The sequence below is a fragment of the Blautia sp. 210820-DFI.6.14 genome (assembly GCF_020558815.1).
Classification (GTDB): domain Bacteria; phylum Bacillota; class Clostridia; order Lachnospirales; family Lachnospiraceae; genus Blautia_A; species Blautia_A obeum.
Genome location: NZ_JAJCKS010000009.1, coordinates 1 through 57,671 on the forward strand (window position 1 = coordinate 1; position 57,671 = coordinate 57,671).

Annotated in this window: 56 protein-coding genes, 8 tRNA genes and 1 pseudogene; 49 read left to right on the forward strand and 16 right to left on the reverse strand. The window is 40.2% G+C overall.

The features are described from left to right. The first annotated feature begins 128 nt into the window (after nt 1-128). The 7 genes from LI112_RS08665 (at nt 129) to LI112_RS08695 (ending at nt 782) form a co-directional block, all read left to right on the forward strand. Nucleotides 129-201, forward strand: a tRNA-Asn gene (locus LI112_RS08665). Nucleotides 202-213: 12 nt separating this feature from the next. Next, nucleotides 214-285, forward strand: a tRNA-Glu gene (locus LI112_RS08670). 77 nt (nt 286-362) lie between these two features. Beyond that, a tRNA-Thr gene (locus LI112_RS08675) sits at nt 363-435 on the forward strand. 4 nt (nt 436-439) lie between these two features. Further along, a tRNA-Ile gene (locus LI112_RS08680) sits at nt 440-513 on the forward strand. A 14-nt stretch (nt 514-527) separates the two neighbouring features. Continuing rightward, nucleotides 528-601 (forward strand) — tRNA-Asp (locus tag LI112_RS08685). Nucleotides 602-606: 5 nt separating this feature from the next. Continuing rightward, a tRNA-Val gene (locus LI112_RS08690) sits at nt 607-679 on the forward strand. Between the two features lie 17 nt (nt 680-696). Continuing rightward, nucleotides 697-782, forward strand: a tRNA-Leu gene (locus LI112_RS08695). An 83-nt stretch (nt 783-865) separates the two neighbouring features. Here LI112_RS08695 and LI112_RS08700 read toward each other — a convergent pair. From LI112_RS08700 to LI112_RS08710, 3 genes are all read right to left on the reverse strand, one after another. Beyond that, nucleotides 866-2,122: a tyrosine-type recombinase/integrase gene (locus LI112_RS08700; protein WP_004845968.1), complete on the reverse strand. Its 1,257-nt coding sequence runs from the start codon at nt 2,120-2,122 to the stop codon at nt 866-868. Then, nucleotides 2,115-2,948, reverse strand: a complete 834-nt coding sequence (locus LI112_RS08705) for a Rep protein (RefSeq protein WP_173794097.1) — start codon at nt 2,946-2,948, stop codon at nt 2,115-2,117. Before LI112_RS08705 ends, LI112_RS08700 begins: the two co-directional genes overlap by 8 nt. Before the next feature lie 142 nt (nt 2,949-3,090). Next, the gene (locus LI112_RS08710; RefSeq protein WP_005330993.1) at nt 3,091-3,411 is read right to left on the reverse strand and encodes a hypothetical protein; all 321 of its coding nucleotides are present in this window, start codon (nt 3,409-3,411) and stop codon (nt 3,091-3,093) included. Nucleotides 3,412-3,573: 162 nt separating this feature from the next. On the opposite strand from LI112_RS08710, the gene LI112_RS08715 reads away from it, so the two are divergent. The 5 genes from LI112_RS08715 to dhaS all read left to right on the forward strand — a co-directional run bounded on the left by LI112_RS08715 (nt 3,574) and on the right by dhaS (nt 8,395). Beyond that, nucleotides 3,574-3,990, forward strand: coding sequence for a helix-turn-helix transcriptional regulator (locus tag LI112_RS08715; protein ID WP_118635326.1), 417 nt, complete (start codon nt 3,574-3,576; stop codon nt 3,988-3,990). Between the two features lie 274 nt (nt 3,991-4,264). Beyond that, nucleotides 4,265-4,582, forward strand: coding sequence for a hypothetical protein (locus LI112_RS08720; protein WP_005611085.1), 318 nt, complete (start codon nt 4,265-4,267; stop codon nt 4,580-4,582). Nucleotides 4,583-4,890: 308 nt separating this feature from the next. Next, complete coding sequence (locus LI112_RS08725) at nt 4,891-6,162, forward strand: 2-hydroxyacyl-CoA dehydratase subunit D (protein ID WP_227190564.1); 1,272 nt, start codon at nt 4,891-4,893, stop codon at nt 6,160-6,162. Next, complete coding sequence (locus tag LI112_RS08730) at nt 6,155-7,804, forward strand: acyl-CoA dehydratase activase (RefSeq protein WP_005424125.1); 1,650 nt, start codon at nt 6,155-6,157, stop codon at nt 7,802-7,804. Before LI112_RS08725 ends, LI112_RS08730 begins: the two co-directional genes overlap by 8 nt. Before the next feature lie 45 nt (nt 7,805-7,849). Next, nucleotides 7,850-8,395 carry a dihydroxyacetone kinase transcriptional activator DhaS gene (gene dhaS, locus LI112_RS08735; protein WP_044925393.1) on the forward strand — a complete coding sequence of 182 codons (546 nt, stop codon included), beginning with the start codon at nt 7,850-7,852 and terminating at the stop codon, nt 8,393-8,395. A gap of 66 nt (nt 8,396-8,461) precedes the next feature. On the opposite strand, the gene LI112_RS08740 is transcribed toward dhaS, so the two are convergent. The 5 genes from LI112_RS08740 to LI112_RS08760 form a co-directional block, all read right to left on the reverse strand. Further along, entirely contained in the window at nt 8,462-9,481 is a 1,020-nt protein-coding gene (locus LI112_RS08740; protein ID WP_005424123.1) for a hypothetical protein, read from the reverse strand. 158 nt (nt 9,482-9,639) lie between these two features. Further along, nucleotides 9,640-10,503, reverse strand: a complete 864-nt coding sequence (locus LI112_RS08745; RefSeq protein ID WP_005424122.1) for a carbohydrate ABC transporter permease — start codon at nt 10,501-10,503, stop codon at nt 9,640-9,642. A gap of 5 nt (nt 10,504-10,508) precedes the next feature. Further along, complete coding sequence (locus LI112_RS08750) at nt 10,509-11,423, reverse strand: carbohydrate ABC transporter permease (RefSeq protein ID WP_005424121.1); 915 nt, start codon at nt 11,421-11,423, stop codon at nt 10,509-10,511. 95 nt (nt 11,424-11,518) lie between these two features. Further along, a complete protein-coding gene (locus LI112_RS08755) occupies nt 11,519-12,847 on the reverse strand; it encodes an ABC transporter substrate-binding protein (RefSeq protein WP_005424120.1) in 1,329 nt (442 codons plus the stop codon). 58 nt (nt 12,848-12,905) lie between these two features. Beyond that, the gene (locus LI112_RS08760; RefSeq protein WP_044925402.1) at nt 12,906-13,919 is read right to left on the reverse strand and encodes a LacI family DNA-binding transcriptional regulator; all 1,014 of its coding nucleotides are present in this window, start codon (nt 13,917-13,919) and stop codon (nt 12,906-12,908) included. A 436-nt stretch (nt 13,920-14,355) separates the two neighbouring features. Here LI112_RS08760 and LI112_RS08765 point away from each other — a divergent pair, with 436 nt between their 5' ends. Further along, complete coding sequence (locus tag LI112_RS08765) at nt 14,356-16,791, forward strand: glycosyl transferase (RefSeq protein WP_055056714.1); 2,436 nt, start codon at nt 14,356-14,358, stop codon at nt 16,789-16,791. Between the two features lie 60 nt (nt 16,792-16,851). On the opposite strand, the gene mnmA is transcribed toward LI112_RS08765, so the two are convergent. Beyond that, nucleotides 16,852-17,949 (reverse strand): tRNA 2-thiouridine(34) synthase MnmA, encoded by a 1,098-nt coding sequence (gene mnmA / locus LI112_RS08770; protein ID WP_022389053.1) that lies wholly within the window; start codon nt 17,947-17,949, stop codon nt 16,852-16,854. Nucleotides 17,950-18,220: 271 nt separating this feature from the next. Between mnmA and LI112_RS08775 the strand changes: the two genes are divergently transcribed. From LI112_RS08775 to LI112_RS08790, 4 genes are all read left to right on the forward strand, one after another. After that, complete coding sequence (locus tag LI112_RS08775) at nt 18,221-18,361, forward strand: hypothetical protein (RefSeq protein WP_005424109.1); 141 nt, start codon at nt 18,221-18,223, stop codon at nt 18,359-18,361. 221 nt (nt 18,362-18,582) lie between these two features. Beyond that, the gene (locus tag LI112_RS08780) at nt 18,583-19,497 is read left to right on the forward strand and encodes a MetQ/NlpA family ABC transporter substrate-binding protein (protein ID WP_227190566.1); all 915 of its coding nucleotides are present in this window, start codon (nt 18,583-18,585) and stop codon (nt 19,495-19,497) included. A 67-nt stretch (nt 19,498-19,564) separates the two neighbouring features. Continuing rightward, nucleotides 19,565-20,575 carry a methionine ABC transporter ATP-binding protein gene (locus LI112_RS08785; protein ID WP_227190568.1) on the forward strand — a complete coding sequence of 337 codons (1,011 nt, stop codon included), beginning with the start codon at nt 19,565-19,567 and terminating at the stop codon, nt 20,573-20,575. After that, complete coding sequence (locus tag LI112_RS08790; protein ID WP_227190569.1) at nt 20,565-21,227, forward strand: methionine ABC transporter permease; 663 nt, start codon at nt 20,565-20,567, stop codon at nt 21,225-21,227. Before LI112_RS08785 ends, LI112_RS08790 begins: the two co-directional genes overlap by 11 nt. 279 nt (nt 21,228-21,506) lie before the next feature. Here LI112_RS08790 and LI112_RS08795 read toward each other — a convergent pair whose 3' ends face one another. Beyond that, nucleotides 21,507-23,219, reverse strand: coding sequence for an ABC-ATPase domain-containing protein (locus LI112_RS08795; RefSeq protein ID WP_117593416.1), 1,713 nt, complete (start codon nt 23,217-23,219; stop codon nt 21,507-21,509). A 311-nt stretch (nt 23,220-23,530) separates the two neighbouring features. Between LI112_RS08795 and LI112_RS08800 the strand changes: the two genes are divergently transcribed. The 4 genes from LI112_RS08800 (at nt 23,531) to LI112_RS08815 (ending at nt 28,738) form a co-directional block, all read left to right on the forward strand. Further along, nucleotides 23,531-24,919 (forward strand): aminopeptidase, encoded by a 1,389-nt coding sequence (locus LI112_RS08800; RefSeq protein WP_178529853.1) that lies wholly within the window; start codon nt 23,531-23,533, stop codon nt 24,917-24,919. A gap of 76 nt (nt 24,920-24,995) precedes the next feature. Further along, nucleotides 24,996-25,706 (forward strand): ABC transporter ATP-binding protein, encoded by a 711-nt coding sequence (locus LI112_RS08805; RefSeq protein WP_022389048.1) that lies wholly within the window; start codon nt 24,996-24,998, stop codon nt 25,704-25,706. Continuing rightward, nucleotides 25,706-27,400, forward strand: coding sequence for an efflux RND transporter periplasmic adaptor subunit (locus tag LI112_RS08810; RefSeq protein WP_227190570.1), 1,695 nt, complete (start codon nt 25,706-25,708; stop codon nt 27,398-27,400). Before LI112_RS08805 ends, LI112_RS08810 begins: the two co-directional genes overlap by 1 nt. Before the next feature lie 102 nt (nt 27,401-27,502). After that, nucleotides 27,503-28,738: an ABC transporter permease gene (locus LI112_RS08815; RefSeq protein ID WP_005424098.1), complete on the forward strand. Its 1,236-nt coding sequence runs from the start codon at nt 27,503-27,505 to the stop codon at nt 28,736-28,738. A gap of 207 nt (nt 28,739-28,945) precedes the next feature. Here the strand turns inward: LI112_RS08815 and sdaAA are convergent, their stop codons facing one another. Both sdaAA and sdaAB read right to left on the reverse strand, forming a co-directional pair. Further along, on the reverse strand, nt 28,946-29,818 hold the full coding sequence (sdaAA, locus tag LI112_RS08820) for an L-serine ammonia-lyase, iron-sulfur-dependent, subunit alpha (RefSeq protein WP_022389045.1): 873 nt from the start codon (nt 29,816-29,818) through the stop codon (nt 28,946-28,948). A 10-nt stretch (nt 29,819-29,828) separates the two neighbouring features. Further along, on the reverse strand, nt 29,829-30,497 hold the full coding sequence (sdaAB, locus tag LI112_RS08825; protein ID WP_227190571.1) for an L-serine ammonia-lyase, iron-sulfur-dependent subunit beta: 669 nt from the start codon (nt 30,495-30,497) through the stop codon (nt 29,829-29,831). A gap of 240 nt (nt 30,498-30,737) precedes the next feature. Here sdaAB and LI112_RS08830 point away from each other — a divergent pair. The 16 genes from LI112_RS08830 to LI112_RS08905 all read left to right on the forward strand — a co-directional run bounded on the left by LI112_RS08830 (nt 30,738) and on the right by LI112_RS08905 (nt 42,647). Continuing rightward, a tRNA-Arg gene (locus tag LI112_RS08830) sits at nt 30,738-30,811 on the forward strand. 350 nt (nt 30,812-31,161) lie between these two features. Next, on the forward strand, nt 31,162-31,662 hold the full coding sequence (locus LI112_RS08835) for a nitroreductase family protein (RefSeq protein ID WP_005424053.1): 501 nt from the start codon (nt 31,162-31,164) through the stop codon (nt 31,660-31,662). Between the two features lie 34 nt (nt 31,663-31,696). After that, on the forward strand, nt 31,697-32,218 hold the full coding sequence (locus tag LI112_RS08840) for a cysteine hydrolase family protein (protein WP_227190572.1): 522 nt from the start codon (nt 31,697-31,699) through the stop codon (nt 32,216-32,218). 94 nt (nt 32,219-32,312) lie between these two features. After that, nucleotides 32,313-32,810, forward strand: a complete 498-nt coding sequence (locus tag LI112_RS08845) for a nuclease-related domain-containing protein (RefSeq protein WP_227190573.1) — start codon at nt 32,313-32,315, stop codon at nt 32,808-32,810. A gap of 186 nt (nt 32,811-32,996) precedes the next feature. Further along, nucleotides 32,997-33,314, forward strand: a complete 318-nt coding sequence (locus tag LI112_RS08850) for a PadR family transcriptional regulator (RefSeq protein WP_022387757.1) — start codon at nt 32,997-32,999, stop codon at nt 33,312-33,314. Then, a complete protein-coding gene (locus tag LI112_RS08855; protein ID WP_227190574.1) occupies nt 33,311-33,847 on the forward strand; it encodes a DUF2812 domain-containing protein in 537 nt (178 codons plus the stop codon). Before LI112_RS08850 ends, LI112_RS08855 begins: the two co-directional genes overlap by 4 nt. Nucleotides 33,848-34,017: 170 nt before the next feature. Continuing rightward, nucleotides 34,018-34,575, forward strand: coding sequence for an RNA polymerase sigma factor (locus tag LI112_RS08860; RefSeq protein ID WP_227190575.1), 558 nt, complete (start codon nt 34,018-34,020; stop codon nt 34,573-34,575). Beyond that, a complete protein-coding gene (locus tag LI112_RS08865) occupies nt 34,572-35,756 on the forward strand; it encodes a DUF4179 domain-containing protein (RefSeq protein ID WP_227190576.1) in 1,185 nt (394 codons plus the stop codon). The genes LI112_RS08860 and LI112_RS08865 overlap by 4 nt, the downstream gene beginning before the upstream one ends. A gap of 20 nt (nt 35,757-35,776) precedes the next feature. Further along, nucleotides 35,777-35,953 (forward strand): hypothetical protein, encoded by a 177-nt coding sequence (locus LI112_RS08870; RefSeq protein ID WP_154780451.1) that lies wholly within the window; start codon nt 35,777-35,779, stop codon nt 35,951-35,953. A gap of 24 nt (nt 35,954-35,977) precedes the next feature. Next, nucleotides 35,978-36,517, forward strand: coding sequence for a hypothetical protein (locus LI112_RS08875; protein ID WP_117593428.1), 540 nt, complete (start codon nt 35,978-35,980; stop codon nt 36,515-36,517). A gap of 27 nt (nt 36,518-36,544) precedes the next feature. Then, nucleotides 36,545-37,534: a M28 family metallopeptidase gene (locus LI112_RS08880; RefSeq protein ID WP_138344473.1), complete on the forward strand. Its 990-nt coding sequence runs from the start codon at nt 36,545-36,547 to the stop codon at nt 37,532-37,534. Nucleotides 37,535-37,702: 168 nt separating this feature from the next. Beyond that, nucleotides 37,703-38,200 carry a hypothetical protein gene (locus LI112_RS08885; protein ID WP_117593430.1) on the forward strand — a complete coding sequence of 166 codons (498 nt, stop codon included), beginning with the start codon at nt 37,703-37,705 and terminating at the stop codon, nt 38,198-38,200. Between the two features lie 3 nt (nt 38,201-38,203). After that, nucleotides 38,204-38,893, forward strand: a complete 690-nt coding sequence (locus LI112_RS08890; RefSeq protein ID WP_227190577.1) for an RNA polymerase sigma factor — start codon at nt 38,204-38,206, stop codon at nt 38,891-38,893. Next, nucleotides 38,890-40,065 (forward strand): hypothetical protein, encoded by a 1,176-nt coding sequence (locus LI112_RS08895; protein ID WP_055056687.1) that lies wholly within the window; start codon nt 38,890-38,892, stop codon nt 40,063-40,065. Before LI112_RS08890 ends, LI112_RS08895 begins: the two co-directional genes overlap by 4 nt. Before the next feature lie 28 nt (nt 40,066-40,093). Beyond that, nucleotides 40,094-42,340: a DUF2298 domain-containing protein gene (locus tag LI112_RS08900; protein WP_227190578.1), complete on the forward strand. Its 2,247-nt coding sequence runs from the start codon at nt 40,094-40,096 to the stop codon at nt 42,338-42,340. Nucleotides 42,341-42,479: 139 nt separating this feature from the next. Further along, nucleotides 42,480-42,647, forward strand: coding sequence for a hypothetical protein (locus LI112_RS08905; RefSeq protein ID WP_015543165.1), 168 nt, complete (start codon nt 42,480-42,482; stop codon nt 42,645-42,647). Between the two features lie 109 nt (nt 42,648-42,756). Here LI112_RS08905 and LI112_RS08910 read toward each other — a convergent pair whose 3' ends face one another. Then, entirely contained in the window at nt 42,757-43,890 is a 1,134-nt protein-coding gene (locus LI112_RS08910) for a hypothetical protein (RefSeq protein ID WP_117628551.1), read from the reverse strand. Nucleotides 43,891-44,376: 486 nt separating this feature from the next. On the opposite strand from LI112_RS08910, the gene LI112_RS08915 reads away from it, so the two are divergent. From LI112_RS08915 to LI112_RS08965, 11 genes are all read left to right on the forward strand, one after another. Next, nucleotides 44,377-45,324 carry a helix-turn-helix domain-containing protein gene (locus tag LI112_RS08915; RefSeq protein WP_055056684.1) on the forward strand — a complete coding sequence of 316 codons (948 nt, stop codon included), beginning with the start codon at nt 44,377-44,379 and terminating at the stop codon, nt 45,322-45,324. A gap of 490 nt (nt 45,325-45,814) precedes the next feature. Continuing rightward, the gene (locus LI112_RS08920; RefSeq protein ID WP_129795638.1) at nt 45,815-46,456 is read left to right on the forward strand and encodes a toll/interleukin-1 receptor domain-containing protein; all 642 of its coding nucleotides are present in this window, start codon (nt 45,815-45,817) and stop codon (nt 46,454-46,456) included. Nucleotides 46,457-46,594: 138 nt separating this feature from the next. Continuing rightward, nucleotides 46,595-47,035 carry a hypothetical protein gene (locus LI112_RS08925; protein ID WP_129795639.1) on the forward strand — a complete coding sequence of 147 codons (441 nt, stop codon included), beginning with the start codon at nt 46,595-46,597 and terminating at the stop codon, nt 47,033-47,035. A gap of 96 nt (nt 47,036-47,131) precedes the next feature. Further along, the gene (locus LI112_RS08930) at nt 47,132-47,791 is read left to right on the forward strand and encodes a response regulator transcription factor (RefSeq protein WP_227190579.1); all 660 of its coding nucleotides are present in this window, start codon (nt 47,132-47,134) and stop codon (nt 47,789-47,791) included. Nucleotides 47,792-47,793: 2 nt separating this feature from the next. Continuing rightward, a complete protein-coding gene (locus LI112_RS08935; protein ID WP_227190580.1) occupies nt 47,794-49,053 on the forward strand; it encodes a cell wall metabolism sensor histidine kinase WalK in 1,260 nt (419 codons plus the stop codon). 110 nt (nt 49,054-49,163) lie between these two features. Then, complete coding sequence (locus LI112_RS08940; protein ID WP_227190581.1) at nt 49,164-50,537, forward strand: DUF6034 family protein; 1,374 nt, start codon at nt 49,164-49,166, stop codon at nt 50,535-50,537. 318 nt (nt 50,538-50,855) lie between these two features. Then, entirely contained in the window at nt 50,856-51,443 is a 588-nt protein-coding gene (locus LI112_RS08945; RefSeq protein WP_227190582.1) for a hypothetical protein, read from the forward strand. Then, nucleotides 51,443-51,679 carry a hypothetical protein gene (locus LI112_RS08950; RefSeq protein ID WP_227190583.1) on the forward strand — a complete coding sequence of 79 codons (237 nt, stop codon included), beginning with the start codon at nt 51,443-51,445 and terminating at the stop codon, nt 51,677-51,679. Before LI112_RS08945 ends, LI112_RS08950 begins: the two co-directional genes overlap by 1 nt. 10 nt (nt 51,680-51,689) lie before the next feature. Further along, complete coding sequence (locus LI112_RS08955) at nt 51,690-52,085, forward strand: protein-export chaperone SecB (protein ID WP_227190584.1); 396 nt, start codon at nt 51,690-51,692, stop codon at nt 52,083-52,085. A gap of 295 nt (nt 52,086-52,380) precedes the next feature. Next, the gene (locus LI112_RS08960; RefSeq protein ID WP_227190585.1) at nt 52,381-52,920 is read left to right on the forward strand and encodes an RNA polymerase sigma factor; all 540 of its coding nucleotides are present in this window, start codon (nt 52,381-52,383) and stop codon (nt 52,918-52,920) included. Next, entirely contained in the window at nt 52,914-54,020 is a 1,107-nt protein-coding gene (locus LI112_RS08965) for a DUF4179 domain-containing protein (RefSeq protein ID WP_227190586.1), read from the forward strand. Before LI112_RS08960 ends, LI112_RS08965 begins: the two co-directional genes overlap by 7 nt. 105 nt (nt 54,021-54,125) lie before the next feature. On the opposite strand, the pseudogene LI112_RS18515 reads toward LI112_RS08965, so the two are convergent. The 3 genes and pseudogenes from LI112_RS18515 to LI112_RS08980 all read right to left on the reverse strand — a co-directional run. Then, a pseudogene (locus tag LI112_RS18515) lies at nt 54,126-54,242 on the reverse strand (lactate utilization protein); the annotation flags it as partial. A gap of 25 nt (nt 54,243-54,267) precedes the next feature. After that, nucleotides 54,268-56,325 carry a hypothetical protein gene (locus tag LI112_RS08975; protein WP_022389075.1) on the reverse strand — a complete coding sequence of 686 codons (2,058 nt, stop codon included), beginning with the start codon at nt 56,323-56,325 and terminating at the stop codon, nt 54,268-54,270. A gap of 26 nt (nt 56,326-56,351) precedes the next feature. Next, nucleotides 56,352-56,729: a response regulator gene (locus tag LI112_RS08980; protein ID WP_319638637.1), complete on the reverse strand. Its 378-nt coding sequence runs from the start codon at nt 56,727-56,729 to the stop codon at nt 56,352-56,354. 225 nt (nt 56,730-56,954) lie between these two features. On the opposite strand from LI112_RS08980, the gene LI112_RS08985 reads away from it, so the two are divergent. Beyond that, nucleotides 56,955-57,662 carry a LytTR family DNA-binding domain-containing protein gene (locus tag LI112_RS08985; RefSeq protein WP_227190588.1) on the forward strand — a complete coding sequence of 236 codons (708 nt, stop codon included), beginning with the start codon at nt 56,955-56,957 and terminating at the stop codon, nt 57,660-57,662. Nucleotides 57,663-57,671 lie beyond the last annotated feature (9 nt).

Genomic DNA, 57,671 nt, shown 5'->3' on the forward strand with positions numbered 1-57,671 from the left:
GAAGTGTGGTAACACATGGAGCTGACTGCTACTAATAGGGTGAGGGCTTGACCAAGAAAGCGTGGTTAAGATTCAATTGCTTAGTCAACATGTATGTAGTTTTGAAGGTGTGATACACTTTCTAATAATCCTCCTTAGCTCAGTCGGTAGAGCATGCGGCTGTTAACCGCAGTGTCGTTGGTTCGAGTCCAACAGGGGGAGTTTTTTATACCTGGCTCCATGGTCAAGCGGTTAAGACACCGCCCTTTCACGGCGGTAACAGGGGTTCAAATCCCCTTGGAGTCATTAAAAAATAAAAAATGTGATTTTTGGTATGGCTTGATTACGACATTTGGTGTATAATACATCTAAGTTAGTTATATGCCGATGTGGCTCAATTGGCAGAGCAGCTGATTTGTAATCAGCAGGTTATCGGTTCGAGTCCGATCATCGGCTTTTTGGACCTTTAGCTCAGTTGGTTAGAGCAACCGGCTCATAACCGGTCGGTCCTGGGTTCGAGTCCCCGAAGGTCCATTTCATTATTTTTTGGCCCAGTGGCTCAGTTGGTTAGAGCGCCGCCCTGTCACGGCGGAGGTCGTGAGTTCGAGTCTCATCTGGGTCGTTTATGGGGTCTTAGCTCAGCTGGGAGAGCATCTGCCTTACAAGCAGAGGGTCATAGGTTCGAGCCCTATAGGCCCCATTTTTTCAATTTAATATGCCGCAGTGGCGGAACTGGCAGACGCCCGGGACTTAAAATCCCGTGGGTAGTGATACCCGTACCGGTTCGATTCCGGTCTGCGGCATTAGTTAAAAATGGGAGAAACGTTGAATTTACAGCGTTTCTCTTATTTTTTTGTTTTAAAATGTTTGAACACCTTTGAACACTTTATGATGAAATACCAAGATTCTGAAAAGCAAGCCTGTCATTCTTCCTCTTATTGACATTCCGCAAGTAATGCAATGTTGTAGCTGTCTCACTATGTCCCATTAAATAACTAAGGGTTGTAAGATTATTTCCGTCAAAAGCTGTTGAAGCATTGTAAAAGCGGATTTTATGACTGGAATGATAAGGAACACCGGCTTCTTTGCAATATTTCTTCAAACGGCGATTAAAGCTGTCTGTTGTCATAATCTCGCCGTTGGGTTCAAAGACATATATTCCATTTGGATTTAATTCCTTTGCTTTGTGAAGAATTTTAAGTGCTTCGTCTGTAAGGAACTGTTTACGGAATCCATGAGAAGTATTTCCTTTCATTTGATTTACTACTTTTACTTTTCGGCTTGAGAATGTTAAATCATCATTCAATGTACGTTCACAGGTCGCCTGTCTATGAAGATATACAAGCCTGTTATTGTAGTCAATATCTTCCCAACGGATAGCTTTTGTTTCTCCAACACGGATAAACAGATAGAAAGATAACTGTATTGCAAGAGAATATGGCTCTATGATACACCGAAGATAATTTAATAACTTATGCGTATCATCACGGGAAAATACATTGTCACTTTGTACTTCTACTGGCTTATAGGTAAACTGTTTGAAATTCACATCAGAGACAGGATTATGTGATATAATTTCTTCTTCGATCGCATAACTCATTATTCCATTCAAAACAGAACGGGCATTACTGACTCGCTTGTGCGTGAACTGTCGGTCTTTTGTAGCTTCTCTGAAAAAGCGGATAAGCGTGATTGGTTTGATTTCGCCTATCTTCATTTTAACAAGTTCTGTATCTTTGAAAAATCTATTCCATTCAGATACATATTCTTGAATTGTTTTTGCTTTTACGGAAGTATAATCTCTTTTATACAAAAGCCATTCAGCATATAATTCTTCTAGTGTGACATTCTGACGGTTTTCAGCTTTCTGCTTTTCGATATAAAATCTGATGATTTCTTTTTCAAGGTTCTCTTTACTCTTCCTCTTAACAGGACGGCGTTTGTTAGGTTTGGTTTCATCGGGTAAATAAGTACGCCAGCTTTTTTCTGATTCCGAGTAATAAATTTCATATTTGTGATTCTTCAAGATTTTTTTATTTGCCATAATTTTAAAATCTTTGAAGACTTCATCTGTGGTCATGTTAGCACAGGTGGCTAACGTATTCAATAATGTTATATCTGAAAACGTAACGGGATTATCCATAAGATTCCCCCTTTACGCAAGGATTTTCTTTTTTAATTTTGATGTAGATAACACTGCTGTCCTTTAAGCATGAACCAGTAGATAAGAAAGCGTTGGTATCGTAAATTTGCCTTGTGTATTCTTTCTGAAAGACGATATTTTCTTTTTGTAAGTCATGTAAAATGTCTTCGGTCAGCATGACTTTTGTTTCGTGTGGAACTTTCAGATTTTGAGATTTAAAAAAGGCTTTTTTCTTATGTTCTTTCAAATCAAGGTCTTTTCCAAAATACTTGCTAAGATAACGACCTCTGTTTTCTTTGCTGTCTACATCAATGCGATTGATTTTAATAAATCCATGTGACCATAAATTCTGTAATTTTTCTTTTGCTATATACGGAAAATCAAAGAAAATAACATGATAATGGATTGCTCCACGCTTCTGTTTCTCCCACGTTGCAAGGTATTTTAATAACTGGGTTTTGGTATGGTATAAATAATAATTTAATCGCTGGATAAAATACTTAAATTCTCGGTTAGTTATCAGGATTTCCTGAATGTTTTCTTTAAATGTCAGCGTTACAAATTTTGTTTTGTTATCAAAGTTGCAGTCAACAATACGGGCAATATCCCAACGAGCCTGTTCGTAATGCTTCTGCTTGCGTTTTAAACTGTCATATTGCTTATGAGCTGACATTTCATCAAATTTTTTTCGGTTACTTGTGTCTGTTAAATCTGCCTTTTCTTTCGAGTGAATAAAAATAGGGTTTTCGTAAATATATACTTCTTTTGTAGTAGGAGTTTCAATGATTTTCGTATTGTATGCAAAACACTCTTTTGTTTTGCTCACGAATCTCACCTCATATCCCAATTTTTGTAATGAATGTTCCGATTGTTTTCGGAAGATGTTGTTTTATATATCAAGTATAGAGGTCAGCCAGTTCAGCACCTATGACGTTGTCCGGCACTGACTGGCTGACATAGTAGGGAAATTATTTCATTCCCACTTTTCTGATATTGGAAGCTTCTGCTTTGACAGAAAGACGTCCATTATAGAGACTAGCCCAAGTATGTAATCCATCAAATGAGACTGGAATCTGCCCTTTTTGTTCAAGTTCTTCGTTGGTAACAATCGCTGTGTTAGCTTTAATGCCTACTTTGACTTTCTCAAACTTTAATTTTGGAAGAAGAACTGTATAGTAGAATCCTAATTTTTCTTTTGTAGAAAAGTCTACCCAGTCAGAAACTTCTACTAACTGAAATTCCTCTTGCAGTTTGTCTGGATTTAAAATAAAGTCATTTCCTCGAATCATGCAATCACCTCCCTTACAAATATCTGATTATCAGATATTAAGATATTCATATCATATAGCAAGAGAAAGACAATGTCAAGCAAAATATCTGAATATCCGATAAAAAGATTGACGGACGGAAAATCTTGAAATATAATGTGCTTATGAAGGAGGTGCTTGAACGTGAATAAAATAAAAGAATTGAGAAAAGAAAGCAATATCACGGTTGCAGAACTGGCAAAAGAACTGGGTATTTCGCAGAGTATGCTGACAAACTACGAAAACGGAAATGGAACGCCAAGAGATGAATCTATCTGGGAAAAGCTGTCACAGATATTTGGAGTGAGTAAAAGCCATGTGATGGGATTGACTACGGATATTGAAACGGCAAATAAGAAAAAGCCGTTGAAAGTCGTGGTGGATATGTCACAGCCTGTTTCTATCCAGCCGAAGAACCAGACCGACCTTGACGTGCTGATGAAACTGGATTTAATAGACAGTGATGATATGGAAGAAGTGTCGGAGTTCCTTGACAAACTCTTAGAAAAAGAGAAATATGAGGGGCGGAGAGAATCAAACATGAAGTATGTTGCAGGATAGGAATGATTTCTAAGCCGTTCGCTTGCCCAGCCGCCCCGCCGCCCTGTTAGGAACCGTCGCTCTGGGCATCCTGCGGAACGCTGGTTAGCAAAAAAACACGAACAAGGGAATATGGACGGTAGACTATGTTTAGAGTCGGTACAGTGTGGAAAAGGGTATGTAGAGATATCAGAGTCTTACATACTTTTTTCTTGTGCGCTTCACATATTTAGATTATACTGAATAGTAGTTAAGCAAATTTGAAGTTGTGAACTTCGAATTAGAGGTGTTGAAAATGAAAATAATAATTATATTTATTGATTTACTGATGGCAACTGTTCTCTTTTTTGTTGGAAGATTTTTTATCAAATCAAGGAATACAGAAAGAAGTGTGCTGTTTTTATCAGGAGATTATACTGGATTAAACACAGAGAAAATATGCAGAGTTACTGGAAAACGGATTAAGACATGGGCAATGCTCTTTTGTCTTGGCGGTATAATTGATTTTATCAAGCTGGGCGCAGGAATAATAATAGTTTCCGTTTTTTTTATTATCTTACTTGTATTTCATTTGGTTGATATGACTATAAATCGAGACAAGTACCGGGTATAAATCCCTGTTTGTAAGAGATAAACATTTGAACACTTTTTGAACACCGCAGACTTGATGAAGTCTCCAAAGTCCCTTTCTATCAGTATTTTTGATTACTTAAAACGGTTCGATTCCGGTCTGCGGCACGATTAGAAAGTCTCAAACTCTTGTTTTTGTAGGGTTTGGGACTTTTTGTTTTGGTAAAAATGTGAAAAATGTGAGGATTTAAGAATGATAATTTGTTAACAACTTCAGACTTTTTTTCTTGTATTCCGGAATATTTTGCTATATACTGTGATGAAAGACATCGAAAGGTGGTCAGACCAAAATTGGACGTAATAAAGACATTTGGAAATTATGTGGAAAAATGGTGTGAGGGACACCCGGAAAGAGCACGTTGGCTTCTGAAAACAGGCTGGGAGGCAGAAAACCTGAAATTTACCGTGGCACCATCGAAGCGAATGAATCCATCAGATCAATATCTTGCAAAGTTAATGATGAATGTCATGCTGCAGCCATTAAAACATCCGGAAAGTTCTGTTTTGGTAAGTGTATTCACTCCATGTGAGCTGATACAGGAGGCAGGATTATATCCATATAATGTGGAAAGCTTTTCTTGTTATCTGACTGCATCTCAGGCAGAGCGTGCATTTCTTCAGAATGCAGAAGACTCAGGGCTTTCAGAGACTCTCTGCAGTTATCACAAAACGTTTATTGGAGCAGCAGAGAAAGGGCTTCTGCCAAAACCGAAATGCATTGTATATACGAACCTTGCATGCGATGCAAATCTTCTTACTTTTCACAGATTGGCAGAATTTTATCATGTGCCGGTCTTTTCGATTGATGTGCCATCCAGACAGACAGCGTCAAATGTAGCTTATGTAGCGGCACAGCTGAGGGCTTTAAAGAGATTTCTTGAACAAACGACAGGTAGATTAATTGATGAAGATCTGCTGGCTGAGAGAGTTGCGAGAGGTCGGGAAACACTGGAAGAATTCGAAAAATTTCAAAGTGCAAGGGCAGATCGTTTTATTCCTTCTGATTTGGTATCGCCACTGTATAGTGGGATGACCAATAACATCCTTCTTGGTACGGAAGAAGAAAAGTTATATACAGAGAAATTACTTAAAGATATAAAGAATACACCGCCTAAAAAAGGAAAACACATTTACTGGATGCATACCATTCCATTTTGGTCTGATGCAGTGAAAGAAGCGCTCCTTCTGAATGACAGTGCACAGATCGTAGGGTGTGAACTGTCTCAGGTTGCGGATCTGTCCGTTCATTCTGAAGACCCATACGAAGAAATGGCGATGCGACTGGTATATCATGCGCTTAATGGACCAATCTCACGTCGAATTGAGGCAGGTATCCATCATGCGAAACAGGCAGGCGCAGATGGTGCAGTCTGGTTTAATCACTGGGGTTGCAAACATACCCTTGGCGGTTCAAGAATTGCCAAAAAGCGATTTGAGGAAGCTGGTATACCTATGCTGATCCTGGATGGGGATGGTTGTGACCGTAGTCATGGAGGAGAAGGCCAGACATCGACCAGATTGGGAGCCTTCCTGGAAATGCTGGGGGATTTTGATCATGAGTAAGACATATTATGTATGTAAGTATACACCAGTAGAACTTCTGAGGGCGCTGGGTGGAGACTGTGAAATATTGAATGAAATGCCGGAAAGTTTTGACAGGGCAGAGCAGGTGGCACATCCTAATATCTGTGGATTTGGCAAATCGGTTCTGGAAGAAGTACTGGCGGGAAATATTAAAGAACTGGTACTTGTAAATTGCTGCGATACAATTCGTAGTGTTTATGATATACTAAAAGATAGCGGACAGATGGATTTTCTGTATATGATTGATATGCTTCACTGTGATATAGAATGCAGTCGGGAGCGTACTGCAGCCCAGTTAAAGGAACTTGCAGAGACTTATGGGGCATATAAAGAAAAATCTTTTGATAAGAAGGTTTTTCTTGAAGCATTTCAGCCGAAAGAGAGAATACAAAAGCCTCATCTTGCTGTTTTGGGCGCACGTATGGGACAGGAATTATTTCAAATGACAGAGGCTGCCATGCCTTTTCCTGTTGTGAATGAGACCTGTGTATATAATCGTTCTGTTGGTGAAAATTTACCGACAGAGGAAATGGATTTTGACACACTGATGGAATGGTATGCAGGAGAACTGCTTCACCAGATACCGTGTATGCGAATGATGGATCATGCAGGTCGTAAAGTATTGTATCAGGATCCAAGCCTGAAAGGAATCATTTATCATACGGTTAAATTCTGTGATTTTTACAGTTTTGAATATGCAGATATTAAGGGACATACAGATGTTCCATTGCTCAAGATTGAGTCGGATTTTACACTGCAGAGCAGTGGACAGTTGAGTACCAGGCTGGAGGCATTTGCAGAAAGCCTTGGGATTCAGGATGAGACAAAAAAGGAGAAAGTCATGGGAAAAGGATACTATGCCGGGATCGATAGTGGATCAACAAGTACAGATGTGGTGATCCTGGATAAAAACAGAGAAATCATTTCCAGCGTGATCATGCCAACAGGGGCAGGGGCAGCCAATGGTGCGGAGCGAGCGCTTGAGGAAGCACTGAAACAGGCAAAGTTAAATCGAGAGGATCTGGATGCAGTGGTAACTACCGGTTATGGAAGAACTGCAATCTCTGATGGAGATAAGAGTATCACAGAGATTACGTGTCATGCAAGGGGTGCTCATTTTCTGGATCCGCGTGTACGTACAGTTGTGGACATCGGAGGTCAGGACAGCAAAGTGATTCGACTGAACGAAGATGGATCTGTGAAGAATTTTGTTATGAATGATAAATGTGCGGCAGGTACAGGAAGATTCCTGGAGATGATGGCGAAGACAATGGAAATGAGCTTGGATGAACTGAGCCAGGTGGGACTTTCCTATCAGGAAGACATTACAATTTCCAGTATGTGTACGGTTTTTGCAGAATCAGAGGTGGTTTCGCTGATTGCTCAGAATAAACATACAGATGATATCGTACATGGATTGAATAAAGCAGTTGCGGCCAAAACTGCATCTCTGGTTAAACGTGTGGGTGGAGAGGAAGCATATATGATGACTGGTGGTGTAGCGCAGAACAAAGGTCTTGTAAAGACTCTTGAAGAAAGACTTGGCACCAGTCTGGTGATCAGTCCAAAATCTCAGCTTTGCGGTGCACTGGGAGCGGCATTGTTTGCAGCAGATATGTAACCTGACTTAATTGATAGTGGATAGATAAAAGGGGAGGAAAGGAAGTTGGCTGATTCCAATATTACAAAAAGTGCACTTGCATCAGCACTGAAGGAATTGATGGAAACGACACCTTTTGCAAAGATTACTGTTTCAGATATCTGTGCAAAATGTAATATGAACCGAAAAAGTTTCTATTATCATTTCAAAGACAAATTTGATCTGGTGAACTGGATTTATGATGTGGAATATCTGAGTCATGTGCAGATTGGAGAAAATCTGATCGGATGGGACAGTGTACTTCATCTTTGTGATTATTTTTATGAAAATAAAGATTTTTACAGGAAGGTAATGAAAGTAGAAGATCAGAATTCTTTTATTAATCATTTCAGGGATATTGTGAGTCCCCTTATGGAAGAAGATATCCGTGAAATTCTTGGAGAAAAAACAGATGCGGAATTTTATGTGAATTTTTTCTGTGATGCAGTAATCTGTGCATTTGGCCGATGGATCTCGCAGAAAGAACCGATGCCGCCAAAAGAATTTGTGAATATGATGAAATCCTGCATCAAGGTTGTTGCAATAACGCAGGAAAGAATGGAGAACGAATAATAAAAAGCAGTTTCACAGGATTTACCGGAAAATATCATGGTAATCTTTTGTGAGACTGCTTTTTTCTTATGATTCCTGATCTATCGAGAATGATTCCTTCAGGATATCTCTGAGAGATTCATTAAAAATATTGTGCTCCAGAGGATTTCCATCGCTGCCAATATTGTAGATGCTTCCATCTGGTTTAAAACCAATTATGCTTGAAGGTGGTGAAATAATATTTCCAATCCGTTCGATATCATAAAACAGATCAATAGGAATGGTACGGTATTTCTGGGCAACACGGGCACCAACCACTGCCTTGTAGACATTTTCTCTGACGGATGCGCTGCAACCGGGATCGGCAAGGACTGCGACAAACGGGCAATGCATTTCTTCAGCGAAGCGGGCATAGGAACCGGACAGGATCTCATCGCTTTCAGTATCTGTATACATCCGATAGATGGAATACAGAAGACGGTGATCTCGTAGTACAAGGCAGGCAGTATCTGTATTGTCATCATATGCAACTCCGATCAGCATATTATTCAGAGATTCTGCAGCTTTTGCAAAGTCTTCTGTTACAGCGGCAGAATTACATAACAGAATCATAGCACAGTCCGGATTATGCTCTATAAGAGGAAGAAGTTTTTCCGGATCTCCATCAGTGTAAAGACAATAAACATAGATTCCAAGTTCTTTACCCTGATCAAAGATGGCCTGATAACGGGAGTGCAGATCTGCGTAGGAAGAATCAATATTTAAGAAAAAAAGCCACGGGACATTGATATTTTCGGTTCGCTTGATCTTACGGACGATATGTGCCCCCTGTGTGCAGCCGTTATATCCAAGATTCATGCCAAATTCGATCAGTTTTTCCTTGTCCATATGTCGGAGAGTATCTTCTATAAGTGGATAGTAGGGACTGTTGTCGTTATTCAGCATAGTTCTTGCCATTTCAAAAAACTCCTGCTGAAAACGCCCCTTGGAAAAATGAAGAGCCATATCCACAAGATTTCTGGTACAACGTTCTGGTGATTCATCAGCATCTTTTAAGGCAGTTCTAACGAATGTTTTTATAATAATACGAGAAGTTTTTGCTGTCATTTGTCATCCCTTCAATATATAAGAATATACAAAAAATACAGACGGAAAAAATACATTGACCGTCTGTATTTTATCTACTTCTCATTTAAACACAAAGTATTTTTGTGTGCAATAGACACTATAGTTAACGTGTCCAAAAACATGTCAGCAATAGGTGTTTAACCTTTGACAGCACCTGCAGAAACACCTTCTACGATAAATTTGGAAAGAAGGATGTAAACGATGATAACCGGGAAAATGGAGAATGCAATCATTACATAAACCTGTCCCATATCGAACTTCAGGAAGTCTGCGCTACGAAGCTGTGCAATCAGTACCGGAAGTGTTTTCTTCTTGTCCGAATGAAGTACCAGTGCAGGGATAAAATAGTTATTCCAGCTCTGTACGAATGTGAAGATGGCCTGAACTGCGATGGCCGGTTTCATAAGCGGGAACACGATTCGATTAAAGGTTTTGAATTCACCGGAACCGTCAATACGAGCCGCTTCTACAAGTTCCAGAGGAAGGTTGCTTTCCATATACTGTTTCATATAGAAGAAAGTAACCGGAGCTGCGATACTCGGAACGATCAGTGGAATAAAGGAATCGTCCAGATGCATCTTACCAAGCAGCTGCAGGAAACCGAGTGCAGTTACCTGCGTAGGAATCATCATGACTGCAAGGATAAAAGTGAACATAAATTTTTTGCCTTTAAAATCATATGCGTGGATGGCATATGCAGTCATGGTGGAGAAATAGGTACATAAAACAGCAGAACAGGTAGCAATGAAAATACTGTTGAACATACCATTCCATACCGGAAGTGTTCCGGCAAGCAGGCTCTTCCAGTTTTTGATAAGAAATCCACCAGGGATCGCTGTGAAACCTTTTTTCAGTGCACCGTTTGATCTGGTCGCATTGATAAACAGTACATAAAACCAGAACAGGCAGAAGAAGGAGATAATGATCAGTACTATATAAGCAAGAGTACGCTGACCTTTCATGCTCATTCCTTTTTGGGTTTTTTGGTCTTTTTCATTCATCCTTCTCACCTCCCGTCATTCGTCTTGTTAAAGCGGAATACAATCAGACTGAGCACGCCAGTAATGATGAACAGGAATACGGATAATGCACCGCCCATTCCATAGTTCTTGCTGAACAGATGCTTGTTCAGATACATGATTAGTGTCATAGTGGAACGCATTGGATCACCGGTTCCGTTTGTCAGGATCTGAGGTACATCGAACATCTGCATACCACCGATCAGAGATGTGATCATAACATAGATCAGAATCGGACGAAGAAGCGGAAGAGTGATCTTTCTGAAAATCTGCGAAGCAGTGGCTCCATCTACTTCGGCTGCCTCATAAAGTGATGGATCAATACCCATCATGCCGGCCATAAGAAGGATTGTCGTATTACCAAACCACATAAGGAAGTTCAGGACTGCAACAAGCGTTCTGGCACTCCAGGCATGACTGAAGAAGGAGTAAGCCTGTTTCAGTATTCCTGCCTGTATCAGCATTGCATTGATCGGGCCGCCGTCTGCAAATAATGTAAAGAACAACATTGCAAAAGCAGATGCCATGATCAGGTTTGGAAGGTAAATTACGGTCTTAAAAAATCTCTGACCTTTAAGTCGAAGACTCGGATTGGAGAACCATGCTGCAAGGAGCAGAGAGACCAGGATCTGAGGAACAAATCCCATAACCCACATGATCATAGTGTTTTTAAAATAGATCCAGATCTCTCCACCCTCGAAGAGTTTGACATAATTGGCAAAGCCTACAAAGTTCGGTCCAATCTGCGTCAATCCAGATCTGTAGTTTTCAAAGAAGCTGTTATAAACTGTACTAATAAGCGGAATGAGCTGGAATATGAGATATACTACTACAAACGGTATCAGGAAGATATATCCCCATTTGTTATAGCTGACCGCTTTATGGTTATTATTCTTTGCCATTATCTTCCTCCATAATCGAAAGATGTGCCTGCCTGATGGTCAGGCAGGCACATCTTTTTACTCAATAATTATTCAACAGAATCTGTCTGCTTTGATTAGTAAGAAAGTTCTGGATATTTTTCTACAACTGCTTTGTAGAACAGGTCGAGAGCTTCATCATATGTTGCGTTGCCTTCAAAGTAGTTCTTCATAGCGTTCTGGAATTCCTCGTTGCAGCCCTGATCGTAGATGCTCATATTGCTGAGGTCGATCTTGTCTGCACCGGCACAGAACATTGCCAGTGGGTTCTGTCCGCCAAGAACAGCATCGCCGTAGCTTTCGTCTGCTGCCATTTCTTCCATAGCCGGTTTGTTGTTTATGAAGTCATTATCAGCTGTAACGATTTCTTTCATAACGTCAACGTTAGTTGTCATAGTTCTCATGATATCAGCAACCAGTGTCGGGTTATCTGTTCCTGTAGCTGCTGTGATCCATGTTCCGCCCCAGTAGAAGCCCTGTGGTCCTTCTGTTGCAGCCCAGCCGCCGTCTTTACCAACAGAACCATCCTGATCAGCACTCATAGAGAAGTCGATGAACCATGCTGGTCCGAAGTATGCAAATACGTTACTGTCTTTGAAGAAGCCTTTGCTCCAGTCATCACTCCAAAGTTCGTATGTAGCAGTTTCACCTGCGTCAACCATTTCCTTGGACATATCAACCCAGTTCTTGATGTTGTCATCAACTGTGATCTTTCCATCAACTACCCACGGAGTAGATACGTTGTTGGAGAATACACGGTAACTGTCGTTTACAGTAGAGGTCATCTGATAACCTTTTTCTTTCAGTTCTTCAGCTGTTGCTTTGAAGGTATCCCAGTCAGCAACTTTCTTCTGAACTTCTGCCGGATCATCTGTTCCGAATACTTCTTTGGCGATATCTCTTCTGTAGATCATGGTTCCAGGGCAGCCCTGCCAGGAAAGACCTTTCAGATTTCCATCAGCATCTGTCATAACATCTTTTGTATACTGATACTGATCAGCAACTTCGTCTTCTGTGATTCCGAGATCTGCTACCGGCATTGTGTAATCGGTATTTACATATTTCAGTGCGTAGTCAGCTTCTACCAGGAAGAGATCAATCTTGTCATCTGCTGATGCATCAGCCTGTTTCAGAAGTGTTTCGTCCAGGTTATTCTGATATGCATTGTCATCAGATGGAGTGATGTTCCATACAACATCTACATCACCGATCTTGCCATGGGTTCCATCTACTTCTTCGTATCCCGGGTAATGATCGGTCAGACGGGATTTGAATTCTTCATTCCAGCAGTAAATGTTTAAAACTTTACCTTCATCGGAACCTGTGTCATCTGCCCATACCGGAACTGCTGCCAGACCTGCAAGCATAGCTGCTGTTAATGTGACTGCCATAATCTTTCTCTTCATGTTGTTACCTCCCTGTGATAAATAGTTTTTGTTTTATATTCTTTCCATATTTAATTTCCTATTTTGCCAGATTTCTGACTGATGCTCCTGGGAAGAGTGTTCCATCTACGGTGAACTTATCGATGATCGTAGTTTTGGGATTCTCAATCAGATCAATCAGTTTCTGTGCGGCAAGCCGTCCGATTGTTTCTGTGTCCTGACACAGAGTTGTCAGCCGGGGCTCCAGGATGCGTGCAAAAGTGAGTCCGTCATATCCTGCAATGGAGATATCGTCCGGTATCCGGAGCCCACGTTCATGGATCTCGTTGATACCGCCCAGAGCAGAAAAATCATCCGGATATAGAATGCAGGTGGGTGGATCTTTCAGATCAAGAAGTTCTGAAGTTGCCATCGCTGCCGCTTCCGCATCGCGATAGGGGATGACCGGCATATATTCATCAGGTACATCAATCCGTTTTTTCTGGAGAGTTCTGTAAAAACTTCCGAGTCGGCTTCGCGTAACGGAGGAATCTTCTCCGTGAATATAGGCGATCTTTCTGTGCCCCCGTTTCAGAATATAGGAGACGAGATCTTCCATTCCCTGAATGTTGTTGGAAACAACAGCAATTCTTCCATCGAATACATGATCAATCGTGACCACTGGAATCTCGGATTGTACCAGCCGTTGAACTTCTTCGGTAAAAAAGTTGATACAGGCGATCACAACTCCATCGACTCCTCTGTAACGACAGTGTTCATAATAATTGAGACGCTGTCCGGAGAGATTACCACTGGTGAAAGTGATATCGTATCCTTTGGATTCAGCAGTTCGCTTAAAACTTTCGAGTACATGATTGAAGTAATCATGAGTAAGACCACTCATGGCTTCGTCTACAAAGAGTACGCCAAGATTGTAACTTCGTTTGGTTTTTAATGCTCTTGCTGAAGAATTTGGAAGATATCCCATTTCTGATGCAGTTTTTAAAATAAGCTGCCGGGTTTCTTCGCTGATATCCGGATAACCATTCAGAGCTTTGCTGACACTTGCAACTGATACGTTGCACTGTTTTGCAATGTCTTTCATGGATACCATATACATGTCCAGCCTTTTCTGTTTTTTTGTTCCTAAATCGTTTTCGCAAGCTCATCGTACATTGTTTTCGGACAATTTTCAAGACCTTTTTGTAATATTTGCATAATTTATCCCTGTTGCATAAAAAAGAATTTATAATAATTTATCAATTTCACAAAAAATGCACTATGTTTTAACGAAAATTTTCGCTAAGGTTTCGCGAAAACAGGAACTGCAATTGGGCAATATTTTAACGAGTAAAAATATAGTTGATTTTTTGGATAAACTGAATTATACTGAGGGAAATCCAATCTAATCTATATTATATCTGTGAAAATTCTAAACTTATTCGTTTTCGCAAATCTGTTTTCAGTCTTTAATTCGTGATCGCTTACCCGTATTTATATATTTTAATATTTAGTAATTTAATTGTTTTCTCTTTCAAGGAGGTCCTTCAATGAAATATGGATATTTTGACGACAAAGCCAAAGAATATGTAATCACTACACCACATACACCATTGCCATGGATCAATTATCTGGGAAGTAATGACTTTTTCTCACTGATCTCCAATACCTGTGGTGGATACAGTTTTTATAAAGATGCGAAACTGATGCGAATCACGAGATACCGTTACAATAATATTCCGGTAGATTCTAACGGAAAGTACTATTACATTAATGATGATGGTGTGATCTGGAACCCGGGAACCATGCCATCCATGACAGAGACAGATACATATGAATGTCGCCATGGACTGGGCTACAGTCGTTTCCATTCTTCTAAGAATAAACTGGAAGCAGATCTTCTGGCATTTGTACCATCGGATGTGGCCTGTGAGATTAACTGCCTGAAGCTGAAGAATAATTCTGATTCCGAAAAAAATATCTCTCTGTTTTCGTATGTGGAATTCTGTTTGTGGAATGCAGTTGATGACGGATCCAACTTCCAGAGAAACTTAAATATCGGCGAAGTGGAAGTGCAGGGAAGCACAATTTATCATAAAACAGAATACAGAGAAAGAAGAAGACATTACAGCTTCTTTACTGTTAATACTCCGGTTCACAATTTTGATACAAGCAGAGATGCTTTTCTCGGCGCTGGTAATGGAAATGCTTTTCCGGAAGCTGTACGTAAGAAAAAATGCAGCAATTCCATAGCAAGTGGATGGTATCCGATCGCAGCACATCAGATCGATATCAAACTGGCACCAGGTGAAGAAAAAGAATATGTATTTGTGCTGGGATATTGTGAAAACCCGGCAGATGATAAATGGGAAGCACCGGGAATCATCAATAAGACACCGGCAAAAGCCCTGATCGAACGCTTTAATACAATGGATAAGGCTATGGCGGCTTTTGCAAAACTGAATGATTACTGGGAGAATCTGCTGGCACGTTTTGCAGTATCCAGTGAAAATGAACACATCGACCGTATGGCAAATATCTGGAATCAGTACCAGTGTATGGTTACGTTCAATATGTCCAGATCTGCATCCTATTATGAGTCTGGAACAGGCCGTGGTATGGGATTCCGTGATTCCTGTCAGGATCTTCTGGGATTTGTACATCTGATTCCTGAGCGTGCAAGAGAGAGGATTATTGATATCGCGTCCACACAGTTCCCGGATGGAAGTGCCTATCATCAGTATCAGCCATTGACGAAACAGGGAAATCTGGATGTTGGAAGCGGATTTAATGATGATCCATTATGGTTGATCGCAGCAGTGGCTGCATATATCAAAGAAACCGGAGATTATGGAATTCTTGAAGAACAGGTACCGTTTGATTGTAAGAAAGGTTCAGCGGTTCCGCTGTTTGAACATCTGGACAAATCTTTCCATTATACAGTAACACATCTTGGACCGCATAAACTTCCTCTGATCGGAAGGGCAGACTGGAATGATTGTCTGAATCTGAACTGTTTTTCCAGTGAACCGGGAGAATCTTTCCAGACGACCGGACCGTCTGAGGGACCGGTAGCGGAATCTGTATTTATTGCAGGTATGTTTGTAAAATATGGAAAAGAGTTTGAAGAGCTCTGCAGACGTACAGGTCATGAAGAACTGGCAGCAGAGGCAGAAAAAGCAGTCGATGAGATGTATCAGGCAGTTCTGGATGCAGGATGGGATGGAGAATGGTTCCTTCGTGCATATGATGCGCAGTCCGAAAAAGTTGGATCAAAAGAGTGTGAGGAAGGAAAAATCTTTATTGAACCGCAGGGCTTTTGTGTTATGGCAGGTATTGGAAAAGAAGAGGGACTGGCAGAAAAAGCATTGGATTCTGTACATGAGCGTCTGGAAACAAAGTATGGAGTCATGATTCTTCAGCCGGCATACACGAGATATCATCTGGAACTTGGGGAAATTACTTCCTACCCACCGGGATACAAAGAAAATGCCGGTATCTTCTGCCATAATAATCCGTGGATCTCTATTGCAGAGACTGTGATCGGAAGAGGAGACCGAGCTTTTGAAATTTATCGTAAGATATGTCCATCGTATATTGAGGAGATCAGTGAGATACATCGAACAGAACCTTATGTATATTCACAGATGGTTGCAGGTGCAGATGCACCGAGATTTGGGGAAGCGAAGAACAGCTGGCTGACAGGAACAGCAGCATGGACTTTTGTAAACCTGTCTCAGGCATTGCTGGGAATTCAGCCGGATTATGACGGACTTATTGTAGATCCGTGTCTCCCGGGTAAGTTTGGTGATTTTAAAGTGGATCGTCGTTTTAGAGATGCTGAATATCATATTGAGATTCACAAACCAGAGGGTGTACAAAAAGGTGTCAGCTGGATTGAAGTGGATGGAGAAAAAATTGCCGGAAATCAGATTCCGCTGGTTGATGGTAAAAAAGAATATCATGTAATCGTACAGATGGGATAATAAGGTGCGTATGAAAAAAACACTTCACAGGATAAAACCTGTGAGGTGTTTTGCGTTATATCATTTTGTAGAGGCAAGTCCTTCTGGAAGAATCGTTCCTCCACCGAGAACCATGTCTCCATCATAGAGAACAGCAGCCTGTCCCGGAGTAACTGCTCTCTGTGGTTCTTCGAATGTGATCTTGAGCAGATCATCACCAAGCTGTTCTACAGTTGCAGGCTGTTCCGGCTGACGGTAGCGTGTCTTGACTTTGCATTTGATCGGCTTGTCCAGATGATCCCATGGAATCAGGTTAATGTCGTTGATGTAACAGCAGGTGCTCATCAGATCCTGTTTGCCGCCAAGGATAACCTTGTTGGAATCCAGGGATTTGCCACATACATAGAGGGATTCCGGTGCAGAAATTCCAAGACCGCGGCGCTGACCGATTGTATAGTGAATCTGACCTTTGTGTTTGCCGAGTACGTTGCCCTCTTTATCTACGAAATCACCAGGTTCCGAAGACTGTCCGGTATACTGTTCAATAAAGGAAGCATAATCTCCGTCCGGTACGAAGCAGATATCCTGACTGTCCGGTTTATCTGCATTGATAAAGCCCTGTTCCTGGGCAATGTGACGAATCTCTTTTTTGGTGTAGCTGCCAAGTGGAAACAATGTATGCGCCAGCTGATCCTGCGTCATGGCGTAGAGAACATAGCTCTGATCTTTTGTCGGATCGAGGCCCTTTTTCAGAATAAAACGTCCTGTTTCCGGATCCTGTTCACGACGTGCATAATGTCCGCTTGCGATGTATTCACAGCCAAGTTCTCTTGCTTTGTCGAGAAGGGCAGAGAATTTCAAAAAACGGTTACAGTCAATACACGGGTTCGGTGTGCCACCGTGCAGATAAGTATCTGCAAATTTGTCAATGACACTGTGGCGGAATTCATCATGCATTGGGAAGACGTAATAGAGCATTCCAAGTCGTGCGGCAACGCTTCTGGCATCTTCGGTATCAGATGGGGTGCAGCAGGCGCGGTGTCCCGGGAAACTGCACTGTGGATTATCATAAAGCTTCAGAGTCGCACCGGCACAGTCGTAGCCATCCTTAACCATCAGGTAGGCTGCCACGCTGGAGTCAACTCCGCCGCTCATGGCGATGATTGCTTTTTTCTGCATATATATTTCTCCTGTTATCTGTTGATTCATATTGTTTACTATAGTCTGACTGATACTTGGTAACCAGCCATTTAAGAGTATCCTATCATTATAGAAAAATAGTGTCAAGCAGTTACTGTGAACGTATGCACAGTAATGTCAGGCATGGAAAAACTGCTGAAAACAAAAAGTTGAAAAAGGTGTTGACATATCCAAAAAGTAGTAGTATATTAAACCTATCGGAAAGATAGGAAAACAAAAACCGAGAGAAAACTATCAAGGAGGAAGAATCATGTTTACAAAGAATGCAGAACAGAGAAATGTCATGTGTATGATGGATAAGGAAATGCGAATGTACATGTGTATGTCTAACTGTGCTTTAATGTATCGGAAACTTCCTGTGGCATCAGCGGATCAGAGTAATGCAGTCTGAATAAGATGTCAAGAATGTGAATATAAATGTATCGATCAGATACAATGTAGATTACATGAACAGGAAAATCCGACATGGGTTCCTGTTTTTTTATTGCCTTTTTAAGCTTATCTGACAGGTAATCCGAATTTACAACTGAATATAGAATACAATTGAATAGAGAAAAATAAAACAAGATATAAGAAAATTTAAATAGAACGAGAAAAGAGAGGGAATTTATTATGAAAAACACAAAAATTATCACAGTATCACTTGCAGCAGTACTGGCAATCGGAGCAATCACAGCAAACGGCGTTCTGGTAAGCGCTGATGCAGAAAAAGAAACCATTAAAGTAGCAGCATCCGCTACACCACATGCAGAAATCCTTGAAGAAGCAAAACCAATCCTTGAAAAAGAAGGCTGGGACCTTGAAGTAACTGTATTTGACGATTATGTACAGCCGAACCTGGTAGTAGAAAGCGGTGATTTTGATGCAAACTATTTCCAGCATATCCCATACCTGGACAATTTCAATGAAGAGCAGGGAACACATCTGGTAAATGCAGGTGGTATCCATTATGAACCATTTGGAATTTATCCTGGAACAAAGAAATCACTGGATGAACTGGAAGATGGTGATACCATTGCAGTTCCAAACGATACGACAAACGAAGCGAGAGCACTTCTTCTTCTCCAGGATAACGGTGTGATTACACTGAAAGACGGAGCCGGACTGGAAGCAACTGTGAAAGATATTGAAGAAAATCCGAAGAATATCAAGATCGAAGAACTGGAAGCTGCACAGGTTTCCCGTGTTAAGGATGAAGTCGCATTTGTCGTGCTGAATGGAAACTATGCTCTGCAGGCAGGATATTCCGTATCCAAAGATTCTATCGCTCATGAGACATCTGATTCTGAAGCAGCAAAAACATATGTAAATGTAATTGCGGTCAAAGAAGGAAATGAAGAGAGTGAAGCAATCAAAGCACTGGTAGATACTTTGAAATCCGATGAGATCAAAGACTTTATTAATGAGAAGTATGACGGAGCAGTTATACCTTTTGAAGATTCCGCAGATGCTGATGCTGATAAAGAAGAAACAGCAGATGTTACTACAGACACAGAAACAGAGACTACAGAAGAAGCTGCAGAATAATACGGCTGGGAGTATTGATGAATAAGTTGTAACACAGATATTTCAAGGGAACGGGGGAACAGTTTAAATGGAACCGATGATACAGGTAGAAAACCTCTGTAAAAACTTTTCCACAAAAAACGGGACGGTAGAGGCGGCCAGAAACATCAGTTTTTCCATAGAAAAGGGAGAGATTTTTGGCATTATCGGTCTCTCCGGAGCGGGTAAAAGTACACTGGTACGATGTCTGAATCTATTGGAAAGACCAACATCCGGAACTGTCCGGGTGAATGGTAAGAATCTTACGAAACTTTCTGAAAAAGAACTCCGTAAGGAGCGTCAGAATATAGGAATGATCTTCCAGCATTTTAATCTGCTCATGCAGAGAACTGCTCTTGATAATGTGTGTTTTCCGATGGAAATTGCGGGAATCAGTAAGAAAGAAGCACGTAAAAAAGCCCTGGAATATCTGAAAGTAGTAGGACTGGAAGAAAAAGCTCTTTCTTATCCATCACAGCTTTCAGGTGGTCAGAAACAGCGTGTTGCAATTGCACGAGTTCTGGCAAGTGATCCGAAAATCCTGCTCTGTGACGAGGCGACCAGTGCACTGGATCCACAGACAACAAAAGCAATTCTGGAACTGATCAAAGAGATTAACCGTGATTATGGAATCACTGTCGTAGTTATCACACATGAAATGAGTGTGGTACAGGAAATCTGCAATCGTGTAGCTGTTCTGGAGAGTGGAACACTGGTGGAATCCGGAACAGTAGAAGAACTGTTCAGAAGCCCGAAGACAGAAGCGGCACGCCGACTGGTATTCAGTGGAAGAACGCAGATTCAGAAAATGGAAGGCAAACGTCTGGTTCGTGTAACTTTCCGGGATAAATCTTCTTTTGAACCGGTCATTGCCAATCTGGTACTGACCTACCGGACGCCGGTCAATATTCTGTATGCTGATACCAAGAATATTGGTGGAGCAGCAGAAGGTGAAATGATCCTGCAGCTTCCCGAGATCGAGGAAGTTGCAGATAAGATGATTCAGTATCTGAAAGATACAAATATGGGAGTAGAGGAGTTGAAGTCTGATGTGGGATAATACAACAATTACAATGCTGCTGGAAGGAACCAGAGATACTTTGTATATGACGCTTGTATCCACATTTTTCGGATATGTGCTGGGACTTCCGCTGGGAATTCTTCTTGCAGTAACAGACAAAGAGGGGATTCATCCAAATGCAGTTGTTTACAAAGTACTGGATGTGATCGTGAATATCCTCAGAAGTATTCCGTTTCTGATTCTCCTGATTCTTGTGATTCCACTTACCAAACTGATCGTGGGACAGAGCTATGGCTCCAGTGCAACGATCGTACCGCTTGTAATTGCAGCGGCTCCGTTCATTGCCCGTATGGTGGAATCTTCACTGAAAGAAGTGGAACCGGGAGTGATCGAGGCAGCAGTCAGCATGGGCGCAGGAACACCGACGATCATCTGGAAAGTCCTTCTTGCAGAAGCAAGAACTTCTCTTCTTGTCGGAGTAACGATTGCCGTCGGAACAATCCTTGGTTATTCCGCTATGGCAGGAACTGTTGGCGGCGGCGGACTTGGAGATATCGCTATTCGTTATGGATATTACCGCTATCAGACAGACATTATGATCGTAACGATTATAATTCTGGTAGTGCTTGTGCAGATCCTGCAGGGACTTGGCATGATGCTCTCCAGGAAGCTGGATAAGCGAAAAGTATAAAAAGATATTTGACAGAAGATTGTAATCACGAAGAATAAAGTTTATTCAACAAATATAAATATTTATTTTAGAAATTTTAGAAATATATTAGAAAAAGGACAAAAACTCCTCACATTTATATTGTATGATGTACTTGTCTTAAAGGAAACCCCCTTTAAGAAATCCGGTAGCACTTCAATGCCGGGAGAGTTGCCGGAACTCTTTCCTTTCCCTAAAAAATAAAACAGAACACTAAACAGCCGCCACCTGGCAAGAACGTCAGGAGGGCGGCTGCTTTCGTTATTGGCGATATCGATTAAAACAGGAGTAGATTTCCTGGATTCTCGGGATGGCATATCCACATGGCAGGTAAGAACCATCAGCAAAGGCGATAAGGCCTTTTGTATGAATCTGTTTCTGAAGATAATCAACAATCTCCGGGATAGTTTTTTTCCCGTCCGCCAGATGCTCCAACGCATATTTCAGGAGCAATCCGAGGGCTGCGGTCTGTTCTGGATCTATGAGCTGCTCAACGTAGCGAAGGTCTACTTCCTGTCTTCCAAGCAGGAATCCAGCTTTTCCATGAACTTTTATTTTGAGACGATCCGGTTTGCCTGTGCCATGTCCATGTGAGCGAATCACAGGAGTATTTTTTTGTATGATCCTGTGACTGTCAGGCATAACAAATGCAGGAACTTTGGCTGGACTCAGAGGATATTTTCCACAGATTTCTTTGACTTTGCGTGTGATATCCACAGGACGATAGCAGTCCATCTGGATAATTGTGTCTGCAATGTGGAAAAATGCGCCGGAACTTCCGGCAACCAGAAGCGTAGAAATTCCGGCAATTGTATACAGCTTCTGTGCCCGTTCGAGAAATGGAGTGATCGGTTCCTTTTCACGGGAGATGATTTCCTGCATGAACGTATCCCGCACCATGAAGTTGGTGGCAGAAGTATCTTCATCCAGAAGAAAAACTTTGCTTCCGGCTTCCATTCCCTCAATAATGCCGGCAGCCTGAGACGTACTTCCACTGGCATCCGCTGTTGAAAAACAATGGGTGTTTTTTTTGTTTGGCAGATCATTGATAAACAGAGAAATATCCACGTCTTTGATAGAACGTCCATCCTCGGAACGGAGCTTTAATGCGGTGTCATCCGTGATCACGTATTCTCGCCCGTCTCCGGCAATATGATTGTATACACCAAGTTCCAGGGCATTCAGAAGAGTGGATTTGCCATGATATCCACCGCCGACGATCAGGGTAATGCCCTGTGGAATTCCCATTCCGATAATTTTTCCCTTATGCGGAAGATTCATAGTTATACGGAGCGATTCCGGAGAAATAAACGGGACAGAATGCTTCATCGGACGGGAGGAAATACCACTTTCCCGCGGGAGTATAGCACCATCTGCAACAAATGCCACCAGTTTTTTTTCTTTCAACTGTTCCCGGATTGCCTGTTGATCTTCAGCGAGAAAAATGGTTTGTTCCAGTTCTTCCTGATTTATGTTTTTGTAAAAGAAAGTGTTTTCTACACAGGCAGGAAGAAAATCGAATAGAATTTTTTCCAGTTCGGGTGCATTAATGGTACGGCCATTTGCAGGAAAACCAATAAAAAATCTGGCAGTGATGCCTTTGGATGTGATTTCACATGCGGTTCTGGAAAGGATTTCCTGTCCACAGTGGCTGACGGAAATCAGACCGCTTTTACCAGAACCTTTTGCACGGAAGGAATAGTGGTTTATCTGCTGTTCAAACTGGCGCGTCAGATGGTCGGCAAGGGTGATACATGTGAGATTGTTTTTGCTGTAGGCATCTGGAAAACCGGCATCTTTGCGGGAAATATGGACACTGATGTGGGAGGGAGATGCAAAAGGATCTCCCTGTACATGATCGATGGAAAGGATATAATGCCCAAACTGGTAACTGCCTTTCAGAGATTTGTAGGCGGGATAACTTTTTCTGTGGATGGATTGAAGCTGCTTTTTTAATTCAGTTGCCTGCTGCATGAAAAACTCCTTTATAAAAAGTGTGATTTATCTGTGTATTTAAGGTACATTTAAAGTCCGGCTGTAACTATTATGAAGCCGGAAGCATTCTTGAAAAAACAAAATTATTATAGAGCGGGAAGATGCAGAAATGCAAGCGATTCGGGATATAATAAAAAAGAAACTGTGAAGAAAATGATAGGAAGAGCCAAATTTCTTATACAAATCTTATATCTTTATTAAGAATCTGGAAGAATGTAGAAATACGTAAAATATTGGCGTATAATGTTGAAAGAATTTTGAGAATCAAACGAAAGGTGGTTTTATATATTATGGAAAGAAGAAATGCATGGCTTTCTTATGAGGAAGCAGATGAGAAGGAACTGGAGAAACTTGCAAAAAATTATCGTACATTTCTGGATGCCGGTAAGACAGAGCGTGAATGTGTCCTGGAGCTTACCAGAGAAGCAGAAGCAGCAGGATATGTTTCATTAGAAAATAAACTTGCATCCGGTGAGCAGATCAAAGCCGGAGATAAGATCTATGCTGTCGGCATGAAAAAGATCATGGCTATGTTCCATATCGGACAGGAACCGATAGAAAAGGGAATGAATATTCTTGGAGCGCACATTGATTCTCCACGTTTGGATGTAAAACAGAATCCTTTATATGAAGATACGGATCTGGTATATCTGGATACCCATTATTACGGCGGGGTGAAGAAATATCAGTGGGTAGCACTTCCGTTGGCGATTCATGGTGTGATCGTGAAGAAGGATGGTACAGTAGTAAATGTGAATGTTGGTGAAGATGAGGATGATCCGGTCGTATATATCACAGATCTTCTGATTCATCTTGCAGGTAAACAGCTCCAGAAAAAGGCCGCAGAGGTGATCGAGGGCGAGAATCTTGACATTCTGATCGGCAGCAGACCACTGAAAGAGGAAAAGGACGAGAAGAAGGAAGCAGTCAAAAATAATGTCCTTCGGATTCTGGGAGAAAAATATGGTGTAGAGGAAGAGGATTTTCTTTCAGCAGAACTGGAGATCGTTCCGGCGGGCAAAGCTCGTGACTGCGGACTTGACCGCAGTATGGTCGCAGCATATGGACAGGATGACCGTGTCTGCGCATATACTTCTTTTGTGGCAATGCTTGAGATGGAAGCACCAAAACGTACCAGCTGCTGTCTTTTGACGGACAAAGAAGAAATTGGAAGTGTAGGAGCTACTGGCATGCAGTCTAATTTCTTCGAAAATACTGTGGCAGAGCTTCTAGAAGCTATGGGATGTTATTCCGGACTGGCACTCCGAAGAACTCTTAAGAATTCCTTTATGCTTTCTTCTGATGTAAGTGCAGGCTATGACCCGGCTTACGGAGAATGCTTCGAAAAGAAAAATGCAGCATATCTTGGAAGAGGAATCGTTCTTAATAAATTTACAGGTGCAAGAGGAAAGTCCGGATCTAACGATGCCAATGCAGAGTATGTGGCAAAAGTACGTTGCATTTTTGATGACAGTAATGTTGCCTTCCAGACAGCAGAACTTGGCAAAGTAGATGTGGGAGGCGGCGGAACGATCGCTTATATCGCAGCACTTTACGGAATGAATGTGATAGACAGTGGTGTGGCGGTCCTGAGTATGCATGCACCGTGGGAAGTAACAAGCAAAGCCGATATTTATGAGGCGAAGAAAGCATACAAAGCGTTTCTTAAAAATGCATGACAGAGATTCTGGTGCCAGAAAAAAATAAGCATAATACAGAAACAATAAACAGCGACATCAAAGGAGAATGCAGAATATGAATGATACGCTGATCAAGGTGGAAGACCTTTGCAAGATTTATAATCCCGGCGAAAATGAAGTAAGAGCCCTGGATCATGTGAGCCTTGAAATAAAAAAAGGAGAACTGGTGGCAATCATCGGGCAATCAGGTTCTGGCAAGTCAACTTTTATGAATATGCTTGGGTGTCTCGATGTGCCTACCTCGGGAAAGTATTATCTGAACGGGACTGATGTGTCCGAAATGACGGACAATGAACTCTCGGAGGTAAGAAACCATGAAATTGGATTTATCTTTCAGGGATTTAATCTTATTGCAAATCTGAATGCAATTGAAAATGTAGAATTGCCGCTGATCTATCGTGGAATTGATCGTAAGACGAGACATGAACTGGCTATCGAATCTCTGAAAATGGTTGGCCTGGAAAAACGTATGGATCATAAGCCAAGTGAGATGTCCGGTGGGCAGCAGCAGCGTGTGGCAATTGCAAGAGCAATCGCTGCACAGCCTCCGGTCATTCTTGCAGATGAGCCGACAGGAAACCTGGATTCTGCATCCAGTAAGGAGATTCTTGCAATTTTAAAGAAAATGCATAAAACAGGAAGAACAGTAATATTGATCACGCATGATAATGGTATTGCAGCACAGGCAAGACGTGTAGTGCGTATCATGGATGGTAAGATAGAATCGGATACAATCAATCCGGATTTTGACCAGGAGGAGGCATAATGAAAAAGAAAAAGTCCAAAAAGAAACTGGTGATCGGAGTTGGGATTCTGGTCGTGGCAGTAGTAGCCGGTGTCAATATCTATGGCAGTATGAATGCAGCGGATTCGGCAATTCCGCAGGTGAAAACAGTATCAGCTGTCCGCGATAATGTTCAGCAAACGGTAGAAATCAGTGGTACAGTAGTAAGTGAAGAACAGAAAACATATTTTTCTCCTGTCAATGCCAAAGTTGATACAGCTGCGTTGAAAGAAGGGGAAACTGTAAAAGCAGGAAGCAGCCTGATCGAATTTGATCAAAAAGACCTGGAGAGAGAGGCGAAGAAAGCTGATCTGAATGTAGAGTCCGGAAAACTGGATATGAAAAATACTTTAAAAAAATCGGATGAGGCAGTTCGGAAGCAACAGAATGCGGCAGGTGATGCGGCAAGTCTAAAACAGCAGGTTGCCGCTCAGGAAAATTATGTTGCAAGTCTGAAAGCAAGGATTTCGCAGGCAAATGCCAATGCACAGGCAGCATCTTCCAAAGCTGCAGCAAAGAAACAGGCAGATGCAGCTGCCGCACAGGAGGCACAGCAGCAGGAAATACAGCGTGAATATGCACAGGCACAGACTACATATCAGAATGAAACCCTTCCTGCGTATCAAAATCAGCTGAATACACTGAACAATGAAATGAATCAGGCACAGTCGGATTACAATCAGGCAGAGAACAGTTATCAGATGGCTTTTCAGGCGTGGTCTGCAGACCAGAGTGATGATAATGAAAATGCACTTGAGATAGCAGAGCAGATGAGAAGTGAAGCGCAGATTACATATCAGAATGCAAAAACAGCTTATGAAGATTATAAAGCGCAGAAGCCGGCTGCTCCGGTAATGTCTGACTTCACCGGCGAGGCTGACATTGTTTCTGACGGAACGTCTGCAGATGTTTCTGCATCTGCTTCTTCCAGCACGGATGATACTGCTGTGACAGCGGATACTACTGCACTGGAGAATGAACTTGAAAAAGCAAGTAATAATCTTGCAGAACTTCAGTCAGAACTTTCCTCGAAGGAAGCGGCTGCAGAAGCAGATACGGGTGCTGTGACTGAAGAAGAAAAAGAAAAAATGGAAATTACCAATAATCTTTCTGAACTGGATCAGATGTCTGCACAGGAACTTGTAGAAGCAGCAAAGAAAGGAATCAAGGCTGATTTTAATGGTGTGGTTACAAAAGTTTCTGTGGTTGAAGGTGCAACTGCAACACAGGGAATGGAATTGTTTACTTTACAGAATACTGATAAAGTAGATGTGAATGTAAATGTTTCGAAATACGATTATGATAAAGTGAAAGAAGGTCAGTCTGCGGACATCACCATTGCAGGAAAAATTTATGAAGGTGAAGTAACGAGTATCAGCCATGTTGCTACTCAGAATGAAAAAGGTGCTTCTTTGATTTCTGCGGATATTCGTATCAAGAATCCGGATGAAGATATTTTTCTTGGTGTGGATGCCAAAGTAACGATTCATGCAGAAGAGGTGGACAATGTAGTTGTACTTCCGTCTGAAGTAGTTAATATAGGAAAAGAGGGCTCTTTCTGTTATGTACTTGAGAATGGGGTTATTACCAAAAAGGATATCACAACAGGAATCAGTTCGGACGAATATGTAGAAGTGCTTGACGGCATTAAAGAAGGTGATGAAGTTATCCCGTGACCTTGGTTTCCTGGAAGAGGGAATGCAGGCAGAAGCTGCTGATAGATCCGGAGATGTGAATGGTGAAAATACAGAGACAGATAATGCAGAAGAAGGTGTCTGATGGGCGGATTATATGAATATATAAAAATGGCTGTCCAGAATATCCGGGCAAATAAAGGACGTTCATTTCTTACCATGCTGGGAATTATTATTGGCATTGCTTCGGTCATTGCAATCGTTTCCATCGGCGAAGGAACGAAGAATCAGATGAACAGTGAGATCGATGGAATTGGCTCAGGGCTGATCGCTATCGATGTCAGTAATGATGCCATGACGGAAGATGAATGGATCACACCGGATGATGTACAGGAAATCCGTAAGCTCGATACAGTAGGTGGTGTTAGTGTTTCAAACAATTACGATGGTGAAACGGTGACCGGTAAGGGGAATTTTTCTATCATGCTGACAGGTGAAGGTCCCGATGCCAAAATGATCAATAATTCCGATATGAAATATGGAAGTTATTTTGGCGAGACAGAGATTGAAGAGGGCAAAAATGTATGTGTAATCTCAGATACAGATGCCAGGCAGCTTTTTGGTACAGATGATGTTGTTGGTATGAGCCTTGATATTACCTGTTATGATTCTTCAAAATCTTTTCGCATCATGGGTGTCACTACGCAGAAAGAAAATGGAACATTCGTAAGTTATACTTATGATGGAATGCCGGTTACGGTAAATGTTCCGTATTCTTCCATGGATGATCTTGTGGGTGGAACCGATGAATTTTATTCCATTACAGTGGTTCAGGCAGACAAAACACTAGATTCACAGATCGTTGCAGATCAGGTCGTGCATCTTTTGGAGAAACGTCATCAGTGCGCAGGGGAAGACTATTTTCATGTGCAGAGTTTCCAGGATGTCCTGCAGTCAATGAATGAAATGCTCGGTATGGTGACGGCATTTATTTCATTTGTTGCCGGAATTTCTCTTTTGGTAGGTGGAATCGGTGTTATGAATATTATGTTGGTATCTGTTACAGAAAGAACACGTGAGATTGGAATCCGTAAATCACTTGGCGCCAAGACCTCTTCTATTATGTTACAGTTCCTTGCGGAAGCGGCAATCCTTACAGTTATGGGAGGCGTGATTGGAATTATTCTTGGAATTCTTGCAGGTTATGGAATCTGTTCTATCATGAGTGGAAGCATGGGAATGACGATCACACCGGGAATCAGCCCGACAGTGATTCTGGCGGCAACACTTTTCTCCTGTGCGGTCGGTGTATTTTTTGGAATCTATCCGGCGAAGAAAGCTGCAAAACTCAGTCCGATCGAGGCTTTGAGACGAAATTAAGTTGAATAGTTTTATAAAACCAAAATGGCTCTTCGGTATCCTTTTATAAGGAATATCGCAGAGTCATTTTGGCTTTTAAGGTTTAATTAAAGTTAATTCACACTATCACCTTTTTTCTGTTTTATATTTTATAGAAGAGGGAAGAAAAAGCCCGGGAAGTTTTATCAAGACATAAAGGATGATAAACTTTCCAGTATGTTTTTGGGTTTAGCTGCATATATGACAGGCTTCGCAGGCGGACGGTGCAGTTGCACAGCCGCCGAGAGCGGTTTCGCGTAATTCGGCAGGTAGTTTTTTGCCTACAGTGTACATGATCGTGATCATCTCATCAAGGGGAATGAGCTGCGTGATTCCGGCAAGTGCCATTTCGGCAGCAACGAGAGCATTGGCAACTCCGGCAGCGTTTCGGTTCTGGCATGGATACTCGACAAGGCCGCCGACCGGGTCACAGACAAGTCCAAGCATATTCATCAGTACGGTAGATGCTGCGTGGGTACATTGCAGGGGTGTTCCGCCAAGTAATTCAGTAGCTGCAGAAGCTGCCATGGCAGCAGCAACACCTGTCTCTGCCTGACAGCCACCGACTGCACCGGCAACAGTTGCATTTCTCATGGCAAGATAACCAATGGCACCAGCATTAAAAAGTGCTTTTTGGATATATTTGTCAGAGTAGTTGTAAACTTCCTGAAGGGCAAGTAAAAGGCCTGGAACGATTCCGGCAGAACCCGCAGTCGGAGAGGCCACGATTAGCCCCATGGAAGCATTGGTTTCCAGAGTTGCCATAGCGTAGGTGATGGCTTTTTCAAGCAGTTCCCCGCAGATCCCTTTGCCGGAAGCCTGATGAAGGAAGAGTTTTTTTGATTCACCGCCAATCAGTCCACCCATGGATTTTACAGGGTGTTTGATTGGTGAAAAAGCAGCTTCTTTCATAATCTCAAGAACATGTGTCATGCGAGCGTTTACTTCCTGTTCTTGCATTTCACCAATTATAATTTCTCTCTGGCGCATAATTTCAGAGATTGGAAGATCTTTTTCTGAACATAAAGCCAGAAGTTCTTTGGCATTTTTAAATTCTCTCATCATATTCCTCCTACATCTGTACGATCATCACTTCGTGGATATGCTGATTCTTGCGAATCGTATTTCCAATATCTTCTGGAAGACGTCCATCGGATTCGACGATCGTGTAGGCAATCTCGCCTTTGGACTCTCTGAAAAGGCGCATAAAGGCAATATTTACATTTCGATCGCTGAGACATTTGGTGATATAGGCAGCTACACCCGGTTTATCCTGATGGATGACGATAATAGCGCTGTATTCGCCGGAGAAATCGACCTGTACAGAGTTGATCTTTACGATGCGGACTTTTCCGCCGCCAAGGGATTCGCCGCGGACAGTCATTTCCTGACCGTTGTTATTGACCATATGAATGTCAACAGTATTAGGATGAATGTCAGTTTCTAATTCATTAGGAGTAAATGAGAAGGTAAGGCCTTTTTCTTTTGCAATTTCAAAAGAGTTACGGATGCGCATATCATCGGTGGAAAATCCCATGATACCTCCCAGCAGAGCCCGGTCAGTACCGTGTCCTTTAAAAGTCCTTGCAAAAGAGCCATAAAGAGTAAAGTTTACTTCTTTTAGTGGACAATTGATCATTTTCTGGGCTAAAAAACCGATGCGGGCAGCTCCGGCAGTATGGGAGCTGGAAGGTCCGATCATGTTTGGCCCCATTACATCAAATATGCTGATAAAAGACATGTTTTTTCTCCTGATTGTACTTTATTTTTATAGTATCTGTATTTATGAAAAAAATACAGCGAATGTCCTTATAGATATATTGTACCATCCTCATCAAAATGAAGCAATTTAATCAGGTAAAATGGATATTGATGAATAAAAAGAAAAATTTAAAAAAATTAAAAAAAGGTGTTGACAATTTGCTCACTTTGCAGTAGAATACATTTTGTTGTGAGCGACAAGTACTCACAAATACAAAATGTGCGTTTAGCTCAGCTGGATAGAGCGTTTGGCTACGGACCAAAAGGTCGGGGGTTCGAATCCTCTAACGCACGTCATATAAAAAATAAGACTCAACGGAAATGTTGAGTCTTATTTTTTGTTCGAGTCCAGTCGGACTCGAACGGGTTCAATCTACATTTCATTTCGGTCGCTGCTGCGTGCCACTGGCACGCAGCAGCCTCTAACGCACGGTTCAGTGAAAAAAGGACTATCAAATATTTTTTTTAAAAAGATTCCCTCCGATATAGTTAAAATGATTTTACCAAAAAAATCAGAAAAATACGATAGAAAAAACTGTTATTATGAAAATCAATTGCGGATAAAGCGAAGATATTTGTTAGCTTTATAAAATATGCATGTTATAATAGGATCATCTTAAGTAGTAAGTAAAGGAGCATGCAATATGAACAGTATTTTTCACAGAATCAGCGTAAGAAAATATGAAGACAGACCAGTAGAAAAGGAAAAAATCATGGAGATTCTGAGGGCGGGAATGCAGGCACCGAGTGCATGTAACCAGCAGCCATGGGAATTTTATGTGGTGACAGATAAAGAAAAAATCCAGAAATTATCCAAAGTGACACCATACACCGGTTGTGCAACAGGGGCACCTGTAGTAATCGTTCCTGTATATCGTACAGAAGGGCTTGTGGCACCGTCTTTTGCACAGATTGACATGGCGATTGCACAGGAAAATATCTGGCTGGAAACAGATGCGCAGGGTCTTGGCGGTGTATGGTTTGGCATTGCACCAGTGGAAGACCGTATGGAAGAAGTACACAGACTCCTGGAACTTCCGGAAAATGTGAAGGTATTTTCTATGTTTGCACTGGGTTATCCGGCAGAAACAAGACCTCAGCAGAATCGCTTTGAGCCTGAAAGAATACATTTCATAGAAAAATAAAAAGTTATTACAGATAATAGAGGGAGAGAAATTTATGCAGGATATTTTAGTTGTGGTAGATATGCAGAATGATTTCATTGATGGCACACTTGGGACAAAAGAAGCTGTCGCAATTGTTCCCAAAGTAGAGAAGAAAATCAGAAATTTTAAAGGAACCGTTCTTTTTACACGAGATACTCATGAAACATGGTATCTGGATACTCAGGAGGGAAAGAAACTTCCAGTACCACACTGCATCCGGAATACAGAAGGATGGCAGATCAGAAGTGAACTGGATAAGCTCAGAAAAACAGAAACGATTGATAAAGATACTTTTGGTTCTACAGATCTGGCAGATGAACTGGTGGCAATGAATATCGATGATGATATAGGAAGTATTACATTTATTGGACTCTGCACAGATATCTGTGTGATTTCCAATGCACTTCTGGTAAAAGCAGCCCTTCCGGAGGTCCCGATCATAGTAGATGCTGCATGCTGTGCGGGTGTGACACCGGAAAGCCATGAAAATGCACTGAAGGCTATGAAAATGTGCCAGATAGATATTGTTGGATAAAATGAAGGGCTGGCGCACAAGCAGTCTGCCGAGAGAATGGAAGGATAAAATTTTGAAATGTAACAGGGAAGGAAGATAGTATGAAAGGGTTTGTATGGGCAGTATCAATTGCTATATACCCAACCGATCTGGTGATAAAACAGAAATAGACATGATAATGTTGTGTCAAAAAGGAATTTATGTAATAGAAAATAAAAATTATTCAGGATGGATATTTGGTGACGAAAAAAGTAAGAACTGGTGCGAAATACTGAAAGGAAAAAAATATTTTTTTTATAATCCAATAAAGCAAAATAAAAGTCATATTAAAAACCTGGAAAAACAGTTACAGGTAGGTGATGATAAGTACGTTTCGCTTATTACATTTAATGCGAATGCAAATCTAAAAAAAGTTTCTACAGAGAGTTCGGGTATATACGTGGTTGGATATAAGCAGTTAAAGAAGTTTATGAAAAAACAGACAGATAAGCCCGATATTTTAACTGATGAAGAAATAGAAAATATATATCAACAGCTTCTGCCGGGGACTAAACTCAGTAATGAGGAAAAGCAGGAACACGTAAACAGAATAAAACAACAGTATAAAAAATAACTATTTGACAAGAGGGAAACAGTGCAAATGCCCCATGTTTCCTGAATATAAAGCCAGAGAATCAGTGAAAAAGTTGATTTTCTGGTTTTCTATTTTATATGTATTCAAATATATTGACAAGTACATCGAAGTGAGATATAACATGACTATCGAAGTACGATATATCGCACTGAAAGGAAAACACTTATGGATGCGCACATAAAAAAGGTTTATGTTCCCATGACGGAGACAAGCTTTTATATATTGTTATGTCTTCGCACCCCGAATCATGGGTACGGGATTGTACAAAAGGTAAAAGAGCTGACGGATAATGAAGTGGTGCTCGGTCCGGGAACTATGTATGGGAGCCTTTCGAAAATGGAAAAAGATGGTTTGATTCACTTTATCAGGGAAGAGGACAAGAGGAAAATTTATGAGATCACAGAACTTGGTACAGAAGTTCTGGAGCTTGAACTGAAGAGAATCCGCAGGTTGTATCGGAATGCACAGGAGGTAACGAAATGAAAGAACTCAAAAAAGAATTTCGCTGGTTTAACATCATGGAGTACGAAAAAGAAGAAAATTACCTGAGTAAAAGACACCAGGAAGGCTGGAAATTCAAAAGAGTGACTTTTCCTGGTGTGTATACATTTGAGCGGTGTGAGCCTGAGAAGGTAATCTATCAGTTGGATTACAATAAAGAAGGAATCAAACACCAGATGGAATATGTGCGGATGTTTGAGGACTGTGGATGGGAATACCTGACAGAGTTTGAGGGATACAATTATTTCAGGAAACCAGCAGATATGATGCAGCAGAAAGAAGAAATATTCTGTGACGACATCTCACGCCTGGATATGATGAATCGGATTTTTATAGGAAGAGTAATTCCGTTGATCGTAATTCTTTGCGGTCTGATCTGGCAGCTTTATATATCTGCGACAGACCATAGTGAACGGGGTTGGTTGCCGGTATTTATTGTATTAGTGATTATATACATTATTACTTTCCTACAGTTTGCAGTAAAATATTTTGTATTTCGGAAAAAGGTAAAATAATAGCATTCGTTTGACGAAGCATTAATAGAAAGAGTTCATTATTTGGGGAGCAATGACCTCAGGTGATGGACTTTTTCTGATTTTATAAAGAAATTTGAATTTTTTTGTTACCATTCAGGCTTTTTTACGATATATAGTATGAGTAGAAAAACGAGGAGGACAACCTGTAAATGAAAGACAATGAAATCATATCTTTGTTTGAGCTAAGGGATGAGCATGCGATTGAAGCATTGAGCGACAAGTATCATCCGTACTGTTACAAGATTGCCTGGAATCTGCTTACAAATAAAGAAGATTCGGAAGAATGCCTGAATGATACCTGGTTTTCGGTCTGGTCGTTGATTCCGCCGAAGAAGCCTTCCGTGTTATCATATTTTTGTGGCAGGATCACAAGGAATTTAAGCATTGACTGTCTGCGTAAAAAATATGCCGACAGGCGCCCGGATTTGCACATGGCAGATGTCCTGGGAGAAATGGATCAGTTAAGTGTTACCTATACCATTGAAGATCAGCTGGCAGAAAAAGAACTGCTGGAAATTATCAATGATTTTCTTGGAAAAATGAATGCAGAGGACAGAGATATTTTCGTGAGAAGATACTGGTTTTTTGATTCTGTTGCGGCGATTGCCAAGAGGCATGCGGTGTCCGTCGGAAGTGTGAAAATGAATCTGTACCGGAGCAGAAAGAAGCTGTTGAAGGTCTTAAAAAAGGAAGGAAAACACTTATGAAAAAATTCGATTTTTCAAAAGAATTTGGCAATATTGATCTGAAATATATCCGCGAAGCAGAGGGAGAATGGAAAGGGAAGAAAAAAGCCTGGGCGCCATCATTTTGGAGTAAACTGGTGGCTGCCTGTGTGATCCTGGCTTTGATTTCAACGGTTTTATCGAATCCGAAAGTACAGGCTGCGATTAAAAATCTTGCTTTATCCATAGGAGAAACTCTGGGATTTCAAAAGGAAATTGAGCCATATACGGAAGCTTTAAACATTTCCCAGACGGATCATGGGATTACTGCAAACATAAAAGAAGTTGTTCTGGATGAGGGTGTTTTGCTGTTCAGGGTGCATGCAGAAATTGATAATACCGAAGAAAATGAGAAGAAGAAAACTGCGAATATTTCATCTTTTAGGAATACGGGGATCACACTTGATATGGGTAAAACTACAATAAACGGACAGAAGCTGGATGAATATATGAATGCGGAGTATTCTCCTTATTCTGTAGATGATTTATTAGATGCAGATACAGATAGCGATGAAAAGGAATATGACCGTGTACAGGAGTACCGCTTTCATGCACCGACAGATCTCGGAGAAAATCCGGAGATACATCTTGTACTCAATGCGTTTGATTATGATGACTGGGAAAAATCAGTGGCAGAATTTACATTTGATTTTAACATTTCGTGTGAGAAAATCCTGAAGCAGACAACGAATAAAGAACTGGAAAATATTTCTGTCCAGACAGAAGAAGGTACGGTGACACTGAAAGATATTTTCCTGAACAAGTTACAGAGCAGTATCTCAGCAGACGTGCCGGAAAAATTGTTCCAGAAGTATGAAGTTGAGTTGCGTGGAACGGACAGCAAAGGAAATAAAGTGCGGTATGAGCTGAAGGATGATGCAGAAACGGAAGCCATAAGTCGTAACTGGAAATTCAAGACAGATTTCTGGAGAACTTATGGAAGTGCAGGAGATGATGAAAGACCGGAGATTCCCAATCCTGACAGCGAATACCTGGAATTACAACTTTATTTGAAATCCGATGCTATAATAGAAAACAATGTTATTAAAAGGTACGATTTAGATGACGACACCTATGCCGAAGAAGAAAGCAAAGTCTACGATGCAGCAGATGATTCTGAATGGAAAGCTGTTGGAGAGAAGATACGGATCAATATCAGATGAAAGTAAGGAGGAACTGAGAAATGAAGAAAAAATTGATTGCATTAATCGTGGCAGGGGAATTGTTAATATTCAGTGGAGTAGTCCTGGGATATTATCATCCGGTTGCAGGAAGTATCTTTGAAATAATTGGAGGGCTGTTGAACCTTTGCTTCTTTATACTGCTGCTGGTATATGCTAAGAAGAATAAAAAGAAATAAGAACTTTCAACAAGAGGTGACAGCATGAATTTTGATACATACAAAATCAAGGATGAATTGTTAGAAATTTATAGTGGCAGTGAAGAAACTTTCTGTGTCGGTAAAATTCTGTCCAAAAACAGGGATAGTATTCTTTTCAGATCTTATGATGCGCAGGGGAAGAACGATGGGTTACATTTTATAAAAAGCAGTCATATCAGCGAAATAAAATCAAACACACAGTATTTAAGAAAAATGCAGTTATATTTAGCATACTGGAGAGAACAGGAGGATGCACCTTTAACTAACCCATTTAAGAAGCATCCTGCATTGTCTGGGCTATTGGCATATGCGATGGAGAATAAGAAGATAATTACTGTTTTCTGCAGTTCCAAACCGGACGAATTGCTTACCGGTTATGTAGAGACATATGACAATAAAAAAATTAAATTGAACTGTGTGGATATGGAAACTGCCTGCATTTATGAAACTGCAACGCTGCTTAAAGAGGATATTTTTTATCTGGAAGTTGACAGTTTGGACAATGAATTACTGAAATATGCCAATGAGAAAATAGAGAGGTAAACGATTAATCAGGGAAGGAGTGAACAGATGAAAAAGATGATCATATTTGCCTTAATTATGGCTATATCCGTAGCAACACCAATCCAGGCAATGGCAGAAAGTGTTACACAGTCTGACGTGGAAATGCAGCCTTCGGAACAGAACATTGAGCAGATCATTGATGAGATTACGTCTGAAACGCATCCAATAAATTCTGATGCGATCCAGAATGTAAAGGAATACATCATCCAATATTGGGGTGATTTGGGATATGACGAGATAGAATGTCAGAAGTTTGAATATAATGATGAAAATAATGAGAATGCAATACGGCGTTCCTCACAGGTAGATGTATTTCTGGCACCAACGGCCGAAAATGCAACTATTGACGGCACTGGTGAAAATATTATTGTGACAAAAAAGTCATCCACTGATATGACGAAAAATCTGATCATAAGTGCCCATTATGACAGTGCAGAAGATTCGGTAGGAGCCAATGATAACGGTTCCGGAGTGGCAGCAGTACTTGAACTGGCAAGAATTTTAAAAGATACAGAGATGCCGTATAATGTAAAATTCATCCTGTTTTCGGGCGAAGAAAAATATATGCTGGGTTCAAGATGGTATGTTGGCAATCTGTCTGAGGACGAGCGGAAGCAGATCATCGGAGTAATAAATATTGATACCATCGCAGAAAAAAGTGATCTGGGTTATATGGCGATGATCGAAGGAAACAAACGACCAGATGATATAGAGTATGACGATGAGGGATTGAAAAAACTGGCCGAGTTAAATAAAAACAGCATGTCAGATTTATTTACATCCAGTGACAGATTCTACCTGACAATGGCAACTAACAGTGACCATTATCCATTTGCTTTGGTGGATATCCCGGCAGTTTCCATTGTCCAGGACTGGCAGGATGGATTGAACGTGAATGACAGTTCTGATGTAAAAGAGAATATGGATATGCAGAGGATTGTGGAAGTGATTGAGAAGGTTACGGAAGTGCTTTCTGAGATACCATCAAATAATTAATAAAGAAGAGAGTAAAGCAGAGCCGGGATTCGAAAGGATCCCGGTTTTTTGCAAGTTTAAATGACAAAAGAAATTCTAATTTTTTTGTTACCACCCGGGATTTTTTACGATATATAGTATGAGCAGGAAAATTTTCTTTCGAAATACAAGACAAGGAGAAACAAAACGATGAAAAAAGGAACAATGATGGTTTTTTCGGCATTATTGATGAGCTGCTTTTTAGCAGTTCCGGCAGAAGCTAAGAGCATCGAGAATAGTACTTACCGCGTATGCAAAAACGATATTTTTATTGACTATGATCAATTAAATTGCAAAAAGATCGTTACGAAAGTAAAAGATGACGGGTCTTTCACTGCGATTGATTTGGGAGAGTGGTTAGAAGAACAGGATATTTATGATATTTCGGTAATTGAAGATGATGAAAATACCGGCTATAAAACAATGTTTTATGAAAGAAATCTAGAAAAAGAGGCATCAGATGAATTTTATGATTCAGAAGATACTTCCTGTATTGATTTCCAGGGATTGGTGTATGAGGGAGATGTTATCCGCAGTACGGATTCTTTCCAGGAAACGGTAACGGAAGTAAGTTTTGATGGAAGCTTCTATACGGAGACGGAAATGACAGGTCTGTATGTGGATGGAAAGACAACTCGAATTAAATAATTTATGGAGAATAGAAGGGGCTATCGTGATGATATGCTCCTTTTTCATGCTATAATTCAAAAAAATATAAATTTTTTGAGACGATCATCAAAAAAATACGACTTTATAATTGAAAACATTTTTGAGGAGGTGAACATCATAGACGATATAAAAATCATAGAGCTTTATTTTGAAAGAAATGAGCAGGCGATTAAGGAAACGGATATAAAATATGGGAAGTTCTGTCGTAATATGGCCTATAAAATTCTGAATAATCACCAGGATTCGGAAGAGTGTGTAAATACCACTTATTTAGAAATGTGGGATAGAATCCCACCGACAAGGCCTGCCAAATTTAAAGCTTATATTTCCAGAATTGTCAGAAGTACTTCTGTAGATAGAGTAAGGCATCTGACAGCTAAAAAGAGGTCGGCTGATATGGTTATGGCATTGGATGAACTTACAGATGTACTGCCGGATGAAAGGTATGCTCCTGGAAGGAACGATGAAGAGATTGGAAAATTGATTAGTATTTTTCTACGTGAACAAAAAGAAGAGGTTCATAGGGTGTTTGTTCTAAAATATTTTTATTTCGAATCTAACAGGGCTATTGCAGAAAAATATGGTTTTACTGAACGCAAAGTAACAAATATGCTGGCCCGCACCAGAAATAAATTGAAAAAATATCTGATTGAGGAGGGAATCTACATATGAATATACCAAGAATTGTAGATGCTATCGGTTATATTGATGATGACCTTATCACGGCAGCACTGGAAGATCCGCCGAGGAAAAGGCATAATCTTATGATTAAATGGATGTCGGTTGCCGCTTGTTTGGCGCTAGTCATGATTGCAGGTATTCTTGTTCCACATTTTTTACGGACTGCTACAATAGCTGAAAGTAAATATAAATATCATGTTTCTGAAACAGAACGGGCGATAGAATGGCCATGGAAATACAAGACTCCTGCTGAAAAGTATCCTGTTGTTAAATTTAATGGAAAACAGTTTACTGCGAAAAGTCAGAATTCTATTCATACAGAGGTAATGGGGGAGGTAATTGGCAACTGTGTGGCAGAAGGGCTTGATTCTGATACAGGAAAGGCATACACGGAAACATTTGAGGTGCGGAAGATTAAGGGCATATCAGAGGAACTGATGATTGCCGTAGGCAATGAGGATGGATTTTATGTTTATGCGGCTGATGAAGAGGCGGTTCCAGATACGTTAAGTAAGTTACTGGAACTTTATGAACTTTCTCAAAACTTAGAGTTGAACTATGCGACAAAATGTGAAGGTTATGAGGAAAAAGAGGAGCTTTTGCTGGATAATGATGAGAAGATCTGGCGGATCCTTTATGGCTGTGGCGATGCAAAGCTTGATGATACAATTGACTTCTTTGAAAGAGAGAATCGAAGATGTCTGGCTTTTACGGCAACTTCTGAAGCATTGGGTGTCTATAACCGGGTGATCTACATTTCTGAGGATGGTTACTTTGCTACTAATATTTTTGATTATGAATATAGTTATTTTATTGGAAAAGAGGCAGCAGGACAGATCATCAGTTATGTACAAAAACATTCCGCGGAAACAAAGTCCAGTACCAGTCTGCCAACCATATCCGGAACTGTTACAGAAATAGGAAATGGATATATTATGGTTGATGACACCGTTTTATGTAAGAAATCAAAAGCAGGAAAGAAATATAAGGTATATACAGATGATATAAAAATAAGAAGATGGATTGAAAGCGGAGAACTTAAAGAAGGGGATCTGGTAATTGTTGAATATGAAGGTGAAATTTCCAGTAACTATGAAGTAAAGGGAGCGTATTCCATATTTACAGGAACTCTTGAAGAAAATGGTATTTTAAACCAGGAATAACAAAAACAGGAAAGGGAAGGTTACAGATGTGAAGATAAAACGAAATTATTTGATAAAGATTGCACCGGCTGTTTTATTAGTAGTTGGTGCTTACTGGCTCCTCGGTTCTGATTTTTTTACATTTCTGATCTGGTGGGAAATGATATGCCTACTAGGTCTGGTATTTATGCCGGTAACATCCCGTATATTCAGGGGCTTTGATGATAATGGCTGGATGTTTTCTAAAGTACTGGCAGTCGCTGTATGCGGATATGTGCAGTGGCTGCTGGCCTGTTTAAAAATCACTCCATTTACGGGAATGACTTGTGTTATCATCACGGTTATTTGTTGTCTGGGCAGTATTTTGTATGGAATCAAATGTAAGAACAGAATCACGAATTCTCTTCCCTGGGAACAGACAACCCTGGTTTACCGGGAAGAAATTCTGTTTTTTCTGGTGTTTCTTTTCTGGACATATCTGGCGGGATTTCATCCGGCGGCTCATGGAACGGAAAAATATATGGATTTTGGTTTTATGCAGTCCATGATGAGAAGTACAACCTTACCAGCCCAAGATATGTGGTTTGCCGGAAAGTCTTTTAATTATTATTATGGTGGACAGTATCTTGCCGTATTCCTTACGAAGCTGACCGGGACAAGCGTGGAGATCACTTATAATCTGATGAGGACTATGGTCGCCGCTTTTGCCTTTGTTCTTCCCTTTAGTCTGGTACGCCAGATGTTGAAGGACAAATTAAGGACTGGGAGAAAATGGTCTTTAGATCTTGGTGGTATCCTGGCAGGGATGGCGGTGTCTATGAGTGGGAATTTCCACTATATTATTTATGGAATCATCCTTAGACTGCTGAAAATAAAAACAGATTACTGGTTTCCAAGCTCTACCCGTTATATAGGTTTTGATCCGGCTGTGACCGGGGATGAGACAATCCATGAGTTTCCGTCCTATTCGTTTGTACTGGGAGATCTTCATGCCCATGTGATCAATGTCTTTTTGGTCCTGACGGTACTTGGAATCCTTTATTCCTGGATGAAGACAAATTCGGGAAAAAGTTGGAGACAGAAAGAAATCGGACTGCTTGGATTGCTTCTGGGAATGTTCCTTTTTTCTAATACCTGGGATTTTATGATCTATTACGTTGTAATCTGCGGAACATTGCTCTTGGGAAATCTGAAACGTTATTCCTCTGATCCTTTTATAAGCCAAGCATTGAAATGGAGTGTGATACAGTGGGGTGAACTGCTATCTGCTGCTTTCCTTGCATCACTTCCATTTCATCTGTCTTTTGAAAATGTAATGGTCCAGGGAATTGGAATCGTAAAAATACATACTGCTTTTTACCAGTTCTGTGTATTATGGGCATTCCCGCTTTTGGTCTGTGTACTATTTGTTATTGGAATTCTGAAAAAAATACGAACATTTCCAGATAAAAAGATACGAAGTTTTTTTAGCAATGTAAAGTATCCTGATTTGTATGGGCTGGCTCTTGTACTTTGTGCTATGGGACTGATCTTTATTCCTGAAATTGTTTATGTCCGGGATATTTATGAAAAAACAGCTCCAAGAGCCAATACCATGTTTAAACTGACTTATCAGGCATACATCATGTTTGGAATTATGATGGCATATATATTGGTTTCATTTACAGTAACCAGGATAAAAAGATGTAATGGTGCTGACAATGCTGTAATATGTAAAGGACTGCTGAGGTGCCCAAGACGTCAGGTCCTGACAGGGATCATTGTGATCCTGCTTCTGATTTCAACTTGCGGATACCTGGAAAATGCAACCATTCATTGGTTTGGAGGATTCCCGAAAAGAAGTGCATACCAGACACTAAACGCAACGAACTATTTGGAAAATGCGATTCCTGATGATGCCGCTGGAATCCGCTGGCTAAATGATAATGTCAATGGACAACCTGTTGTTCTTGAAGCCAGTGGGGACAGTTATAAGGATTATGATAACCGTGTTTCGGCAATGACAGGACTGTCAACGGTTTTAGGCTGGTATGTGCATGAATGGCTGTGGAGAAATAATTTGGAAGAGGAAAATCAACGAAAAGAAGATGTGCAGACCATATACACTTCAAGCAACGCTGAGCAAATAAAATCCTTGATAGAAAAGTACAAGATTTCCTATTTATTTATTGGAAGCTGTGAAGTTGAGAAGTATGGAGAGATCAATAGCGAATTCTTAACTTCGCTGGGAAAAGTTGTTTTCCGACAGGGTGAGACGATGATAATTGAGGTTTTCGATGGGGAGAGGGGTGATTGATATAAAAAAGATAAAATTTTGTAAAATGTGTTACCTTATGTAAAAAAATACGATTAATTATATAGATGGCAAATTTGGGCAAAGGAGGTTATGCATGATTGTTTATCAGCCATACAGAAAATGAAAGGAGTCTAATCATATGAAACATAAGGTAAAGATTATAATACTCAGTGTTTTAGGAGTTTTGCTTGTGGGATCATCAGTGGCATATGCATACTCACAAAAAGGCACTCTGATCTCACAGAAAACAGAGGAGCTGCCTGACGGAAATATTTATGTTGAAGAATTATATGAAATAGATCAGTAAGACAGAAACAGAGGGGATGGCGTATTGATACGACATCCCCTTTATATGGCGAGAGTTGTTAATTACTCTAAAAATAAGTTAAACAAACTGAAAGTTGGCTGAATATGCATTATATAAGCAAGAATGTTTTTTTCGAAAAACGAATAATGTTAAACTCAATTCGCCATTCAATATCGTCTGATACTGGTTTGAAGTGTAGAGCGGAGTAAGCAACATGGAGATTTGCCTGATTGTTGTTGCCACACAGGATTATAGTTGGCTCGTCCGCACCACCGATAATATCAATACAGGCAAGATCAGTTTGTACTTCCGGTGAAAAAGAGTCTGTTGCAGGAGCAACTTCTAAAGGTTTATCGTTATCAGCACAATCATGAATCGAAATATCATTGTCCGGTTCAGGAGAAAGTGTATAGCTCATAGTGGTAAAATGTGTGGGATACAACCAACGGTCAGAGTCCATGCGGTTTTGAGAAAGTGTCTGCTGTTCCAATTTTTGCACAGTTAATGTATATTTTGTTTCACTGACCGGATGGGAGAAAGCAAACTGGTCACCGGGAGAGTGTATCTTAAAATGCGGTCCAGGCATACGAAATGGTTGTTGCTCTATTGTAAGCGAAAGAGATTTTATTGCAGGACGGCGTTTATCTGGCCACAGAAATGCCGCCCTAAAAATCATCCATCCATAGGATGTATCCAATTCGTAGTGTTTTAATACCCATTTTGCTTCCGGTTCATTGTTTATTTCGTCCGGTAAACATGGATTAAAGACTACTGAACAGCTGTGAGAGGCCTGCATTGTTGTTCCATTTAATTTTAAACAAGGAATAATATCAAGGCAAAGCGGGTTGTCTAAATCTATTTGCAGTTGTTGTTCTTGTGTAAAATTTAAACAGGAGTCATTTTCGGGGGTTAAATCCCATTTTTTCATAAATTCGCGAATATCCTCTGCCAGGGTACACATACAAAAATCCAAGACAAGACCCTTGTTGCAAGAATATGCCGCGGGAATAATCCAATGATGTCCAGCCCATTCAAATTGCTTATCCAATCGGATTTCTGTTCCGGCACGGTCTTTTCCTGAAGGCTCCCAGAAGTTTCCGTCAAAATAAACCTTCCATTCAGGGATAGGCGCTTCTGCATCCGGGTTCATATCAATATCATGTGTATTATCTTCACAGCACCTTGCTCTCACAGAGGAAAGGTCAATTACGCTTTGTAAAAATTTCTGAAATATTCTGTTCATAATGATCTCCATAATTCTGATTTTCTGAGTTACTTCTTGATGATATCATAAAAATGTTTTATTTCACATTTTCATTTATTTTCTATGTCTTGGATCTTGAAAGGAAATATTCTACTCATACTACATATCGTAAAAAATTTCATATGGTAACAAAAAAATCCATTTTTTTAAATCAGAAAAAAGTCTACTACTCATTCAAGTAATGGGCTCCTTACTTTGGTTTGTTAAGATATACTAGGTAAAAAGGAGAACAGTGTTTGAAGCATTTTTACTTTATGTGATTACTTGTATATGGGCAAATATAGAATGGTACTTTAGAATGGGCTATGGTAAAATAAGACAAAAGCTTAAAAGGTTTTTGAAGACAAAATAATGTTAAAATATTTTAGACATACAATGTCTGGTTGAAAATTAGTGGATTCTCGTTTTATGTCGTGGTAATTTGGGAGCATGTTGGTAAGCTGTAAGTGAAAGAGAGGTAGGAGCATGGACACGAAAAAGATTGGAGCTTTTTTAAAGCAATGTCGTAAGGAAAAAAATCTGACACAAGAGCAGCTTGCTGAAAAGTTTGGAGTATCCGCAAGAACAGTTTCCAGATGGGAAACAGGAACAAATCTGCCGGATCTTAGTATACTTGTTGAACTTGCTGAGTATTATGATGTTGAAATGAGAGAGCTCCTGGATGGAGAAAGGAGCCAGACTATGAATAAAGAGATGAAAGAAACTCTGGACAAAGTTGCAGTGTATGAAGAATGGGCGAAACGAAAAGCATTAAAAGCTGGAAATCTTGCATTTGCATCAATGTTTATGATCGGTGTTGCGGCAATTATTATTCAGATGCTATTGACAGTGGATATTCGCTTTGTTTTAGGAGAAACAATAAGCGTTTTAGTAGGAGGAATCCTGTATGCAGCTATTATGGTATACAATGGAATATGGGATAAATGTCTGCCAAAAAGTGCTACCATATGGAGAGATTTTCTTACCAGTGTGATATGTGCAGAAATTTTTTCTGCCATCTATGGTGTATGTTTGTTAAGAATGGGAGCTACAGAAACACAGATAACACGATTAGCATTGGAGTTTTTGATTGGCATTACTATTGTGGCATTTATTATTCTTAGAATCTTGGCATTTATCAATCAGAAAAAGAATCAAAGGCCAGCAAATGATCAGGATGAAAAAGCGGCTTCATTATCTAAGATGGAATATATTAAGATTTACAATGCACAAAATATAGTAGAGACAGAACAAATCATGGAAATGTTAAAGCAAAATGGAATAGTAGCTTTTTCGCAGGAACCAGGTGCGAATGTTGCGATGCATGTGGTGTCTGGATTTGGAATATATGGTGTGGATATATTCGTAAAAACCGATGATGCAGAGAAGGCAGCAGAGTTGGTTAAGGAGATTAGGAATCAAGAGAACGAATAAAATTTTTGACATTTTCACAGATGCGTGCTAATATGATTATAGAAAAGGGTGCTACCGATAGACGGTTAGTCCACATATTTATTGATTACAAAAGTAACCGCTTAGTTTTGCAGACAGGACGGTTATTTTTGTGTCTTATTATTATCCTTGCCGAATGTGTATCCGGCACAAAAGCAGGTAATGCCGAAGCTCACAACTGCAATAAAGTCCACAATACTCATTGGCTTAGCCCTCCTTTCCAATGGATTCCCCTACAGGATTCTATGTAATCAGAGGGTCACAGTCCCTCTGTTGAAGGACTAACCGCCTACCGTTATGGTAGCACCCATGTTTTGAGTATAACAGTTAGTAGTCGCAGGTGCAATATAAAGTAAGTAGAGAAGTGTGTATAAAAGAATTTCATAGTGAGCGTATATGGAGGGAATAATGGAAGTTTGTGCATGTTTAGGATATAATGAGTCGTTAAAACTACCCGAAAGGAATTGAAAAAATGAGAGTTTACATATTAGCTTTACAGAATAGAATATATTTTGCAGAGAAGCTATTGGAAGATATTAAAAATGCGAGGATTATTTCAAAACCGTTTGTAGATGAGACAGTTACAGAAATAGCTACTGATGTAAAAAGAAGAATAGCAGGCGCAGATATTATTTTAGCAATCATAGATGAAAAATCTAACAATAGCGTAATGTTTAATACAGAGCTTCAACTAGCTTTAATGGAGAGTAGAAAAAATAGAAATAAAATGTTGATACCTATTATTTTGGATGATGTGGCTGTTCCCGTTACAATAGAAGATACACTGTACATTAAGTGTAACTCTGAGTCTGAAGAAGATTTAGAAAAAACAAAATTAAAAATTGTGAGGATGATGGAGCATAAAAGATATATTGTTAAAAAACAAAAGTTAAGAGAGAATAAAAGTAGAACATCTTCAATGGTAATTTTGACTTTAGCGATTGAAGTGTTTGCAGTATTATTTATAGTTTTGCTTATTAAAGAACCGTCCTTTAATATAGGGCATTGGGATGATAAAGGCATAATGATATCATCATTAGTGGGTATAATGACAACATTATCTATTGCTACACTTTCTACGAGCTATTTATCAATTATGAAACGAAGAAGGTAGGAAGATGAAGAAGAAGAAATAGAATTTTATTCAAGACGATTAAAAAGAGCAATAGTTCCAGAAGAATCAAAACAACCGCAAAATAATAAATCAGGAAATGAAGAAACGAAAAAAGAAATAGATGCACTAGGCAGGATGATGATAAATCTTGAAGATATTAAAGAGTTTTATACATGGAGCCAGAAACAAGCCAAAGCTTCATTTATTTTAGCCGTGTCAATGTGCATTTCTGGATTTGTTTTGATGGTAGTAGCTATTCTTTTGCCAGTTGTATTCAGATTGAGTTTTCAGATGTCAATTATTCCTGCTGTAGGCGGAGCTATAACGGAAGTAATTGCGGGAACTGCATTGATAGTATATCGTAATTCATTATCACAGCTTAATCATTATCATAAGGCTTTACATGAAGATGAACGTTTTTTGTCAAGTGTAAATTTGCTTGGGAAATTTAGTACAGTTGAAGCTCGAGATGATATGTTACGAGAAATCATAAGAAGTGAAATACAAATGAATCTAGCTGTAATACATGAAAATGTAAAATCAGATAGTTCAAGTATAAAAGAAAATTCTAAAAAATAGGTACATAAGGTGTGTCGCAGTAAGATATCCATACATATAGACGTGAGATATAAAAAAAGCTATACTGTAAAAAAAGTACCAGAGGCGGTAGCAGGAATGAAGAATAAAATTTTGGTAATCGAGGACGACCGTGCAATTTCAGAATTGTTGTGTATGAACCTGGAAGCGGCAGGATATGAAACTGTGGCAGCTTATGATGGGGAAGAAGCCCAGCGTCTGCTCTTATGGCATGAGGATGCAGATATGGCAGTGGTGGATATCATGCTGCCGGGAAAAGACGGGTTTGCACTGATGGAAGATTTTAGAACAACAGGTCTTCCAGTGATTTACCTGACCGCAAAGGATGATGTCGCTTCCAAGGTAAAAGGACTAAAACTGGGTGCGGAAGATTATATGGTAAAGCCCTTTGAGATGCTGGAACTTCTGGTGCGCATTGAGAAAGTACTGGAGAGGACCGGACGGGCCAGGAAAGTCCTGATGATCCGAAATATTATGGTGGATGTGCAAAGCCATCAGGTTTTAAAAGATGGAATCTCGGTTAATCTGAAACCAATGGAATATGATCTTTTTGTGCTGCTCCTCCAAAATAAAAACATTGCCCTTGGAAGGGAAGAACTGTTGAAACGGGTCTGGGGAGAAGATTATCTGGGTGAAAGCAGGACGGTAGATGTTCATATCGGACAGCTCAGAAAAAAACTGGAACTTTATGACGAGATCAAGACGATCCCGAAGCTTGGATACCGTCTGGAGGAATAAGTATGAAGCTGTGGAAACGGACAGTACTTCTTATGCTGGTAACTTTATTGTGCGCGCTGATCCCAGTGGGTGCATTAAGCATTTATGTCACAGGAAACCGAAGCCTGAATAATGCAGCAGAGACTTACGGAAGACAATTGGAAAACGGGAAGACGCTTCTGGAACAATTTTGGGACAACAGCAAATATGAACAGATGTCAGAGACCGGAAAGAAAGCCTATATGGGATTTCAATTCCAACGATGCTGTGGGGCGGGCATGGCGTTGATCGATAAGAAAAGTAATGCGGCCATTGAAAACCTGACAGATTATGAAGTTGTAGGAATTGAAAATCTGGGCCTGAAGAATGAAAATGATCCATATGCCTACAAGATACAGAAACTGGGGAAGAAATATCTTCTTCTTCAAAAAGTAGTTTTATCTAAACTAGAAGGATATGACGTCCTCTCTGTCCGGGAAGTCACAGGGCTTTTTGCAGAGCTGAGACAGACCGCTGTCTGGTTTTTGGGAATTTATCTGGCAGTGTTCCTGATTGCCGGCCTTTTTATCTACATGATGATGAAGAGAACTGTGGAACGGATGGAGAAACTGCAGGAAGTGGCGGAGAAACAGGAACTGCTCATGGGAGCACTTTCCCATGAAATGCGTACCCCGTTAACGTCCATTATCGGGTATTCGGATACCCTGCGCCATGTAAAGCTAAAAGATGAGCAGAAAGACCGGGCGCTGGAACACATCAACCGGGAGGGAAAACGTCTGGAAGCCCTTTCGGGGAAAATGTTGCAGCTGCTGGGACTTTACCAGAACCACGCCATACAGATGGAAATGACCACGGCAGATGACCTTTTAAACCATGTCATAGACATGGAAAAAGAACAGGCAGAGAAGAAAAATGTGCAGCTGAAGATGAAATATGAAGCATTTTCCATGAAGATGGATCCTGCCTTGATGGAAAGCCTTCTGGTAAACCTGATCGACAATGCGCTAAAGGCTACGGATACAGATGGGAGTATTCTGGTAAAAGCATATGAAACATCCGGAAAAAAGATTTTTGAGGTATCTGATAGCGGAATGGGAATTCCAGAGGAAGAGCTGGGAAAGATCACAGATGCGTTCTATATGGTGGATAAATCACGAAGCCGAAAAGAAGGTGGCTCCGGGCTTGGTCTGGCACTCTGTGTGAAGGTAGCAGAACTCCATGGCGGATTCCTGCAGATCGAAAGTCAGCCGGGAGAGGGGACAACGGTAAGGGCTGTCTTCTGATTTACAAGTTGTTTACATTTTGATGAATACATTGGAAAGGCAATATGGTACTCTTTTCTTATAAGAAGAGGGTACCTTTTTTAATACGGATAGGAAAGGATGGGAAAGTGATGAAAAAGGTAAAAATGTTGATGGGAGCCGTTCTGTGTATGAATCTTTTGGCGGTATCAGGATGTGACAGCGTTGTACAGTCTGCTGTTGTAGAAGAAAAGAATCCAACAGACCAGAAAAGAGAGGAAAACAAGGAAACGGTTCAGAAAACAGTTGCAGAACAGGTAGAGGCACCGGAAACTTATCAGACAACGATTCAGGCAGACCTAAGATCAGCGGACCGGGAGGATAAAGAAAATCCGATGAAGTTCACCCTGACAGCGGATGCACCGGTAAAAGTGCCGAATGTAGATGCAATCTGTTTAAAAAAAGTAAAAAGAGTGGCGATTCCTGAAGAAGAACAGAATAAAATAAAAGACACATTCGGAAAAGGACAGCCCATGCAGGAAGAGAAGAATGAGAACGAACAGGCGAGGACGTATACAGTAGATGGACTGACCTATCGGTATTCTTATGTACAGAGCGAGCAGGTATCGGATGTGGAGGAACTTGGATTTCAAATAGCGAAGTTTAGCTTTGACGATTGTGGGGACATGACCCTGGCATCAAGTGAGAAAAAAGAAAGGGAAGAACGCTTTCAAAATTATATAAAGGCAGGAAGCGGGAAAGTGTCTGAAAAGGAAGCAAAGGAGAAAGTTTCAGGTCTTGTGTCCGGAGACTGGGAGATATTTGAAAGTTCTTCAAAAGCACTTACTGAAGGAAGCACTACCCTGGAAAAAGATGACTTCATTTTTGAACGGACGATAGACGGGGTTCCGGTTAATTATGTGAGGGAAACCTCTTTGCCTGTTAATGAGCAGGCCCTTGAATGGGAAAACGAAGATGGAACACTTCATGAAGGACAATCTGAAGGTTGGGAAAATGAAGTACTGACGATGGATTTTTGTAGTGGGACAATTCAGAGCTTTTTACATAGAAATCCCATTGAAGCATCGAATGTTTCCGATGAGAGGCTGTTCTTACTTCCTTTTGATGAGGTCAAGGATATCTTTGAAAAAACAATCACTTTGCAGGTCATGACAGAAGACAAGAATCGGATGATTGCTGTCGATGGAGGAAGCAACTACCGTTATCCGTCCATTGATGCACAGAGCGCGGAGATAACCATAACAAAGGTACAGCTGGGTTATATGCGCATGCCAGACAGTGAAGGCAGCAATACCGAAGCAGTCCTGATCCCAGTGTGGGATTTTTATGGAACATGGACATCCGAAGAACCAGAGTATAAGTACGGAAATGGGGAGGATGGACTGGTCATGGGAGACGTGACGATGGATGATGCAGGTGTTTCGCTTCTTACGATCGATGCACGCGATGGCAGCGTGATACAAAGAGTACAGGCGGGGTGGGCAGTTTCTACAGGAAACAACTAAATATTTATAAAAATCTGCTATTACGAGAACCAATTTGCCTGTATATGCATCTAATTAGTGTAAAACAAAAACGTATATAGATCCGGCCGGATAGAAGGAGAAAACATATTATGACAAAAGATGCATTTATCAGGGAGGTTCGGGATGCAGAAGCCATGCTGTATCATGTATCAAAGTCTATTTTGAAGAATGACTCTAAATGAGATTGCAGAGCTTGCTTGAGCGTGGTAAAATATATAATCATATCTGTATTGAATAAAATCTGAAATTGAGCTACTTAAAAAGTGACGTTGATAAAAATCCAAAAGAGAGTAAAGAATGAATGAAATAGGATATCATGGAACCTGTTCAAAACATAAAGTCAGTATAGAAAGCAATGGATTTGATCCTGCGAAATGTAACTATCGTGCTGATCATTGGCTGGGACAGGGAGTATATTTTTTTGACGATTACGAGAAAGCATTATGGTGGTCTGCAACAGCTGCTTTGCATAATAACGATTTTGGAAGAGTGATTTTTAAGGCGATTATAGAAGCACCAGATGAAGAAGTATTGGATCTGGATGATAATAAACAACTGGATGCATTTTTTGCTGAGATTATCCAATGCATAGATGAAATAGAAAAAAATTGTTCTGGAAATATGCCTGTATTTGATGATAAAAATTTTCGTGCTCTTTTCTTTGATTATTATAAGCAAAAAAAGAATATCGCTGTTATTACCAGAACATTTCAGAAAGATTATGCAGGTTATACAACGCGAAGAAACAGGAAGGATAAAGAATTACAGAAGAAAATAATGAATATTACAGGCCTTGGATTTAATGAACGTCAAATTTGTGTTTCAAAAAAAGAATGTATTAAATCAACAAAACTAATATATAATGAAGAAGAAGAGGTGATTTAATGTTAGATAAAGAATTGTTCTTTTCATTGTGCGAGAAGTATAATGTTGAATTGAGTAAAACTGCTAAAACTCCTATGATAAGAGATGCAGAGGGAGTGCATGCAATTACCGAGGAAGATGTAAAACATATTTTGACGCCGCCTCAGAAGTATTTTGATTATTCGAATAACAACATTAATACAGGTAATGTAAAGCCAGAGTTTGATTTTATGGATGATTACGCAACTGCATGCTAGGAGAAAAAATATGGAAGTCAGATCCAAATATGAAAGTGCTCTTATTTTAGACAAAATTGAAATTATAGAAAGTAGCTTTAGAAAAAAAGATGGATTGTTAGATGATCTGGAGTTAGGAGTTCAGGTTGATCATAGTTTGAATAAAATCGGTGATGATAAGTTTGAACTTATTCTTACAACTAAAGTTGCAGATCAAGATGAAAAAGTATGTGTTTGGGTAAAAGGAAGAGCAATATTTAATACTCAGCAGGAAAACATGAGTATTCTTGAAAGAAATGCTATTGCTATTTTGTTCCCATATATTAGAAGCTATATTTCTACCATAACAACTCAGCCGGGAATGGCACCTATTTTATTACCGGCAATGAATATTGTTGCGATGCTGAATGATCAAAAGAAAAATTAACATAAATGCTGTTGACATCAGTATATGGATTATAGTACTCTTCAAAAAGAAAGAAACGGGTTTGTTACCGTACGACTATTGCCTAGGCGGGTTTGAGTGTGGTGGTAAAAGTTCGAATCCTCTAACGCACGCTAATAAAAAATAAGACACAGCGTTAAGCTGTGTCTTATTTTTTGTTCTTAGCATCAGAAATTTTTTGTGAGAACCTATTTCCCTCTTGATGCATCTAATCAGTGTAAAAGAAAAAAGCAAACATGTGTAGTAATCCAGCTGGACAAAAGGAGAAGACAAAGTTATGACAAAAGATGTATTTATTAAGGAGGTTCGGGATGCAGAAGCCATGCTGTATCATATATCAAAGTCCATTCTGAAGAATGACTCTGATTGTGGGGATGCTGTGCAGGAAGCAATTCTTAAGGCATATGAGAAACTGCCCATCTTAAAGAAAGAAAAATATTTCCGAACGTGGATCACAAGGATTTTGATCAATGAATGCAAAGGGATTCTTCGGAAAAGAAAAAATGTTATTCCATATGAAGAATATATGGACAATATGAGGCTGACTGAGGAGGACAGCTACAGCCATTTGTATATGGCGATTATGGAGCTTCCGGAGGAATTGAGGATTTTGGTAACATTGTATTATTTAGAAGGATTTTCATTGAAAGAGATCAGTGAGGCTCTGGAGATTCCTGAAGGAACGATCAAAAGCAGACTTTCACGTGCAAGAGAGTTTTTGAAGGTGCAGTTATCCGAAGAAGAGAAAAGACCGGCAACTGGGAAAAACAGCAAGCAATTAAAGAGAATAACAGGAAAGGGGAAAATGTCATGTTAGAGAACAAGTGGAATAATATCGCACCGGAAGTACCACAGGATTTTCATAATAAATTTGAAGAAACACTGAGACAGATTGAGCAGGCGGATACAGTTGATAAAAAATACAAAAGAAAAAAAATCAGTGGCCGATTATTGATTGCAGCAGCAGTGATCTGTACTGGTATGGCTGTTACTGTGGCTGCAAAAGAATTCTTTAAATGGAATGACCATCTGTTAAAAAGGCTGGAACCATCCGAAAAGCAGCAGGAAACAATGCAGGAATCAACCTATATTCAGAATATAGACCAGTCTGTAACGCAGAATGGCGTGACTGTTACCCTGACAGATTCTGTTCAGGATCAGGGATTCCTGTATGCTTTTTTTGAAGTGAAAACAGATGACAGTATTTCTATGACTGATCATACTTCTTTTGAGGAGATGACACATTTTAAGATCGATGGAAAAGAAGTCTATGCAGATGATGACAACAGATTTGGAAGCTTGAGTACAGGTGTAAGTCAGGACAATCTGCTGAACTATGATCAGGATTCGGCACATTCTAAATATTTTACAGCAGGGATTTCTTATGACAGTGATTATGATCTGAGTAATAAAACCGTAGAAATTACATTAAAGAATCTTACGGATGAAGGAGATTATGATAAGACTGTTATAGCAGATGGAATATGGGATTTTAAATGGACCTTGGGTGCAGTAAAGCCTCCGACAACTCTGGAAGTGAACCGGAAATGTGATTTTGGAGGTTACGAAATTACAGTGAAAAAAATGGAAGTAACGCCTCTTTTATGGTCATTATATCTTGATTATGATGAGGCCATGAAGGTGTACGAAGATGAGAGAAACAATTTTGAACACACAGGTTCTGATTATGGCATGGACCTTTATGACAGAACTAATATTGACCAGGTGCGATATAAAGATGGAACGATTTTAACACTTGATAGGACCATGGGAGGCATCGCTGGCGGTGGAGAAAAACAGGATAAGGAAAATGGTGTCCTGATCATCAGAAACAGCTTTCCGCAACTGGTTGATGTAGATAACCTGCAGGCGGTACATTTTGGGAACATTGACCAGTGGCTTGAAGTGCGGGAATAGGAATGTGCTGATAACCACTGAAATTTAAGGAGTCAACAACATATGATAAGAAGCCGGAAAATCAGTTTTTCATTACTGATTTTCCGGCTTCTTGTAGTTGTCAAATCAATATCCAAGTGTGTCGTTAACGAGGATTACGTGGATTCTGTCAGTGTGTCTGGAGAATCTGGTAATCAGGAACTGGCAGCAGATAGTATCCATGGACTTGCAGTCAAAGCATTTGGGATACTCCCGATACAAGTTTTGTTTATGCGTTTCCAAGTACAGCTGAGATTTTAATTTCTTTTTCCTCTTCGCAAAGATCAAACGCTTCATTATCCTGTACGGTAAAGTGAACTTCGTATAATATATTGTCAGATAAAGTATCTGGTGTTTCACCAGCTTCTGTCTGAATATGCCACAATTCTGCAGGGACCTCTTTTAAAGAACCATCTGTTTCATAGGAATAAAGTTTAAGACTTCCAGTTTCTCCGGATATACCCTTCATACGCAGAGCAACCGTAGTATTTGGATGAACATTTTCAACTGTGACAGTATTCAGCCATCCTGTTACAGTTCCCTGTCCGCCATCAGCCTCAAACTTATCCTGACTTAAAACGTTTCGGTTAGCCTTGTCCAGATTGACTTTACGATAAGGCATTTCCGGAAGATATACAAATCGATCCTGTAATCTCAGAAGTTCAAGATATCCGGTTGGACAATAGAGGGCATTTCCACTGTTTCCTGCATACATGCCAATCGCCATGTTATTATATCCAGGTTTATTTGATACATTCATCGTGAACACAGTTTTACCGGTCTCAAAATCAAGCATAATATACTGCCACATGCTGGTTTCCATATCCTGAACATAACCGTAAATGTATCCGGTCGCGGTAGAAAGCTTCAGCATAGAAGTGTCAGAGAGATCACTTCTGCACCAGATGCTCTTCATTTCATAACCATCATCTGTTTTTATTGTATCTACGCGTTCCACACCAGGAGCAATCATGCTGTTTCCCTGTCTTAACCAGTTTACATCATAAATATTTTCATAGCTCTGTATGGATGAGTCGCTGTCTTCTTTCCCAAGGTTGGCACTTCCAGCACCAAACCAGTTGCACACGATCGTACTTACTGTTCCGGATCCGTTATCGTATACGATTGCTGAGTTTTCAACAGATACCTGTACATCCTCAGGAAGTTCATCGATGACTGGCATGGTTGCCATTGTTTCACCGGTTTTCATGTCCAGTGCAAGCAGATTTACCGGGTTCTGGTTGTCTGTAAACATAACAAGATCCTTTGTCAAAGATGGGGAACATCCACTTCCCCATGCAAGACAGCCACCGGTTGTAGAATCTCCTTCTTTGCTCTCTTTGGCACCGACACTTTCATAAGCAGTCTGCCATACTTTATTTATTCCATTATCTGCCTGGAACAGATAACAGTTTGTATTTGTAAGGATTACAGCGCCATCTTTTGAAGCAGAAATTCCGTTTTCTGCACCTTCACCAGGAGTTAATTCGTATACAAATACGGCATCTGACAGGTTTATTTCTTCACCGTTCAGAATAGAATCAATGGCCGCCCGGGAAATATAACCAACTGCCCCTTGCTGTTTTCGATCAGGATAAATACGGAATCCACCTGTTGCAAACCACAGATTTCCATCATAATCAAATACGACAGAAAGAAGATTCTGATCCAGTGTTTTTCCAAGTTTTTCTTCGGCAGCTGTTTTTATATCAATATCAAGTACCTTTTCAAATTCAGGAAGGACATTACCTTCGTCATCAGTTGCCTTCAGCATAAGAACATGATTGTTGCTGGTAGGACATACCAGACGGTTGCTCTCATCGACAAAGGAATAGGAACTCTGGATCATATAACCACCACCATCATGCTGTTTTGGAGAAAAGCAGCCCAGTGTCTGAGTTTCATCAGCATTGATGTCGCGAATGGCGAGCCCGCCAAGGAACGGAACTACGGCATGTCCGTAAGTGTCAAAAAAGATTGCAGGAGAAGCATTTGGATTTGTCTTCTCATAAGAAACATTGATTTCTGAATAGATATCAACAGGAAGCACCTCATCTGTAGAGTCAGTATTGTAGCAGTCATGGTGAATATTGGAATCACTTTTTGCCATATAAGGATTTTCATCCACTATTTTGGCTGTCAGAGGTTTTATTGGTAATTCTGTTGATTCAGAGGTTTCGGCTGCTTCTGTTGGTATTTCATCGGCATATACGGCAGTCAGGCTGCCTCCAGATGTCATAGTGATCATTAATGCTGTCATTGCAAGGAATAAAGTTCTTTTCTTCATTCATTTTCCTCCTGAAATTATATTGTTTAAATGATTGTTTTTTTCAATCTGAACCAGGCTCTGAGACCTTCCTGGATTTCATCGTCCCTCACTGGTTCCAGAAAAAAGTATTCTACACGAAGCCTGAAAGCATGAAGTGAAAAATCTAAATTGCTGCACCAGATAATTCCACAGCCAGGAAATAAGGAGCGCAGATGTTCTGCCGCATTGAGTCCATCTACTCCAGGTAGTACAAGAAGTACAATATCTGGTACATGCGTTTGTATCTCTTTAAAAAAAACTTCCTGATTCTGATAAGTTTCAAGTAATGGAAAAAGCTTTTGATTTATGCAGTAATCATTAATTACTTTTGCGTAATGTTCCGCTTCATGTTTTAAATCAGTTAATACTGCAATACGATACACAAATCTCCTCCTTTCACCTATATTTAAAAGCATATTTAGTGGAATCAAGTAAGTTATTGTGAGGGATATTCGTTTGTTTTATTATATGAAAAGTAAGAAGAATTTCAAGAATTCTGTCACGAAACAGCAGAAAATGGCACGAATTGCAAAAACACTTTCATGGATTGGATAAAAAAATTATGCTATACTCTTTATATGTTTCAGAAACATGAAGGGGGAGCGACTATGAGAATTGCGATTGTCGATGATATAAAAGAAGAGCGTGCGGTATTGTATGGATGGCTTAATAACCAGCTTTCAAAAAGGAATATTCCTGGTGATTTCGTTGAGTTTGAATCAGGAGAAGAATTTCTGGTGGCAGCAAAAGAACGCCCTTTTACCGTAGTGTTTTTGGATATTTATATGAATGGCGCAAATGGAATTGAAATTGCAAGAGAACTTAGAATGTCAGATTCAGATTGTTTCCTGATTTTCACTACCACATCCACAGATCATGCATTGGAAGGATTCAGAGTCAGGGCACTGCATTATCTTGTAAAACCATATAACGAAAAAGAAATTTCAACACTGCTTGATGAAATACTCTCCAGAATTCCAGATTCTGGAAAGTACATTGATGTAAAAGTGAATGGAAGTAACATACAGATCCCTTTTAAAAATATTATTTACGCAGAACATTTTTCACACATGATCCATATACACACTACGGGCGGAAAGGAGATGCTCACCCGTCAGTCTTTTGAGGCATTTACGGCTTCGCTGAAAATGGATTCTCGCTTTTATTCATGCAATAGAGGGATTGTTATCAATTTGGAGCATGCGGTTGATTTTGATGGAAATATGTTTCTTATGGATGATGATAATAATATTCCTGTCAGTCGTAAGCTGCTTAAAAATGCAAGGCAGACTTTTATGGAATTTTTGTTTCAGTGAGGAAAATAA

Coding starts and splice junctions, on each gene's coding strand:
- LI112_RS08760 (WP_044925402.1), bottom strand. CDS start 13,919: ATGGTATCCATGAAAGACATTGCAAAACAGTGCAACGTATCAGTTGCA.
- LI112_RS08765 (WP_055056714.1), top strand. CDS start 14,356: ATGAAATATGGATATTTTGACGACAAAGCCAAAGAATATGTAATCACT.
- LI112_RS08960 (WP_227190585.1), top strand. CDS start 52,381: ATGACAAAAGATGTATTTATTAAGGAGGTTCGGGATGCAGAAGCCATG.
- LI112_RS08930 (WP_227190579.1), top strand. CDS start 47,132: ATGAAGAATAAAATTTTGGTAATCGAGGACGACCGTGCAATTTCAGAA.
- LI112_RS08965 (WP_227190586.1), top strand. CDS start 52,914: ATGTTAGAGAACAAGTGGAATAATATCGCACCGGAAGTACCACAGGAT.
- LI112_RS08810 (WP_227190570.1), top strand. CDS start 25,706: ATGAAAAAGAAAAAGTCCAAAAAGAAACTGGTGATCGGAGTTGGGATT.
- LI112_RS08885 (WP_117593430.1), top strand. CDS start 37,703: ATGAAAAAAGGAACAATGATGGTTTTTTCGGCATTATTGATGAGCTGC.
- LI112_RS08975 (WP_022389075.1), bottom strand. CDS start 56,325: ATGAAGAAAAGAACTTTATTCCTTGCAATGACAGCATTAATGATCACT.
- LI112_RS08880 (WP_138344473.1), top strand. CDS start 36,545: ATGAAAAAGATGATCATATTTGCCTTAATTATGGCTATATCCGTAGCA.
- LI112_RS08890 (WP_227190577.1), top strand. CDS start 38,204: ATGGAGAATAGAAGGGGCTATCGTGATGATATGCTCCTTTTTCATGCT.
- LI112_RS08720 (WP_005611085.1), top strand. CDS start 4,265: ATGAAAATAATAATTATATTTATTGATTTACTGATGGCAACTGTTCTC.
- LI112_RS08855 (WP_227190574.1), top strand. CDS start 33,311: ATGAAAGAACTCAAAAAAGAATTTCGCTGGTTTAACATCATGGAGTAC.
- LI112_RS08985 (WP_227190588.1), top strand. CDS start 56,955: ATGAGAATTGCGATTGTCGATGATATAAAAGAAGAGCGTGCGGTATTG.
- sdaAB (WP_227190571.1), bottom strand. CDS start 30,497: ATGTCTTTTATCAGCATATTTGATGTAATGGGGCCAAACATGATCGGA.
- LI112_RS08835 (WP_005424053.1), top strand. CDS start 31,162: ATGAACAGTATTTTTCACAGAATCAGCGTAAGAAAATATGAAGACAGA.
- LI112_RS08805 (WP_022389048.1), top strand. CDS start 24,996: ATGAATGATACGCTGATCAAGGTGGAAGACCTTTGCAAGATTTATAAT.
- LI112_RS08865 (WP_227190576.1), top strand. CDS start 34,572: ATGAAAAAATTCGATTTTTCAAAAGAATTTGGCAATATTGATCTGAAA.
- LI112_RS08795 (WP_117593416.1), bottom strand. CDS start 23,219: ATGCAGCAGGCAACTGAATTAAAAAAGCAGCTTCAATCCATCCACAGA.
- LI112_RS08845 (WP_227190573.1), top strand. CDS start 32,313: ATGGGCAGTATCAATTGCTATATACCCAACCGATCTGGTGATAAAACA.
- LI112_RS08800 (WP_178529853.1), top strand. CDS start 23,531: ATGGAAAGAAGAAATGCATGGCTTTCTTATGAGGAAGCAGATGAGAAG.
- LI112_RS08940 (WP_227190581.1), top strand. CDS start 49,164: ATGAAAAAGGTAAAAATGTTGATGGGAGCCGTTCTGTGTATGAATCTT.
- LI112_RS08780 (WP_227190566.1), top strand. CDS start 18,583: ATGAAAAACACAAAAATTATCACAGTATCACTTGCAGCAGTACTGGCA.
- LI112_RS08740 (WP_005424123.1), bottom strand. CDS start 9,481: ATGACAGCAAAAACTTCTCGTATTATTATAAAAACATTCGTTAGAACT.
- LI112_RS08920 (WP_129795638.1), top strand. CDS start 45,815: ATGAGAGTTTACATATTAGCTTTACAGAATAGAATATATTTTGCAGAG.
- LI112_RS08850 (WP_022387757.1), top strand. CDS start 32,997: ATGGATGCGCACATAAAAAAGGTTTATGTTCCCATGACGGAGACAAGC.
- LI112_RS08935 (WP_227190580.1), top strand. CDS start 47,794: ATGAAGCTGTGGAAACGGACAGTACTTCTTATGCTGGTAACTTTATTG.
- LI112_RS08790 (WP_227190569.1), top strand. CDS start 20,565: ATGTGGGATAATACAACAATTACAATGCTGCTGGAAGGAACCAGAGAT.
- LI112_RS08750 (WP_005424121.1), bottom strand. CDS start 11,423: ATGGCAAAGAATAATAACCATAAAGCGGTCAGCTATAACAAATGGGGA.
- LI112_RS08955 (WP_227190584.1), top strand. CDS start 51,690: ATGGAAGTCAGATCCAAATATGAAAGTGCTCTTATTTTAGACAAAATT.
- LI112_RS08925 (WP_129795639.1), top strand. CDS start 46,595: ATGATAAATCTTGAAGATATTAAAGAGTTTTATACATGGAGCCAGAAA.
- LI112_RS08910 (WP_117628551.1), bottom strand. CDS start 43,890: ATGAACAGAATATTTCAGAAATTTTTACAAAGCGTAATTGACCTTTCC.
- LI112_RS08860 (WP_227190575.1), top strand. CDS start 34,018: ATGAAAGACAATGAAATCATATCTTTGTTTGAGCTAAGGGATGAGCAT.
- LI112_RS08775 (WP_005424109.1), top strand. CDS start 18,221: ATGTTTACAAAGAATGCAGAACAGAGAAATGTCATGTGTATGATGGAT.
- LI112_RS08875 (WP_117593428.1), top strand. CDS start 35,978: ATGAATTTTGATACATACAAAATCAAGGATGAATTGTTAGAAATTTAT.
- LI112_RS08755 (WP_005424120.1), bottom strand. CDS start 12,847: ATGAAGAGAAAGATTATGGCAGTCACATTAACAGCAGCTATGCTTGCA.
- LI112_RS08870 (WP_154780451.1), top strand. CDS start 35,777: ATGAAGAAAAAATTGATTGCATTAATCGTGGCAGGGGAATTGTTAATA.
- LI112_RS08915 (WP_055056684.1), top strand. CDS start 44,377: ATGGACACGAAAAAGATTGGAGCTTTTTTAAAGCAATGTCGTAAGGAA.
- LI112_RS08785 (WP_227190568.1), top strand. CDS start 19,565: ATGGAACCGATGATACAGGTAGAAAACCTCTGTAAAAACTTTTCCACA.
- LI112_RS08745 (WP_005424122.1), bottom strand. CDS start 10,503: ATGAATGAAAAAGACCAAAAAACCCAAAAAGGAATGAGCATGAAAGGT.
- sdaAA (WP_022389045.1), bottom strand. CDS start 29,818: ATGAGAGAATTTAAAAATGCCAAAGAACTTCTGGCTTTATGTTCAGAA.
- LI112_RS08895 (WP_055056687.1), top strand. CDS start 38,890: ATGAATATACCAAGAATTGTAGATGCTATCGGTTATATTGATGATGAC.
- LI112_RS08905 (WP_015543165.1), top strand. CDS start 42,480: ATGAAACATAAGGTAAAGATTATAATACTCAGTGTTTTAGGAGTTTTG.
- LI112_RS08840 (WP_227190572.1), top strand. CDS start 31,697: ATGCAGGATATTTTAGTTGTGGTAGATATGCAGAATGATTTCATTGAT.
- LI112_RS08945 (WP_227190582.1), top strand. CDS start 50,856: ATGAATGAAATAGGATATCATGGAACCTGTTCAAAACATAAAGTCAGT.
- LI112_RS08700 (WP_004845968.1), bottom strand. CDS start 2,122: ATGGATAATCCCGTTACGTTTTCAGATATAACATTATTGAATACGTTA.
- LI112_RS08710 (WP_005330993.1), bottom strand. CDS start 3,411: ATGATTCGAGGAAATGACTTTATTTTAAATCCAGACAAACTGCAAGAG.
- mnmA (WP_022389053.1), bottom strand. CDS start 17,949: ATGCAGAAAAAAGCAATCATCGCCATGAGCGGCGGAGTTGACTCCAGC.
- LI112_RS08950 (WP_227190583.1), top strand. CDS start 51,443: ATGTTAGATAAAGAATTGTTCTTTTCATTGTGCGAGAAGTATAATGTT.
- LI112_RS08730 (WP_005424125.1), top strand. CDS start 6,155: ATGAGTAAGACATATTATGTATGTAAGTATACACCAGTAGAACTTCTG.
- LI112_RS08815 (WP_005424098.1), top strand. CDS start 27,503: ATGGGCGGATTATATGAATATATAAAAATGGCTGTCCAGAATATCCGG.